The sequence below is a fragment of the Rhodococcus sp. T2V genome (assembly GCF_029269925.1).
In the GTDB taxonomy this organism is placed as follows: Bacteria; Actinomycetota; Actinomycetes; order Mycobacteriales; family Mycobacteriaceae; genus Rhodococcus_F; species Rhodococcus_F koreensis.
In genome coordinates this window covers 1-57671 of sequence record NZ_JARJBD010000049.1, presented here as the reverse complement: position 1 = coordinate 57671, position 57671 = coordinate 1, and the positions used below count along the sequence as shown (strand labels likewise).

The 57671-nt window shown below is 63.9% G+C and carries 51 protein-coding genes and 1 pseudogene (1 of these 52 running past the window's edge); 33 read left to right on the top strand and 19 right to left on the bottom strand.

What is annotated here, in order from left to right:
* On the top strand, window positions 1-167 hold the end of the coding sequence (locus tag P3H15_RS32370; RefSeq protein WP_276140967.1) for an SDR family NAD(P)-dependent oxidoreductase. It extends 715 nt beyond the left edge of the window; only the last 167 of its 882 coding nucleotides appear in the window; its start codon lies off the left edge, out of view; it ends in the stop codon at window positions 165-167.
* Window positions 168-189: 22 nt separating this feature from the next.
* Here P3H15_RS32370 and P3H15_RS32365 read toward each other — a convergent pair whose 3' ends face one another.
* From P3H15_RS32365 to P3H15_RS32350, 4 genes are all read right to left on the bottom strand, one after another.
* A complete protein-coding gene (locus P3H15_RS32365) occupies window positions 190-1212 on the bottom strand; it encodes an aldo/keto reductase (protein WP_276140966.1) in 1023 nt (340 codons plus the stop codon).
* A gap of 662 nt (window positions 1213-1874) precedes the next feature.
* A complete protein-coding gene (locus P3H15_RS32360; protein ID WP_276140965.1) occupies window positions 1875-2663 on the bottom strand; it encodes an SDR family oxidoreductase in 789 nt (262 codons plus the stop codon).
* Between the two features lie 402 nt (window positions 2664-3065).
* Window positions 3066-3728 carry a TetR/AcrR family transcriptional regulator gene (locus P3H15_RS32355; protein ID WP_276140964.1) on the bottom strand — a complete coding sequence of 221 codons (663 nt, stop codon included), beginning with the start codon at window positions 3726-3728 and terminating at the stop codon, window positions 3066-3068.
* 319 nt (window positions 3729-4047) lie between these two features.
* On the bottom strand, window positions 4048-4719 hold the full coding sequence (locus P3H15_RS32350; protein WP_276140977.1) for an FAD-binding protein: 672 nt from the start codon (window positions 4717-4719) through the stop codon (window positions 4048-4050).
* Window positions 4720-6667: 1948 nt separating this feature from the next.
* Here P3H15_RS32350 and P3H15_RS32345 point away from each other — a divergent pair.
* The 5 genes from P3H15_RS32345 to P3H15_RS32325 all read left to right on the top strand — a co-directional run bounded on the left by P3H15_RS32345 (window position 6668) and on the right by P3H15_RS32325 (window position 10451).
* Window positions 6668-7102, top strand: a complete 435-nt coding sequence (locus P3H15_RS32345) for a cyclophilin-like fold protein (RefSeq protein WP_276140963.1) — start codon at window positions 6668-6670, stop codon at window positions 7100-7102.
* Between the two features lie 380 nt (window positions 7103-7482).
* Window positions 7483-8361: an SDR family NAD(P)-dependent oxidoreductase gene (locus tag P3H15_RS32340; protein ID WP_276140961.1), complete on the top strand. Its 879-nt coding sequence runs from the start codon at window positions 7483-7485 to the stop codon at window positions 8359-8361.
* Between the two features lie 216 nt (window positions 8362-8577).
* The gene (locus P3H15_RS32335; protein ID WP_276140960.1) at window positions 8578-8772 is read left to right on the top strand and encodes a hypothetical protein; all 195 of its coding nucleotides are present in this window, start codon (window positions 8578-8580) and stop codon (window positions 8770-8772) included.
* A 356-nt stretch (window positions 8773-9128) separates the two neighbouring features.
* A complete protein-coding gene (locus tag P3H15_RS32330; protein WP_276140959.1) occupies window positions 9129-9575 on the top strand; it encodes a hypothetical protein in 447 nt (148 codons plus the stop codon).
* A gap of 390 nt (window positions 9576-9965) precedes the next feature.
* Window positions 9966-10451 carry an MBL fold metallo-hydrolase gene (locus P3H15_RS32325; RefSeq protein WP_276140958.1) on the top strand — a complete coding sequence of 162 codons (486 nt, stop codon included), beginning with the start codon at window positions 9966-9968 and terminating at the stop codon, window positions 10449-10451.
* Window positions 10452-10807: 356 nt separating this feature from the next.
* On the opposite strand, the gene P3H15_RS32320 is transcribed toward P3H15_RS32325, so the two are convergent.
* From P3H15_RS32320 to P3H15_RS32305, 4 genes and pseudogenes are all read right to left on the bottom strand, one after another.
* Complete coding sequence (locus P3H15_RS32320; RefSeq protein WP_276140957.1) at window positions 10808-10948, bottom strand: hypothetical protein; 141 nt, start codon at window positions 10946-10948, stop codon at window positions 10808-10810.
* A gap of 202 nt (window positions 10949-11150) precedes the next feature.
* A pseudogene (locus P3H15_RS55830) lies at window positions 11151-11264 on the bottom strand (hypothetical protein); the annotation flags it as partial.
* Window positions 11265-11608: 344 nt separating this feature from the next.
* On the bottom strand, window positions 11609-12490 hold the full coding sequence (locus P3H15_RS32310) for an SDR family oxidoreductase (protein ID WP_276140955.1): 882 nt from the start codon (window positions 12488-12490) through the stop codon (window positions 11609-11611).
* Window positions 12487-14124 carry a GMC family oxidoreductase gene (locus P3H15_RS32305; protein WP_276140954.1) on the bottom strand — a complete coding sequence of 546 codons (1638 nt, stop codon included), beginning with the start codon at window positions 14122-14124 and terminating at the stop codon, window positions 12487-12489. Before P3H15_RS32305 ends, P3H15_RS32310 begins: the two co-directional genes overlap by 4 nt.
* A gap of 1008 nt (window positions 14125-15132) precedes the next feature.
* On the opposite strand from P3H15_RS32305, the gene P3H15_RS32300 reads away from it, so the two are divergent.
* From P3H15_RS32300 to P3H15_RS32290, 3 genes are all read left to right on the top strand, one after another.
* Window positions 15133-15939 carry an SDR family NAD(P)-dependent oxidoreductase gene (locus P3H15_RS32300; protein WP_276140953.1) on the top strand — a complete coding sequence of 269 codons (807 nt, stop codon included), beginning with the start codon at window positions 15133-15135 and terminating at the stop codon, window positions 15937-15939.
* A gap of 38 nt (window positions 15940-15977) precedes the next feature.
* Window positions 15978-17240: a CaiB/BaiF CoA-transferase family protein gene (locus P3H15_RS32295; RefSeq protein ID WP_276140952.1), complete on the top strand. Its 1263-nt coding sequence runs from the start codon at window positions 15978-15980 to the stop codon at window positions 17238-17240.
* A gap of 423 nt (window positions 17241-17663) precedes the next feature.
* Window positions 17664-18758, top strand: a complete 1095-nt coding sequence (locus tag P3H15_RS32290; protein WP_276140951.1) for a CaiB/BaiF CoA-transferase family protein — start codon at window positions 17664-17666, stop codon at window positions 18756-18758.
* A 167-nt stretch (window positions 18759-18925) separates the two neighbouring features.
* On the opposite strand, the gene P3H15_RS32285 is transcribed toward P3H15_RS32290, so the two are convergent.
* On the bottom strand, window positions 18926-19198 hold the full coding sequence (locus P3H15_RS32285; protein ID WP_276140950.1) for a hypothetical protein: 273 nt from the start codon (window positions 19196-19198) through the stop codon (window positions 18926-18928).
* Between the two features lie 204 nt (window positions 19199-19402).
* On the opposite strand from P3H15_RS32285, the gene P3H15_RS32280 reads away from it, so the two are divergent.
* From P3H15_RS32280 to P3H15_RS32265, 4 genes are all read left to right on the top strand, one after another.
* Window positions 19403-20278 carry an SDR family NAD(P)-dependent oxidoreductase gene (locus P3H15_RS32280; protein ID WP_276140949.1) on the top strand — a complete coding sequence of 292 codons (876 nt, stop codon included), beginning with the start codon at window positions 19403-19405 and terminating at the stop codon, window positions 20276-20278.
* A 1056-nt stretch (window positions 20279-21334) separates the two neighbouring features.
* A complete protein-coding gene (locus P3H15_RS32275; protein WP_276140948.1) occupies window positions 21335-21724 on the top strand; it encodes a nuclear transport factor 2 family protein in 390 nt (129 codons plus the stop codon).
* A gap of 134 nt (window positions 21725-21858) precedes the next feature.
* A complete protein-coding gene (locus tag P3H15_RS32270) occupies window positions 21859-23076 on the top strand; it encodes a CaiB/BaiF CoA-transferase family protein (RefSeq protein ID WP_276140947.1) in 1218 nt (405 codons plus the stop codon).
* 56 nt (window positions 23077-23132) lie between these two features.
* Window positions 23133-25469, top strand: a complete 2337-nt coding sequence (locus tag P3H15_RS32265) for a CoA transferase (protein ID WP_276140946.1) — start codon at window positions 23133-23135, stop codon at window positions 25467-25469.
* A gap of 139 nt (window positions 25470-25608) precedes the next feature.
* Here P3H15_RS32265 and P3H15_RS32260 read toward each other — a convergent pair whose 3' ends face one another.
* On the bottom strand, window positions 25609-26508 hold the full coding sequence (locus P3H15_RS32260; RefSeq protein ID WP_276140945.1) for a TetR family transcriptional regulator: 900 nt from the start codon (window positions 26506-26508) through the stop codon (window positions 25609-25611).
* Window positions 26509-26605: 97 nt separating this feature from the next.
* On the opposite strand from P3H15_RS32260, the gene P3H15_RS32255 reads away from it, so the two are divergent.
* Both P3H15_RS32255 and P3H15_RS32250 read left to right on the top strand, forming a co-directional pair.
* Window positions 26606-27511, top strand: a complete 906-nt coding sequence (locus P3H15_RS32255; protein WP_276140944.1) for an SDR family oxidoreductase — start codon at window positions 26606-26608, stop codon at window positions 27509-27511.
* 211 nt (window positions 27512-27722) lie between these two features.
* A complete protein-coding gene (locus P3H15_RS32250; protein ID WP_276140943.1) occupies window positions 27723-28487 on the top strand; it encodes an SDR family NAD(P)-dependent oxidoreductase in 765 nt (254 codons plus the stop codon).
* Between the two features lie 340 nt (window positions 28488-28827).
* Here P3H15_RS32250 and P3H15_RS32245 read toward each other — a convergent pair whose 3' ends face one another.
* Window positions 28828-30816 carry an FAD-dependent oxidoreductase gene (locus P3H15_RS32245; protein ID WP_276140942.1) on the bottom strand — a complete coding sequence of 663 codons (1989 nt, stop codon included), beginning with the start codon at window positions 30814-30816 and terminating at the stop codon, window positions 28828-28830.
* 400 nt (window positions 30817-31216) lie between these two features.
* Between P3H15_RS32245 and dctP the strand changes: the two genes are divergently transcribed.
* The 5 genes from dctP (at window position 31217) to P3H15_RS32220 (ending at window position 35943) form a co-directional block, all read left to right on the top strand.
* The gene (dctP, locus tag P3H15_RS32240; RefSeq protein ID WP_276140941.1) at window positions 31217-32392 is read left to right on the top strand and encodes a TRAP transporter substrate-binding protein DctP; all 1176 of its coding nucleotides are present in this window, start codon (window positions 31217-31219) and stop codon (window positions 32390-32392) included.
* Between the two features lie 203 nt (window positions 32393-32595).
* Window positions 32596-33126: a TRAP transporter small permease gene (locus P3H15_RS32235; protein ID WP_276140940.1), complete on the top strand. Its 531-nt coding sequence runs from the start codon at window positions 32596-32598 to the stop codon at window positions 33124-33126.
* Window positions 33127-33143: 17 nt separating this feature from the next.
* Window positions 33144-34631 (top strand): TRAP transporter large permease, encoded by a 1488-nt coding sequence (locus P3H15_RS32230; protein WP_276140939.1) that lies wholly within the window; start codon window positions 33144-33146, stop codon window positions 34629-34631.
* 46 nt (window positions 34632-34677) lie between these two features.
* Window positions 34678-35037 carry a DUF4286 family protein gene (locus tag P3H15_RS32225; RefSeq protein ID WP_276140938.1) on the top strand — a complete coding sequence of 120 codons (360 nt, stop codon included), beginning with the start codon at window positions 34678-34680 and terminating at the stop codon, window positions 35035-35037.
* Between the two features lie 69 nt (window positions 35038-35106).
* Complete coding sequence (locus P3H15_RS32220) at window positions 35107-35943, top strand: mycofactocin-coupled SDR family oxidoreductase (RefSeq protein WP_276140937.1); 837 nt, start codon at window positions 35107-35109, stop codon at window positions 35941-35943.
* Window positions 35944-36935: 992 nt separating this feature from the next.
* On the opposite strand, the gene P3H15_RS32215 is transcribed toward P3H15_RS32220, so the two are convergent.
* The 3 genes from P3H15_RS32215 to P3H15_RS32205 form a co-directional block, all read right to left on the bottom strand.
* A complete protein-coding gene (locus tag P3H15_RS32215; RefSeq protein WP_276140936.1) occupies window positions 36936-38078 on the bottom strand; it encodes an acyl-CoA dehydrogenase family protein in 1143 nt (380 codons plus the stop codon).
* Window positions 38075-39325: an acyl-CoA dehydrogenase family protein gene (locus P3H15_RS32210; protein WP_276140935.1), complete on the bottom strand. Its 1251-nt coding sequence runs from the start codon at window positions 39323-39325 to the stop codon at window positions 38075-38077. The genes P3H15_RS32215 and P3H15_RS32210 overlap by 4 nt, the downstream gene beginning before the upstream one ends.
* 126 nt (window positions 39326-39451) lie before the next feature.
* Window positions 39452-40030 (bottom strand): nitroreductase/quinone reductase family protein, encoded by a 579-nt coding sequence (locus P3H15_RS32205; protein ID WP_276140934.1) that lies wholly within the window; start codon window positions 40028-40030, stop codon window positions 39452-39454.
* Window positions 40031-41141: 1111 nt separating this feature from the next.
* Between P3H15_RS32205 and P3H15_RS32200 the strand changes: the two genes are divergently transcribed.
* Window positions 41142-41942 carry a hypothetical protein gene (locus tag P3H15_RS32200; RefSeq protein ID WP_276140933.1) on the top strand — a complete coding sequence of 267 codons (801 nt, stop codon included), beginning with the start codon at window positions 41142-41144 and terminating at the stop codon, window positions 41940-41942.
* Complete coding sequence (locus tag P3H15_RS32195) at window positions 41939-42610, top strand: epimerase (RefSeq protein ID WP_276140932.1); 672 nt, start codon at window positions 41939-41941, stop codon at window positions 42608-42610. Before P3H15_RS32200 ends, P3H15_RS32195 begins: the two co-directional genes overlap by 4 nt.
* 280 nt (window positions 42611-42890) lie before the next feature.
* On the opposite strand, the gene P3H15_RS32190 is transcribed toward P3H15_RS32195, so the two are convergent.
* The gene (locus P3H15_RS32190) at window positions 42891-43058 is read right to left on the bottom strand and encodes a hypothetical protein (RefSeq protein WP_276140931.1); all 168 of its coding nucleotides are present in this window, start codon (window positions 43056-43058) and stop codon (window positions 42891-42893) included.
* Between the two features lie 129 nt (window positions 43059-43187).
* On the opposite strand from P3H15_RS32190, the gene P3H15_RS32185 reads away from it, so the two are divergent.
* Complete coding sequence (locus P3H15_RS32185; protein ID WP_276140930.1) at window positions 43188-43337, top strand: hypothetical protein; 150 nt, start codon at window positions 43188-43190, stop codon at window positions 43335-43337.
* Between the two features lie 762 nt (window positions 43338-44099).
* Here the strand turns inward: P3H15_RS32185 and P3H15_RS32180 are convergent.
* Window positions 44100-44594 carry a nuclear transport factor 2 family protein gene (locus P3H15_RS32180; protein ID WP_276140929.1) on the bottom strand — a complete coding sequence of 165 codons (495 nt, stop codon included), beginning with the start codon at window positions 44592-44594 and terminating at the stop codon, window positions 44100-44102.
* A 71-nt stretch (window positions 44595-44665) separates the two neighbouring features.
* Complete coding sequence (locus tag P3H15_RS32175) at window positions 44666-45523, bottom strand: alpha/beta fold hydrolase (RefSeq protein WP_276140928.1); 858 nt, start codon at window positions 45521-45523, stop codon at window positions 44666-44668.
* Window positions 45524-45721: 198 nt separating this feature from the next.
* Between P3H15_RS32175 and P3H15_RS32170 the strand changes: the two genes are divergently transcribed.
* The 7 genes from P3H15_RS32170 to P3H15_RS32140 all read left to right on the top strand — a co-directional run bounded on the left by P3H15_RS32170 (window position 45722) and on the right by P3H15_RS32140 (window position 51606).
* Window positions 45722-46831 (top strand): MaoC family dehydratase N-terminal domain-containing protein, encoded by a 1110-nt coding sequence (locus P3H15_RS32170; RefSeq protein WP_276140927.1) that lies wholly within the window; start codon window positions 45722-45724, stop codon window positions 46829-46831.
* Window positions 46832-46876: 45 nt separating this feature from the next.
* A complete protein-coding gene (locus P3H15_RS32165; RefSeq protein WP_276140926.1) occupies window positions 46877-47182 on the top strand; it encodes a hypothetical protein in 306 nt (101 codons plus the stop codon).
* Between the two features lie 99 nt (window positions 47183-47281).
* The gene (locus tag P3H15_RS32160; protein ID WP_276140925.1) at window positions 47282-47728 is read left to right on the top strand and encodes a Zn-ribbon domain-containing OB-fold protein; all 447 of its coding nucleotides are present in this window, start codon (window positions 47282-47284) and stop codon (window positions 47726-47728) included.
* Window positions 47729-47789: 61 nt separating this feature from the next.
* Window positions 47790-48962, top strand: a complete 1173-nt coding sequence (locus P3H15_RS32155) for a thiolase family protein (protein WP_276140924.1) — start codon at window positions 47790-47792, stop codon at window positions 48960-48962.
* Between the two features lie 11 nt (window positions 48963-48973).
* A complete protein-coding gene (locus P3H15_RS32150; protein ID WP_276140923.1) occupies window positions 48974-49447 on the top strand; it encodes a nuclear transport factor 2 family protein in 474 nt (157 codons plus the stop codon).
* Window positions 49448-49501: 54 nt separating this feature from the next.
* Window positions 49502-49864 (top strand): nuclear transport factor 2 family protein, encoded by a 363-nt coding sequence (locus P3H15_RS32145; protein WP_276140922.1) that lies wholly within the window; start codon window positions 49502-49504, stop codon window positions 49862-49864.
* 290 nt (window positions 49865-50154) lie between these two features.
* Window positions 50155-51606 carry an NF041680 family putative transposase gene (locus P3H15_RS32140; protein WP_276140921.1) on the top strand — a complete coding sequence of 484 codons (1452 nt, stop codon included), beginning with the start codon at window positions 50155-50157 and terminating at the stop codon, window positions 51604-51606.
* An 11-nt stretch (window positions 51607-51617) separates the two neighbouring features.
* Here the strand turns inward: P3H15_RS32140 and P3H15_RS32135 are convergent, their stop codons facing one another.
* Window positions 51618-52055, bottom strand: coding sequence for a nuclear transport factor 2 family protein (locus P3H15_RS32135; RefSeq protein ID WP_276140920.1), 438 nt, complete (start codon window positions 52053-52055; stop codon window positions 51618-51620).
* A gap of 478 nt (window positions 52056-52533) precedes the next feature.
* On the opposite strand from P3H15_RS32135, the gene P3H15_RS32130 reads away from it, so the two are divergent.
* From P3H15_RS32130 to P3H15_RS32120, 3 genes are all read left to right on the top strand, one after another.
* Window positions 52534-53616 (top strand): IS110 family transposase, encoded by a 1083-nt coding sequence (locus P3H15_RS32130; RefSeq protein ID WP_276140919.1) that lies wholly within the window; start codon window positions 52534-52536, stop codon window positions 53614-53616.
* A 1038-nt stretch (window positions 53617-54654) separates the two neighbouring features.
* Window positions 54655-55137 (top strand): SRPBCC family protein, encoded by a 483-nt coding sequence (locus tag P3H15_RS32125; protein WP_276140918.1) that lies wholly within the window; start codon window positions 54655-54657, stop codon window positions 55135-55137.
* A 316-nt stretch (window positions 55138-55453) separates the two neighbouring features.
* The gene (locus P3H15_RS32120) at window positions 55454-57067 is read left to right on the top strand and encodes an NAD(P)/FAD-dependent oxidoreductase (RefSeq protein WP_276140916.1); all 1614 of its coding nucleotides are present in this window, start codon (window positions 55454-55456) and stop codon (window positions 57065-57067) included.
* A 111-nt stretch (window positions 57068-57178) separates the two neighbouring features.
* Here the strand turns inward: P3H15_RS32120 and P3H15_RS32115 are convergent, their stop codons facing one another.
* Window positions 57179-57466, bottom strand: a complete 288-nt coding sequence (locus P3H15_RS32115) for a hypothetical protein (protein WP_276140915.1) — start codon at window positions 57464-57466, stop codon at window positions 57179-57181.
* Between the last annotated feature and the right edge of the window lie 205 nt (window positions 57467-57671).

Sequence of the window (57671 nt, the reverse complement as noted above, 5' to 3'; positions counted from 1 at the left end):
GGATCCCGATGCGCCGCGTGACGAGGGCCTTCGTCGGCGCCATAGTCACGCGGCGCATCGCTCCGAGGTACGACCTGCACCACAGTTACGTCCAGGACGCGGTGATCATGAGAATGCTTCCGATCGGTCTGCGTGAACGTATCGTCAGCCGTGTGCTGGCACTGTAGGTCGGGAGCCAGCCGTCAAGAATCAGCGCCGGCGCAATCGAGAGTCGCTGATCGAAGGAGCCGGGATCTCGTAGCGGTCCTGGGGTGCGATATCGCGACCCGGCTGGGTCAGCTCGTCGATGCGGTCGAGAGTAGCGCCATCGAGAACGAGTTCAGCAACTCGCAGGTTCTGCTCAAGGTGTTTCTCGGTGCGAGGGCCGATGAGTACAGTGCTGACGGCGGGGTGAGACTTCACGAAAGCTAGCGCCAATTCCGGGAGCGACATACCAAGGTCCATGGCGAGCGTGTAGAGGCCGTCGAGTACATCGAGTTTCCGCTGCGCCTCAGGCGTCGACATGTCGAACTCGCCGACCGCAAGGTTGGCGCGGTGTGCGGTCACCGGTTCGCCCCGCTTGACTGTCCCAGCGAGCCAGCCGTTGGCCAGAGGGCTCCAGATCAGCACGCCCATGGCAAACTTCTGGGCCGTCGGGAAGACATCGGCCTCGACGGCGCGCTGGAAGATCGAGTACGCCACCTGCTCGGTTGTGAACCGCGAGAAGCTGCGATCCTGGGCGACCCACTGGCTCTCAACGATGGCGTGTGCTGGGAACGTGGAACTTCCAAAATAGCGGATCTTGCCAGCTCTCTGGAGGTCCGTCAGGGCGCTCAGAGTCTCTTCGAGCGGCGTGTCCCAGTCGGGTCGATGGATCTGGTAGAGGTCGATGTAATCCGTACCGAGTCGCCGAAGGCTGTCCTCCACCGCCGTCACGATCCAGCGGCGCGACGCGCCCTGGCGCAATGGGTTGTTGCTCATCGGATTGCGGCCCTTGGTGGCCAGGACGACCTCGTCCCGACGCCCGTCGAGCGCCTTGCCGAGCAACCGTTCGGATTCTCCGAAGCTGTAAACGTCGGCGGTGTCGAAGAGGGTGATGCCACCGTCCAGTGCCTGACTGACCAGGCGGTTAGCGGCCTGCTGGTCGACGCCGCCCCATGCGCCGAGGTTCATGGCGCCGAAGCTGAGGACGCTGACGGGCAGGCCGGTGCCGCCGAGGATGCGCTGTTCCATATTGCTCCTTGCAGAGTGTTGAAGTGAGAGGTGCGCCGCCGGAGATTCGCGAGCAAGGAAATCGCCGGCCGATTAATAAACCGACGGTCTCTAGTCCGCTTCCGACGCTAACAGGCCGATGGTCTTAGATCAAGACGGGTCTGTGGCTATGGATATCAGCACGAATGGATGTGATCTCCGAGCGCGTTGGTCAGCTGGCTGAGCAGTGGCTCGCCTCAGATTGCCATCAACGCGCATCGCACTGTGTCCGTCACGTCCTCGGATCCGAGGGAGGAGCATCATCGCGGTGTCCTCGTCCCTCGGTGGCCGACGCTCAGTGAGCGATGCTCGAACCACTGCTTCCTCCACCGGGCAACACCGAAGGCCGTTGTGGTCAGATCCAAGAAGCACTGCCGCCGTGCGGCACTCGATTCGATCTTCGATGTCGTTCGAAATGGGATCGCCCGCCGACAGTCGCCGGCGGAGTTCCCGCAAGCGACCACGGTGTTCGCGATCCTAACCAGCAGGCGCTACAGGACCGGGCGCGGGTTCACGGCGGGCGGAAACCGCTGCCGTCGGCGGCGAATCACCGACTCCCAGTCGGTGCCCGCGCAAGCCGCCGAGTCGGGCCTGGGCGCGGCGCCCCTCGTGACGTGTGCGGCTCGCGGGTCGTTCCGGGCAGGTCAGGCCTGCTCGCCGACCGACTGCCCGCCATCGATGGTGAGGGTCGCGCCGTTGACGAAGGCGGCCTGGTCGGACAGCAGGAAGGCCACCGGTCCTGCGACGTCCTCGGGACGGCCGATCCGCTTCATCGGGTTCGGCTCGCCGGCCATCGGGATCAGGGACTCCCACGCATCGCCCGCGGCGGCGCGCATCGCACGGACCGCCATCGGGGTGAGGATGCCGCCCGGCGTCACGGCGTTGACACGCACGCCGAACTTGCCGTATTCGAGGGCGGCGCTGCGAGTTAGGCCGACCACGGCGTGTTTCGTCGCCGAGTAGGCTGCCTGTGCGCCGGCGCCGACCACGCCGGTAACCGAGGACATGTTCACGACCGCGCCGGACTCCTGCCGTCGCATGACGCGGAGAACGTGGTGGAGTCCTTGGTAGGAGCCGACGAGGTTGACGCTAATGAGACGGTTCAGCACCTCGACGTCGATTTCGTCCAGCAGGCCTGGTCGAGCCTCGATGCCGGCGTTGTTGAAGAAGCCGTCGATGTGGCCGAACTCCTTCACTGTCGACTCGACGTAGCCGCGGACCTGGGAGTCGTCGGATACATCTGCCACGACGGTGATCGTGCGGGCGCAGGCGACCTCGTCGCGCACCAGACGCTCAGTCTCGGCCACACCACTCGCGTCGATATCGACCAGGGCCAGGTTCGCGCCGGACCCTGCCAGCAGCAGGGCGGTCGCGCGTCCGATACCGGACCCTGCCCCAGTTATGAGGATGGACCGGCCAGTGAAGTCGTTCATGAACACTCCGATATAAAGGGGACTGGAATCCTACGAGACCGTCGGTCTGTTTCATGCTGCAGCCGCGAGGCTTCCTCGCGTTGTCGGTGGTGGTCGGAGTCCTCCTATGCGTCGAAAGGTTATTAGGGCAATGCTTTTGGGAACGACACGACGCATTTCCTTGTGCCCGGACTCGTGATGAGGTCATCGCAAATGGGCATTCGCTCCAGATCACGATGTTTCACACGTTGATCGACTCCCACGGCGACCGCTAGACCTACGGTCTCGGTGGACTGCCCACGTCCGTTGGTCCTCATCGCTCGCTCGGATCCCGGACGTTGAACAGCGCGGATGGGTTGCTCGGCGCCGACCGCAGTGCCACGCCCGGTACCTCAAGGCGCGTCGTGAGGTACCGCAGTCGCGTCAGGCGTCCTGACGCGCGAGCAGGCCGGAGCAGGTGATCTGAACGCTTCGCTCCAGTGCCGCTGCGAAGCTGATGTGGGAGGCTGCGATCGCCGGATCCTCAGCGTAGGCCCTGAGTAACGCCTCCGACGGTCGGCTGAAAGGCCATGCGGCACTGCCGGTCATGATCGTCGCGACGACAACCTCGTAGGCGGAATTGTGTGTCAGCTCGGGCAGGAAACGCAGGATCACGGTGACAATCCGCTCGACGGTCACGGCAGTGGTGCGCTTGTGTCGGAGGGCGACCCCTGCGGAAATATTACGCTCGAGTACCGCCGCCTGGGCGCCGATCAGATCGCACATCACGTCGCGTGATGCCATGGTCGAGCTCAGCAGGACAGCCAGGGCGTCGCCTCGGTCCAGGGCGCTGCCCCTCGGTGCTGGCGAGGGCTCAAGGTCGTCCGCCCACGTGCGCAGCTCGCCATCCAACAACTCGAGGAGAATCGCCTCACGAGACTCGAAATATCGCATGACGTTCGACTTCGCCAGCCCGACCCGGCGACTGAGCTCGTTCAAGCTGATGTCGGTAACCGGCATCTCGGCGAGCATCGATGCCGCGACGGCGAGTATCGACGCACGCCGAATCTCGCGCTGTTCGTCACTGCGCGCACGCTGGAAGTTCATGTGCGAGATTATAATGAACCGGCTGTCTCTTCGGGAAACTCATCAACAGGGCCTCAATAGCCTGAGCCAGCAGAAATGTCACGCCAGCTTTCTTGGCGAGGAGGTCGAGCGCGCGGCCGCGGCAATGATTCTGTCGGCGAACACTTGCACTGTCGCTGGTCAAGCCAACTCGGAGGCCTTGGGCGTCCGATCCTGGTGCTCTGAACACAGTCGCGAGCGCGCTGCCGGCCGGCGAGGGCAACACCGCCTGATTTGCTGCCCCGACGCGAAGGCCTCGACCTGATTGTCCGAGGCACTCTTCGTTGAGGGTTGATCATGATCAGGATTCGTCTCGGGTGGTGCGGCTCGAGCCTGCCGCGTGCTCGCCGGCCAGGTATCCGAACGTGAGCGCAGGGCCGATCGTCGAGCCGCCGCCGGCGTAAGCTCCGCGCATGACGCTCGATGCCGCGTTGCCGGCCGCGTACAGACCGGAAATCGGACGCTGACGTGTGTCGAGTACACGCGCGTTGCTGTCGGTGCGCGGGCCGCCCTTCGTCCCGAGGGATCCGAGGAGGAGCCGCACTGCGTAGTACCTAGGAGACCCGATCGGAGCCAGCGACGCCGTGACCGAGCCGAGCTGTTCCCGGTCGCCTTGGAACTGGTCGTAGAAACTGTCGCCGCGGCCGAACTGACTGTCGTGCCCGTCGCGAGCGTCTTCGTCGAACCGTTTGACGGTCGCCGCGAGCCCGACTGGATCGATGCCGACCTTTGTAGCCAATTCCTCGAGGGAGTCGGCCGACGTGGTCCACCGCTTGTCAGGTGTCAGTGATCCGAACGCCACCGAGCCGTATTTGTGCAACATCTCGTCGCCGAAGATCAGCCAGGCGGGCAGGTTCGGATACGACGCCGTCGTCGGGTCGAACGTCGCCATCGCGCGGCCCACGATGTTGTAACTGCGTCCCTCGTCGACGAACCGTTCTCCGGCGCTGTTGACTACAATCGTGCCGGGCAGGGCGCGGACGCGGTTAGCGCGGATTCTCGCGCAGGAAGTTCGACCCCAGTTCAGGTGAACTCGTAGTGCAGGGATAGTACCCCTAAATGAATGATCTGAGCCACAGTCGAGATCGGTGCGGTTCGGCCCGGATGCTCCATGGCATGCATTGCAAAAGGATGTTGGCAGTTAGAGTGTGACGTGAACGCGGGTTTGGCGGCCTTTCATGGCAAAGGGTCTTTTCGAATCGGTCCACTCAAATTACGTGTGTCGGTGATCTGGTGTGCGCGCTCAATCGGGCTATCCACAGGCGTTACGTCACGAACGGTGAGTGGTACATGAAGATCTTTGGTGAGCGCGCGAGCGCGCGATGGACGGCGACGGGCTCCCTCGCTGCGGTCCTTCCCTGCGGCACTGGCCACATGCAGTGGATCGTTCGGTGAGGTGTTTGGCGACGACTGCACGACGAGTGGCGATGAAAGATCTCAAGCCAGCGGTCGAGGACATCAACGCGGCAGGAGGGCTGCTCGCTGCAAGCTGGTCGTCGATCGGATCGAGACCACAGCGACCGGTCGGCAACCCTCAGGATTGGCCCAGTCGGCGATCGCGTAGGGTAAGTACAGGGCTGCACGGTGTGGGGATTCGGCGGCGGCAGTGCCGCGCCGCTTCTGTCTGCGAAGAAGATTCCATTCCTCGCGACGAGCTGATGAGTCCGACGACGTTCCCCTCCGTCTTCGGTTGCGCGTCATTCCAGCGACGAGCGTCTTCGACGCCGACAAGATCACCGAGTACGTCCAGGCCGAGGGCGGCACGTCCAATGACTGAAACACTAACTCGATGGACGGCGCGACCGGTTCTCGCCACCAGCCACAGCATCGCGTCCTCGGAGAGGAGCGTCGGATGTGGCGACGCCTCACGGATGGACGACAACGGTCAACACAATTCAGTTGTCAGCTTCTGTCGTGGCAGTGATGCGATGCTCGCGTATCGCACCACCGTTCCGTCTGAGTGGACGGGCAGGAAGGGGGGCGAAAGGTGCTGATCTACACCTCTTGCTTGGGACTTGGGACCGGGAGCGTGTACGCACTGATCGCTCTCGGCTTCAACGTCGGGTACCGGGACAGCGTAGCCGCGACGCCATCCGTCTCACTGCGGCGCGGGGCGGACTGACGATCGGTCTGTGCTTCAAGCACACTTCGTCGACCAGGCGATGATGTCTTGACTCATCCCTGCTATCCGCGTCTGAGTTTCTCCGATGTGGCCGAGGCTATCGCTTCGCTCAACGCACGCATCCTCCCGGGGGAGATGCGGCCGGACGCCATCGATGGTCTCGCTCGTAAATGCTTGGTGGTACTCGCTCCGTTGTTCACTGAGTTCGGTGACGACGAGATCATGCTCGAGCGCGGTTGGCAATCAGCAACGTGACAACGCCGATCCGGTAGATCGCGATCTCGCTCAGCTAGAGATCGCGTCGGTGACGATTTCCGCGAATGGAACCCGGGTTCCGGGAGAGATCGGAGGTTTGATGAGGTCATGCCTCACAATGCTCGATCGTGGCGGTCGCAATCGTCTTTTGATTCGGCGCATCAAGCGCATGCGCAATGCTGGTCGCCTCCGCAACATCGTCGCGCAGGTTGCCGATTCAAACGCAGGTTTCGCCGTCGATAGTTACCAACAGGATTGCCGCTGGATTTGTAGTAGCGCAACAAGTTCGATTAGTTACCCTCCGACTTGGCGGCTGGGCTTCGTTGAGCATCACCGATGCGACGGGCCTAGGCGAGAATCGCTGCAGTGTGTCGAGGATGTCACGGCGCCGAGGCATCCTGCTTGTCGCTCGGGGAGTTCGTGGGCCATTTGCAGACCGAAGGTCTCTTGATTGCAGACCGCCGGTGTGTTATGTTCGGTTGGAACAGGTCGACAGTGTCTAATGCGCCTTGGGGGCCGTCCGTTACCAGCGAAGGAGCGAGATATGGCACCTGTAGTCGGTTCCGTCATTCGATTCAGCAATGCGCACACAACTATCGACGTCACGATCGATCAGGACAACCCGGCGGTACGATCCCTGATCGGTCAGCTCCCACTCACAGGCCTGCCCTTCTCCGACAATCAGGGCCTGGAAAAGCTTGCCCGCCTCTCCGAGGAATTGAGCACGACGGGTTCGCCGGCGTCCGGGGTTCGGGCGGGTGACCTGATCTGTTTCTCCCCGTGGAACAGCATCGCGTTCTGGTACGACCCCGATGGCTACCACGTCGAGCCCGAGCTGATCCATCTCGGCCGATACCTAGCGACCGCTTACCAACTCGAGAAGCTCGAAGCAGCCCCGGTCGCCGTACAACTCGTGAATCCGCGACCACCATCCAGGTCACCCGACCGCCATTGGTCGCTGTGCGCATCTCATCGATAGGGGCACACGGCCCCATACCATCTCTAGCCGGCAGCGTCGCCACCATGACGAGTGGCAGCAAAGGCGCCCGGCTGAGCATCGCCAGGGATTAGGCCGCGGAGGGCATCGCAGTCGTTCGTCCCGGCCGAGGTGTCCACACCCTCGCTGTGTGGCGAAGGCCGAGCTGGAGAACTGCCTTCCGGCGCAAAGGTCGCTCGGTCGCCGAACAACACGGACAGCGCATTCCCGCAGAGGTGCCGTGGACACTGTCGAGAAGTTCGGGGGCTGGACACCTCATCAAACAGCGGGGACGCGGCCCCGGGCCGGCGTAACAGTCGGTGAAGCGCCTGCCGGGTGGCGGCGAAGGAAACAGAAACCCATCATGGAAAGACGGACAAGGCATGGAAAAGAAGATCATTCTGATCACCGGTGCGACCAGCGGGCTCGGGCGAGAGGAGGCCAAAGCGTTCCTCCAGCGGGGCCACACGGTCATCATCCACGGTCGAAGCAGAGACAAGACCCTCGCTGTGCAGCGGGAGCTTATCGTCGAGACCGGCAACAGCAACGTCGACATCCTGGTTGCCGACCTGCTCTCGCTCGCGGCTGTGAAGACGATGGTGGAGGAGTTTCAGGCGAAGTACGATCGGCTGGATGTGCTGGTCAACAACGCTGGGAACCAGTTCGGTGGCACCTGGCAGGCTACCAGTGAGGGGCACGAGAAGACGATGACGGTTAACCTGTTCGCCCCGGTTCTTCTCTCCCTCTTGCTGATCGACAGTCTGAAGAGGAGCGAGCACGCGCGTATCGTCACGGTCTCCTCGGCCTCGCACGCGCAGGGCGGGCGGCCGTTCATCGACGATATCGAGCTGCGAGATCACTACTCCTACATCCGTGCGTATGGGTTGTCGAAACTGTATGTGATCTGGGCGATGCGTCGGCTCAGCAAGAACCTCAAGGAGGAAGGCGTCAACACGATTGACGTCAACTGCACCCATCCCGGCACAGCCAAGACCAGCCTGGGTGAGAGCGATCAGCGACCGTTCCTCATGAAGCTGCTGTTTGCGGTCTTCGTACCGTTGTTCGCCACCACCGCAGAGAAGGGTGCGCAATCGACGATCTACGCTGCCACCTCTCCCGAGATCGAAGGCTCCTCGGACCGCTACTACGGGCCGAAGGGTTTGGAAAAGGTCAACGAGCGCTACTACTCCCCAGCCAACGAGGACGCGGTCTGGAAGTACTGCATGAAAGTCCTCGCCCCGTACTTGATCACGGCGTCCTAGAGAAGCAGTTCGGCACCCATCACATCGGACACTTTTGCCTTACCGCCGGACTGCACGATGCCCTGACGGCAGCTGGCGATTCCCAGGTGGTGCTGGTCGCCTCCGGAGCGCACAGAGAAATGGGTGGCAGATTGGACGGACGGTGGCCCTTGTCATGGGTGCTGGGCCAATGAATTGGCGTCGGGTACGCATGATTTTCTGCGACGGAGGGTCTCGGTGGTGATCAACAACGTCGGAGGGTCGCTCGACGATGCGAATGCCGACACGTCGGTCGCAGAACAGCCCCCCGACGAGCTGACCTCGTTGGTGGCGGCTGTAGCAGATCACCGTGCCGTCGCGGATTGGAACGGCGCAGGGCCAGCGGGGGGCCTCGAGGTACTGGACACCGCATCTACTGAGCTGTTCGCGTGATTGAGGCAATGGCGCCAGATACTTGTGATTCCTGAGAAGGTTGACGCACAGACCCGGAGTGCGAGTGAGTTCGATCTCAATAGAGGAGGCGTAGTGAAGGTTGCGGTTTTCGGAGGTAACGGACTGGTCGGGGACCGCATCGTCAAAGAGTGCCTGCAGGCGCCCGACGTGACGGAGGTCCTCGCTGTCACACACGGAATCCTGGACATCGGATACTCGAAGCTGCGCACGGTTGTGAATCACGATTTCGACGACCTGGACCCCATTGTCGACGAGTTGGCCGGAGTGGACGCGTGCTTCTGGGCACTGGGCTTGCGCGATCATCCGGTTGACCCCGTCGCACTTCCTCAAGCGGTGTGGACGCCGCGGAGTACGAACGTATCACCGTCGACTACACGGAGGCCGCTGCCCGGGCCTTGACCGAGGTTAACCCGGAAATGACGTTTGCGTACATCTCTGGCGCAGGCACCGACAGCACCGAGAGCGGTCGATTCCGCTGGGCCCGGGCAAAGGGCCGCGCCGAGAACCTGGTCATTGCCGCCTTCCCCAACGGATATGGCCTGCGTCCCGGTTTCGTCCGTCCCGTTCACGGTAAGAAGCCACGCAACACCGCCTTCCGCGTGTTCACGACCGTTGTCGCCCCGATTTCGCCTGTCCTGCAGCGGCTGCTGCCAGGTCTCGTGATCAGCACTGCCCAGATCGGCCAGGCTGCACTAGGTTTGGCACGGCATGGCTTTCCGCGGCGGGTGTTGGAGAACCGTGACATGCTTGAGATCGCGTCGGCCGCTCGGGAGGAGGACTAACGACGATGAACAGTAGTATCGCTCGAGCCACGGCAACAGTGGTTGCGGTCGCCGCCGGGGGCGCTGGTGTGGGTTGGCAAATAGGTGCTTCCGGCTCTCGGCGCCGCCCGCCCGCGTGCGGGCGGAGAGGGTAACAGGCTCGTCGCAGTATTCGTCATCGGCTGCCCGGCCGCTGGCTTGCAGGCGCGGTCCCGTGACGAGTACCCCGTGGCTGCCGAGTTGCCGCGTGCTGGGCTGCATGTCACCTGGTATGGGCACGCCATCGCGCGTTGGAGATCGAGGGCAGCCGCACCTCTTCGATTCTGCTTGGAGTGAGCGCGTCCCTTCGTCCCTGGTGGGTCCCAGGCGACTACACCTCAACTCGATGGCTGGAGGACCTGCCACCGCTCGATGCCATGGTCGTTTCTCGCGACCACGACGACCACCTCGCCGCTTGCACTTTCCGCGCTTTGCTCCAGCATTCTGCGCCGCTCGTCGTGCCGGTGGGCTTCGGAGCGCATCTCAAGCACTGGGTGCACGAATCGGATAGTCCAGCTCGACTGGCGCGAGAGCCGCACGATCGCAGGCATCCAGCTCACCGAGGCTGCGGTGCGCACTCTCCCGGTCGAGGAATACGCGGAGCAGCACCCTGTGGACTTCCTGGGTCTCACCAGCAAAGAGACACGCGCGCCGTCTATACGGGTGACAGCGGCTACTCCCAACTATGCCACTATCGGTGAGACGTACGGACCCTTCGACGTCACGCTGATGCAGATCGGAGCACACGGATCCAGCTGGGCCGATATCCACAGGACACCGGAAACGGTGGCCGCGCATCGTGAACTCTCCGGCGAGCTAAGAATCCCGTCGCATGGGTCGACCTTCGATCTCGTTTGAGCAACTTGTCAGAACGAGCGGAATGGTGACCGGAAGGATCTGCTGTGCAGCAGGTTCGACTGGCAGTGCCACGGCAGGGCGAACTGTCGATATCGACGACCAGCCCCGCGTCGGTGTGTGGTGGCGACAGTTGACCTGAAACAACCCGCGGGTCATCCAGATCGAGCGTTCCGGCTGACGCCTGATCGAGGAGGGAGGTGTCGCGATCTATGCTCTCGCCCGACGACACACCACGTCCGATGGACGCTATTTCCGTGGTTAGGTAACCGGTTTTGTGCCTACTTCCGGGCCCCGACGGCGGGACTGCACGTCCCGCCGCACGTCCGACGTCCTCGTGTTTCGTCGGGCTCCCGTGATCAGTCGAGATCAGCGAGGTCGAGGACGAACCGATAGCGGACGTCGTTGGCTTTCAGGCGGTCCAGTGCCTCCTTGACAAACGAAGACGGGACCACCTCGACGTCGGGGTTGATCGCGTGCTCGGCGGCGAAGGCGAGCATCTCTGCGGTAGCAGGAAGTCCACCGGTCGCGGAGGACGAGAGGCTCTTCCGGCCGATCGGAAGGAGTAGATTGTTGACCGGGATTTCCCCAGGAGACCCCGAGAAGGCTGAGTTCGCCGTCCATGTCCAGCGCGTTGATGAACGGGTCCAGCGCGTTGATGAACGGGTCCAGGTCGTGAGTGGCAGGGATGATGTCGATGATCAAATCGAAGTTGTCGGTGACGCTCCCCATCTGTTTGTCGTCGGTGGTGAGGACGAAGCCGGTGGCTCCGAGCGATCGAGCGGTCGGTTCTTTGCCCGCGGTGCGGCTCAACACAGTGACCTCGGCGCCGAGCGCAACGGCAAATTTCACCGCCAGGTGTCCCAGTCCACCCAGGCCCGCCACGCCTACTCGGCTCCCCGGTCCCACTCCCGCCTTGCGCAACGGTGACCACACTGCTCGGACGGGCGCTGCTCACCTGACAGGTATCGATTCCTGTTTCACTGCTACAGGTTTGGCAGTATCTCGGATTGGGGCAGTCAGTGTGCGTCGCTGGTATTCGTAGAGGTGCTCTCGAATCCGCCGTCGCCGGCGCCATCGATGACGCCCTGGTGTAATTGATGATCGGGATTTTCGGTTCGCGATCGCGATGGTGTTCCGGGCCTCGTAGTGGGGCAGGGTTAGGCTGCCCAGCCTGCGTCGACCACCAGGGTTTGGCCGGTGATCGTGCGAGCATCGTCAGAGGCGAGAAATGCGATGGCACGGGAGATGTCGTCTACATCCAGACGTCCCTTCTCTCCGGTGAACAGGTTCGCCTCGCTGTGGCGAGCGAATGCTTCGAGAGGGTCCTCCCCAGCTTGCCCAGCCAGGCCCGTGATCATGCCGGTGTAGACCGATCCCGGGGCCACTGCGTTGACGTTGATGTCCCACTCCGCCAGCTCGCGGGCCCAACTGCGCGTCGCGAGGATGACACCGCCTTTGGCTGCGGCGTAGTGCGAGGAGTAGGCCACGGCCTTGATCGCACCGGCGGACGCCGTGTTGACGATGGATCCGGCACGTTGACGTTTCATCACAGGCACGACTGCGCGGGTGACGTTGAAGACGCCCTTCAGGCAAGTGTCGACGACCACGTCTAGTGTGTGGTCGGTCATCTCGTCGATGGCTTCGATGCGAATCGTCCCGGCATTGTTACAAACTATGTCGATTGTTCCGAACCGCTCCACCGACTGATCGACGATCTCGCGCATCCGGTTCGAGTCCCGTACGTCGCCCTGCAACGGCAAGATGTCGCCACCCTCTGCGCGGACTGTCTCGACGGTGGTTTCCATGTCGGCAGCGGTGGCGTTCGGGTAGAACTCCTCGACATCGGCGAGAATGTCGACCGCGACGATGCGTGCACCTTCGCGTGCCAGGTACTTTGCGTGCGATGCGCCTTGTCCTCGCGCCGCTCCGGTGATCAGAGCTACCTTGCCGTCGAGTCTCATCATCGAGTTGTGTCCTTTACTCTCACCGACTGAATCAGGCGTTGCCAAATTTGGGCGACATGAGTGATTGGGTGTCAATTCTGGTGCGATAGAGAGTGATCCCTAGAAGCCTTGATCAGATCGGCGGCGCGCTCGGCGATCATAATTGCGGCAGCGTTGGTGTGTCCGGTGAGTTGTGTCGGCATGACCGACGCATCGATGACGCGCAGTCCCCGGACCCCGTTCACTCGCAGCTCCGGGTCGACGACGGCCTCAGGGTCGGTGCCCATCTTGCACGTGCCGATCGGGTGGAACAGGATGCCGGACCGCGCGCGCAGCCACGTCGCCCACTCCTCGTCGGTCTGTACGTCGCGGCCGGGCAGGACCTCCTCGGTGACGAAGTTGCGGAAAGCCGAAGCCTCGACGATCGAGCGTGCCTCCCGGCCTGCATGAGTCATCACCGCGATGTCGGCATCGGTGAGCAGCTTGTGGGCGATGACCGGGACATCGTCAGGAGAGCTCGAACGCAGCGCGACGGTGCCGCGACTGTGGGGGTGGCATGCCTCGATGCCGATCGATACCGCGGGGTAGGGGAGTGGCTTCGACGCTCCGAGCAGGAGCTCGGGGCCACGCTTGCGCACGCCTGGCTCAATGCCGAACGGGCCGAAGTACAGTTCGTAGTCCGGTTGCGCGTGAGTCTCGTCGACCTTTCCGTAGACGAACGCGTGAGTCGGCGGCGAGGTTGCCGGGCCGCCGCCGCGCATCACGAAGTCGGCGCCGCCGCTGACGACCCCCTGCACGTTGAGCAGCGTGTTGAGCGTCGGTACGTTGACCTTGAACAGCATGCGCGCCGTCGGGTGCTCCTGGAGGTTGCGACCGACGGCCGGGTTGTCGACCACGACGTCGATGCCGAATTCGCGCAGCCGGTCGGCAGGGCCCACACCCGAAAGCTGAAGCAGCTTTGGCGACTCGATCGCGCCCGCCGATACGAGCACCTCGCGGCTCGCGGTTGCCCGGACGATCCGACCGCGGTGTGTCCGGTACTCGACGCCCGTTGCGCGGCCGTTCTCGATAACCACGCGCTGCACGACAGCGCGAGTAGCCACCTTGAGGTTGCGCCGACGACGGGCCCGCGCCAGGTAGGACCGTGCCGTACTGTGCCGCAGGCCGCGGCGCTGCGACACCTGGACATGACTCACGCCGTCTTGCTCGGCGCCGTTGAAGTCGGGGTTGAATCGGTGGCCAACCTGCTGCGCCGCAGTGACGAAAGCGGCGGTGAGCGGGTGCTTCATCGCGGACCACGACACGCGCTGCGGCCCACTGCCACCACGGAACTCGTCCTCGCCACCGTCGAACCGCTCCGACCGCTTGAAGTACGGCAGCACTGACGCGTAGTCCCAGCCGGTGCAGCCGAGTTTGGCCCACTCGTCGAAGTCAGCGGGGGCGCCGCGGGTCCAGACCTGGCCGTTCACCGAGCTCGACCCACCGAGCACCCGGCCCATCTTCCAGACAGCGTCTGGGCCGGTAGTCGAGGCGTCGGCTTCGGCGGGATACTTCCAGGCGTACTTGAGGCTGATTTTTCGGATGCCGACCGGGACGTGGATGTAGGGGCTCAGGTCGCGTCCGCCGGCCTCGAGCAGGAGCACGCTGACGTCGCGGTCCTCCGTCAGGCGGTTGGCGAGCACACAGCCCGCCGAGCCCGCACCGACCACGATGTAGTCGTACGTCCTCATGTCGTGTCTCCTTCTGCTGATGGCCTTGAACGGTGCGCCTCTGAATCACGGACTCGCGTCAACTTCGGCTAGCGGATCGCACAGTTCAGTTCACTCTAATATCGTATTAATCGGTGGTTTGCGGCCTGTTGCACACTCGCATGTGGATGCCCTGCACGCGGGATGTGGCAACCGACTCGCTAATCAGCATACTCTTTATGGCCTGGCGATAGATTGAGTGGCTCTCATCTCGTCTAACTCGTCGGAGTGGGGGTGCGCCAGGCGATGCTTGAACGGTATCTCGGTAACGCCGCACGGTGGCACTGGGCCGGCTGACGCGGTCGATGGATGGCCTCCAGAAGGAACTTCCTCTGCTGTGTTAATGCCATTGTGGTCCGCTGGGTACCGCTTCTTCGAGCAGTCGACAGCGTCCGACTTGGTGGCCCGTCACGAGGACTGGGCACTGTCGGTGAGTCAGTGGCGGTCGGGTCGGCCATCCGGCCTACTCGTTCGACCGCCGGGCGGAAAGGACGTCGTCGACCGTGCGGCATGCGCTCGATAAACCGCTGCGTATTCCCGCACGTACGTGTACAGCGATTCTCGGCCGTGCACTCTGTTCGTTCGTCGGACGTGCCACGGGCTGTGTCCGTTCGCGATGGCGGGGGGCGGGAAACCTGGCGATTCGTGAGGTTGGCAACGGAAAAAGTCGCCTCTTACTTGCGTTTTCGGAAATGACCGATTGGCGCGAGCAGTCGCAAAGGTGGCTCTCGGAGGGAGATCCATGCGGGGTGTTGGAGCTGTGGTCCTCGATCGTGTGGTGTGACGGAACCCGCCATGACCGTTGCGGTGTGACCTAAAAGAGTATACTTTGTGGGAGGTGGCCTCGCGTTCCGACGGTGAACTGAATCCCGCTGAGAACGCCGCCACCGAACGCAGTGCTTCGGCGCAGGCTCGCCCGAGCGGATTATCGACGACACGTAATGCAGTCACAGGAGGAACGAATTGTCTACTTCGTGGAGCACACCACTTGTGCACGACCGCTTGGTGGTCACGGGAGCCGGATCCGGTATCGGGCGAGGGGTCGCGCTGGAGCTGGCCGAGCGGGGGGCGACTGCCTACATCCTCGGCCGACGCAAAGCCGCGCTCGACGAGACCGTTGAGTTGGCGAAGGGCAAGCCGGGCCTTCTGATCCCAATGTCCTGTGACCTCACCGACCGCGAGTCGGTCGACGCCACCTTCGACACGATCGAGGCGGAGGAAGGGAAGCCCATCCAGGCGCTCGCCCACTGCGCCGCGAGCGTTCGATATGAACCCGCTCGTGAGATCACCTTCGAGACGTTTAAGGCCGTGGTCGGCACCACGCTGTTTTCTGCCTTCAACGCCTTGCACCGCTGGGCCCTACCGCTGCTGGATGTCGACCTCGACGGTGTCGCGGTCGCGCTCACCAGCTCGGTGGCTCATCGCGGCACGCCGGGCGTCGCCCACTCCTCTTCGGGCAAGTCCGGAATCGAGGGCTTCGTCCGTAGCGCGGCCCGAGAGTGGGGCAAGTCTGGCGTCCGGATGAACGTGGTCGGCCCCGGCCGCTTTCCGGTTGAGAAGTCTAAGGACATGTGGGAGAAGTTCGATTCCGAAAGCCCTGAGGCACTCGCCCGCACTGCCATCGGCCGATTCGGTGAGATGCACGAGATCGTCGGCCCAATCATGTTCATGCTGAGCGAGGCCGCGGGCTACCTGACCGGCGAGGTCCTGCACGTCGGCGGTGGCGACCGCATCACGCCTGGCGGTGGCCCGCCCGCGCGTTACAACAAGCCCGAGGATCCGGGCACGCGCCCGTAGAGGTGGCTCAGCGCGACAGACGAAGGTGGCCAAGGACTGTGGGTAACTCGTTTCAACAGGTGGAAGATCGCACCATGAACAAGCCGCTGCAAGGCGTCCGAATCCTCGATCTCACACATTGGTGGTCCGGTCCGGAAGCGACGCTCGTGCTCGCTGCGTTGGGTGCCGATGTCATCAAGATCGAGGCCGTCCAACGGCCCGACTCTGCGCGTGCCCTGAGGGCACGAGATATCGATACCGATCCCTACTGGTTTGAGCGTGGATCGGTCTACAACGGTGCGAACGCCGGCAAGCGCGGCATCACCCTTGATCTCTCGCGCCCTGCGGGCAGGGACATCTTCGTGCGACTCCTGCCCGATGCCGACGTGGTGATCAACAATTTCTCGGCCAGGGTGATGTCCAACCTCGGGTTTTCCCACGAGGATCTCGTAGCGCTGAATCCGCGGCTCGTCACGGTTGACATGACGTCATTCGGTCTCACCGGTCCGTGGCGCGATCTGGTCGGATTCGCGTACGTCTTTGAGCAACTCAGTGGTGCCGCTGCGTTGACCGGTTATGAAGACGGCCCGCCGGCCACACTGGGCGGCGCGTCCGATCCCACCGCGGGGTATGTCGGTGCGCTCGCGGTGCTTGCGGGCCTGGAAGCGCGGGACGCGACCGGTCGGGCCCAGCATTTCGACATCTCTCAGACTGAGGCCATGGCGGCGTTCCTGGGTGCCCCCATGATCGAGGCCCAGGTAACCGGACGGGAGCCTGAGCGTCGTGGCAACCGCCACCCGGAATGGGCGCCCCACGGCGTGTACCGGTGCGAGGGCGACGACGAGTGGGTCGCGATCGCCGTCCGGGACGACGCCGAATGGTCTCACCTTGTCGAGGTGCTTGGCCGGCCCGAGTGGGCACTCGACGAGCGGCTGGCGACTCGCGCGGGGCGCAAGGCGCATGAGAACTTGCTCGACGAGCGCATCGACGACTGGTGTGCCAGTCGTGCGAAGGAGTCGGTCGCCGCTGTCCTCTGGGCAGCCGGGGTGCCGTCCGGGGAGTTGGTCGACGCCTTCGAACTGGAGTCCGAGCCGCAACTTGTTGATCGCGGGACATTCCAGTCGATGGCCCGAGAACCGATCGGGGACATCGCTGTACCCGTGGTACCGCTGAGGATGTCTGGCACGGATCTGAGTTTCACCCGCCCGGCTCCGCGCCTGGGCGAACACACGGGCGAGGTGCTCCAGGAACTGCTCGGGCTGACTGACGACGATCTCGCCGACCTTGAGGAGGCTGCGATCATCGGCACGGCGCCAGCCTGACCCCGCGAGCGCCGGCACGCCCACCGGCAATTGGAGGGCCCGGTGACAAGTTGGCCTCCGGGAATGTGGCATTCATGCCCAAGCTTACGGGCCGTAACTGAGGGTGCCGATCTACAGGCGAATCGACGGGCCTGGCTCGCCTGGTACTGGGCTAGGGATCATCAATCGCAATGGAAACGCCTATAGCGCAGGATTTACTAGCGCGTCGAGCGCGATGGGCAGGAATTACCTGGCGTGGTGTCGGTGTATTGAGTACACTCCTTTATGTGGCGTCGGCCACTGTTTTGACGGGATTGCTGTACGCCCGGAGGAGTTCGCGGGTACCCACCCAACATGGCCTAACCGACGAAGGCAGATTCGAATGGCGCATGAATATACGAAGCGGGAGAACAGATGAGACCTGGAGCGCTGCACAGAATGCGAGTGCTGGACCTAGCCTCGGACATCTCCGGCTCGTACGCCGGTCGCCTCCTCGCTGACCTTGGCGCCGATGTCGTCAAGGTCGAGGATATTGCGCGCGGTGGCGACGAGACGCGTGGGCAGGGTGGCTCCGGAGCCGAGGCGACATTCACGTACTTGAACCAGAACAAGCGCAGCATTGGTCTTGACCTGTCGACCCAATCCGGGCGTCAGCTGTGGCGGCGTCTCATCGTCAGAGCGGACGTGATAGTCGACTCCGGTGATCCGGGCGTACTGGAACAGGCGGGGCTGGACTTCGCTGAGGTTGCGGCGGCCAACCTCAATACCATCCTCGTCTCGATCACACCGTTCGGGCCGGACGGCCCCTACCATGGTCGGCCGGCGACCCCGTTGACGATCGCTGCGCTCGGCGGATTCCTGAAGTCCCTTGGAGATCGGGACCGCGAACCATTGTCGGCAGGATTCCCATTGGTCGAGTACCTCTCGGGTGTGGTGGCGTCAATCGGAGTGGTGGCCGCATGGCGTTCGGTCCGCAGCGGTCACGGCGGTCAGCGAGTCGATGTCGCCCAGCAGGAAGTCGCGCTACGGATGCCGTACTACCCGTCCGTCGCCGCCCGTGTGGGCCATCCGACCGAGAGACGGACGCCTTTCCCCATGTATGTGCAGGCCATCAACGGGTACGCCGCTGTCAACGCGCTCTCGGCGACGCACTTCCGCGACGCCTGCCTGTACATGGGGCTCGACGACGTTGCCGACGACCGTCGACTCGCGGCAGACTCGGCGCTGCGAGGTGAGGTGGCTCCGAGGCTGCAGAAGCGGATGGACGAGTGGGCACTAGACAAGACCCGCGAAGAAATCTTCCACGTCGGACAGGCCATGCGAATCCCGACTGGCATCCCGTACACGCTGCGTGAGGTCTCCACTGAGGACGCTTATCGTCAACGTGGCTTCTTCCGGCCCCTGCAGGTTGGACAGCGCATCGTCCAGCAACCGGTGGGTCCGATCAGCGGATCGAGTGCAGCGCGCGATGTGTGGACTGCTGCTCCCGGTCTCGGCGATCACACGGACGACGTCGTTGGCGAGTGGCTCGTGCCGTGATGGCACCATGAGAAACAATGACAGCGTTAATCGCTTCCTGCGGAAGATTTCTGCGCTGATTCTTGGGGTCGCGAGATACCTCCCTCACGCTTAATGAGGAGCCAATTCCTCTGACGAGCTTCCCACCGGCCATGCTCAGTCAGCCCGGCCCGTCGCGGATTGCCTTGTCATTGGCGGTATTGCGGCCGATCCCTGCCGAGGGCCAGACACGCGACGAAGCCAGCCCCAGTACCGGCTGCTGAACGCACCGTGACCGATTCGTCGGTCGACTCGAGCGTCTCGATCAGGTTCCCCTTCGCCTTGACGACGTCGAGGCCGAGCTGGAGGTCCGACATCACCCTCACGACGATCATGCCTGGGCCTGTGGTCGCCAACCTGGGGGCCAACAGTGCCCGGCAATACAGCTCGCCGGGACAGCTATCGCTAACGGCGGCGGCCATGGCCGCCTCATCTCGCCGAACGACGCGGTCCGTGGCGTTGTCGCCGGTCAACGCTGCGTGACAACACACCCGGACCAGTGGCCCGCGGTCGAGAACAATCCCGAACGAGTCGGCGTGGCGTTCCGGGGCTCCTACACCGCGGCCCCGGGACAGCGCCGTACCGCATCGGCGGCAACCTGTTCTCGAAACCTACGAATCGGAGGAATGGTGGAAGAACTACAGGACCGCGTCGCTGTAGTAACAGGAGCGGGCAGCGGGATCGGTCGCTCAATCGCGCTCGCCTTGGCAGGTGAGGGGGTAGACATCGTCGTCGCCGACGTGGACGGCGATGCCGCGATCGCGGTGGCCGACCAGCTGCGAGCTGTGGGTATTCAGTCGATCAGCCTCCAGGTCGACGTGGCGGACCGGACCGCCGTGCTGGAACTGGCTCGTGTCGCCTACGAGCATTTCGGCGACGTCGACATCCTCGTCAACAACGCAGGGGTGAGCCTGCGCCCCTTCCGGGCGCTGTGGGACACCGACTACCACGACATGGTGTGGCTCATGGGCATCAACTTTTGGGGCGTCGTCCACGGCTACGACGCCTTCGTTCCCCGGATGCGGGAATCAGGTGGTCCGAAGCACATCGTCAACACGGCGTCGACCGCAGCCCTGCGGATCACCCCCGGCGCCGGCGCCTACACGGTGTCGAAGTCCGCCGTGTCCGCCTTCTCGATCTGCTCGCGGTCCGAATTCGAACTCGCAGGGGAACCGATCGGCGTGTCGCTGCTCATCCCGGGTCCGGTGCAGACGAACATCGACCAGGGCGAGCGGCACAGGCCGGCATCCGACCGTTCCGAGAACCGAGTTGTGAAGGAGTGGATCAGCTACCTCCAGCACGGTGAGCCAACTGGGGGCGGGCCGCTACCAGGGAACCCGTCCGGGCTGCGAGCCGACCCTGTGGATCCCGATGTTGTAGGCCAGCTCGTCGTCGACGCCATCCGCGAGAATCGGCCGTTCGTTCTCACCCAGCCCGCGCCGGAAATGATCCTGCGGGACCGGCTCGACCAGATCATCACTAGTGGCCGTGACGTGACGTGAAATCTTCGTAAAGGATTGCCAGGCCATGGCTTCTGACGGATGAGTGGGGCCTGCCCCTTCCTTGTGAGGTCGTGATGCCGCCCTCCACATCGAAGGGTGTTCCTGTGACACAAGAGACGTCCTCCGAAGTATTCGTGACTATCGCCAACGCGAACAGGCGCGACCGCTCCCGCCGCCCGGAATGACGGGCGTGGGAGGGACTCTCACTTCGAATCCGACCGCCACGCACTTGAGCCGAGCAGCTCAACGTTGAGCATATGGATCGTGATGTAGCGGTAGCCGATGGAGCGCACGCGTGGGTTCTGGCTTGTTGGTGGGGTGTTGTCGGAGAACCTTGAGTATTGCGTTCCCGAGTCGGAGCTCAGGCATGACAGTGGGAGAGGATGCCACGGTAGAAGCGCAGGGACTCCCTGCGTCGGCGGTGTGAAGGCCGTACTCGATGGCGTAGTCGGCGGCAGTATCGAGTTGGAGCCGCCCAGGCCTGCCTCTCTGTCGGTGAGTGGTGGGACGAGCTCGGCCTCAGGGTGTCGGTCGAGGAGGGTGCGCAGACGAGGTCACAGACGCGAACGAGCACCCGACCTCAGACCAGTGCCGAGGTGAGTACCCGCGACCCACCGCACGTCGGGACATCGGTCGACTACGGCGTCGATTGCTTCCTGGAACGCGCTCGACCGGGACACACGTAGGCCCTCGCCGTCCAACAGCCTGGCGACCCTGAGATGCGTCGACGCACGATCCAACCCACGTTAAGTGTACTTATTAACGATCTCAAAGTTAACGTTGAGTGGCCTGTGACACAAGATTGTGGTCCAATCTGGAACTGGAGATGCACTACGGGAGTGCATGCGCGGGAGAGGGGCAAGCTGAGAAGTAGTCGGAGATCGGCTCACGAGGGCGCAAATGGCGATGAGGAAGCGCATGGCGATCCGTCTCGTACGGCCTTGACAGACTCGCCTAATTAAGGCGTCTAAAAGTCCTGAGGCTCGTCTTCTGGGTGTCGTATGGTGGAGAGCAGGAGGAGCGTTGGTGTACCCCGACCCGTGTAGCGACGACGCAATGCGCGAGATGTGGGATCGGGCGAGTATCCGGAACCTGCTGGCGACCTACTTCATGGCGCTGGATCGCCGCGATCATGCGGCCGTCTTGTCCGTCTTCGCCCACGACGCGAACCTGTCAATGCACGGTGAGCATGTTGCCAGTGGAGTGGAGGAGATTGCCAAGTTCTTCTCCACTGGAGCAGGCACTGGACGGCTCGGCATCGAGCGGAAGTCCATCGTGTCGATGTACCACACGATGGGCACGCACTATGTCGACTGGCGAAACGAGACCGCGTCTGCTGAGACGTACGCCGTGGCCTATGTGTGTCACCGCGCTGAGGGTGGCGAGTTCGTCGCTGTGCGCGGAATCCGGTACCTCGACGAGCTTCGGCGGACGTCGAGCGAATGACTGATCTCGGATCGGATCCACACCTCGGACTGGTCCGCGCAGCTGCCGTTGACTGAGGTTGTGCCGACTGCATCACGGCTGTCCCGCCGGACATCCGAATCTGAGCGGTGAGATTGTCTTGAAAGGACGCACGAGTGGCTGGATTGCTGGATGGCGTGAAGGTCGTCGAGGCGACGGTTTTGCTCGTCGGCGACTACCTGGGCTCGCTCCTGGGCGACGAGGGCGCGACGATTGTCAAGATTGAGCAGCCGGGAGTCGGCGACTACGTCAGGAAGCTTGCTGCGCAGGTCGCACCCGGCTATTCACCCATGCATCTGGCGGTCAACCGGCACAAGCGAAGTCTCACGCTGGATCCGCGGCGGAGCGAGGGAGCTGACGTCTTCGCCCGCGTGGTCAGCGATGCTGACGTGTTCCTCATCAGCCATGTCGGCGACGTGCCCGCCAAGTTGGGTATGGACTACCACACGGTTCGCGCCATCAAGCCGGACATCGTGTACTGCCGCGCGACGGGGTTCGGATCCTACGGTCCGTACGCCGAGGTGCCGACCCACGGAGGCATGATGGAGGCTCTGGGCGCGGCCCCGGACCTCGTGCTAGACGAGAACGGTCGCGCGGCCGAGGTCGAAAAATCACCTCCGGTGACCGGAGTCGTCGTCGGGCCCCTCTACGGCGCTTACGCAGTCGCGGCCGCGCTGGTGCGCCGTGCTCGCACCGGGGAGGGGGCCGAGATCGACCTCAGCGCATCGGACGCCGTCATCGCATCGTCGTGGCCGTGGGCCGTGGCCCGGCTCAACGCGGGTCTGCTGCAGCCGGCTTCGGACGTGGCGCCGCCGGCCCGCGGCGGACGCGCGACCTCCGCGAAGTACGGCTACTACGAGACCGCAGACGGACAGTTCCTCCTCTTCTGCTGCATCGAGAGGAAGTTCTGGGACCGGTTCTGTGCCCTCGTTGACCGACCGGACCTGACCCTTCGCCACTCCCAGACAACGGTCGTCGACTACGGCGAGGACGACTTCGATCTCATGGCCGAGCTCAGAGAGATCATCGGTGGACGCTCACTGCAGGCGTGGATGGCGCTCGCGTGCGACCACGACCTGCCCATCGGCCCGGCGTTGGGCATAGCCGACGCCCAGCACGACCCGCACGTGACGGCGCGCGAGATGGTCATCGACGAGCACCATCCGGTCGTCGGCACCGTGCGTACGGTCGGCAATCCAATAAAGGTCGACGGAGCCGAGTTCTCAATTCACCAGCACGCTGCTGGGGTCGGCGAGCACACCGACGAGATCCTGCGCGAGCTCGGCTACGGCGACGAGGAGATCGCGCGCCTACGTCAGGCACGTGCAATCTAGGGCCCCATCAGGCCACCGGTCGCGGTCGGGAGACCGCGAAGGTCGAAAGGAAATCGATGAGTACCGCCCCACAGCGCCCAGCCGTTGCCGGACCGCCGTTGGCCGGCATCCGCGTGGTCGATCTGAGCCGCGGAATGGCGGGTCCACGAGCGGCAGGCCTGCTTGCTGACTACGGTGCGGACGTCGTGCGGGTCGAACCGCTCGATGGCGCAACCGACGCCGATGGACTTGCTGTTCCGTACTCGGTCTTCAACCGGGGCAAGCGACGCGTCCGATTCGAGCTCGACACAGCCGAGGGCCGTGCCAGACTGCTGGAGCTGCTCACGAACGCCGATGTCGTGGTCCGAACGTCCACATACGATATCGAGGATCCAACGTGCGCACAGCTGCACACGCGCTTGCCGCACCTCGTGGTGTGCTCGATCGAGATGTTCGGGTTCGGGGACGACGAAGCGATGGGATGTCAAGAGTCACTAGTGCACGCCTACGTCGGGACAATGGCCGAACAGCCAGGTCTGCGCGACGGACCGATCTACCAGGGGCTGCCTTTCGCCAGCGCGGGTGCAGCCTACCTGGCAGTCATCGCCACCGTCGCCGCGTTGCACCGCCGACTGCGCGACGGCCTGGGTCGGCAGGTCGAGACTTCCGTGCTCGATGGAGCGCTCGCTAGCCTATCGATGCTGTGGGGCGACGCCGATGTGCCGATGCCTCCCCGAGTGCCGGGCAGCAAGCGCCTCGTCTCTCGCAATTTCGCGTGCTCTGACGGCGCGATCATCGGAGTTCACTCGGGAGCCGTCGGTGGCTTCGCCCGTCTGATGGACCTATTAGGTCTCTCAAACTTCGTCGCGTCAAGCGGGTCGGTCACCGAGATGGGTGTTCCGCTGCAGCCCGAGGAACGACATCTCCTCGACACCCGCCTTCCGGAAATCTTTGCGACCGAGCCATCCGACGTATGGCTCAAGCGCCTAACTGACGCAGACATCTGTGCCGTGCGGGTGAATCGGGACCTCGATGTCTTCGATGACCCCCAGGTGGCTCATCTGGGTTCGGTAGTCACGGTCGACGACCCGGACATCGGCGTGGTGCAACAGGTCGGACCTGGCCTACGTTTCAGTGAGGCCACCATGAACCCCATGGTGGCGGTGGTGGACGTCGCCGTCGACGACATTGATTGGCAACCCCGCCAATCACCGGTTGCCGGCGAGCCCGTCGATACCTCCCAGGAACTGCTCGCCGGGGTACGCGTAGTCGACCTGGGGGCCTTCTACGCGGGTCCGTATGGTTCCCGGCTCCTGCGCGACCTCGGTGCCGACGTCGTCCGTGTCGAGACCTTTGCGGGCGAGCCCAACCGCGGCCAGGAGACCATCTTCCGCTCAAGCCATGCAGGACTGCGGTCCGTCGCAATCGACTTGAAGTCCGCCCGAGGCATGGAGGTGTTGCACCGCCTGGTCGCTCACGCGGATGCGGTCCACCACACCATGCGACCTGCCGCGGCCGCCCGCCTCGGTGTCGACTACGCAAGCCTCTCAGCCGTCAACGATCAGCTCGTGTACAGCTACGGTCCGGGTTGGGGATCGACGGGGCCTCGCGCAGGCCAGCAGAGTTTCGCTCCGCTGGTTACGGGTTTCGTGGGCGGAGCGTTCGAGGTCGCCGGTGCCTATAATCCGCCGGTCTACCCCTCCGGCAACGAGGACCCGGCCAACGGGATGCTGGGGGCACTCGGAGTGGTGCTCGGCCTCTATCACCGAGCAACCAATGGATGTGGACAGTACGTCGAGCATCCGCAGATCCACGCTGCGCTTGGCCTGATGGCGCATATCGCCCGAAGGCCAGATGGTGAGGTTCTCAACGGAGGACGACTGGACGTCCTCCAGATGGGCATTAGCCCTCTCGACCGCCTCTACCAAACGGCCGATGACGAGTGGATCTGTCTCGCCGTGGGATCGCTGGAGGATGCACGCCGGCTTACAGGAGTGTTGAAGATCGACCTTCCGCCCGTGACGACAATGACCGAGCTCATCGGGAACTCTGCTGTCGGCGTGGCGCTCGAGAGCGCCGTGGTAGCGAGCTGCGCAGAGCGCAGGGCATCGGACGTAATCGAGGAGCTCCGGGCAGCCGGCATCCCGGCGGTCATTCCCGTCGCGTCACACAACGCAGCCGCATTCCTCAGCGATCCCATCGAGATTCGTCGGGGGAGGTCTGTCGAGGTCCCGCATCCCACACGAGGTCGTGTCCGATTCGTCGGGGGCTTGGTGCGATGCAGCGATGTCGCGCCGCCTCAGTGGCGTCTGGAGCCTGGGCTCGGCGAGCACACGCACGCCGTACTATCCGAGATCGGATACGACGACGCCGAGATTGAGGAGTTGCGTGGCCTCGAAGCGGTTCGAGGTTGAGTCGGCTCAGGCTCTCGTGAGCGCGATGGTCGTTGCGGCCACAAGCGCGCCCTCTTGTCCGTCCAACCGGGCCTCGCGCCGAGCGGGGCAGGGTGTCCGTGACCCCACGAGGACGATCTTTCGTCACACACCAGTTCGGTCACCGCGTTTCAGAATTGTGCTGAAGCTGATCGGTTAGGGGTGCTGGACCCGGCTCGCAGACCAGCTCTACTCCGCGCTCGACCGATGCGAAGTGTTCTGCCTTCATGGAATCAGGTCTCCCCTTGGGCTTTGGCGCCCCTAGCTGGACGGTGTCCGGTGGATTGTCGCCTCGGTCAGGAGCCTCGCGGGCTGTCTCCGGCTTCGTCGGCGGGCGTAGTCCGGCCGATCGCATCGCATCGTTGTGTGCCAGTAGGCCTCTGGTTGTCAGGGAGAGGGTGCGTTGGACGATGGTGGTGAAGTTGCGATGCATTGCGGCGACGGTGGGATCTTGTTGGTAGGCGGTGGTGAGTGCCTCGCTTGGTTGTGCGTAGGGCCATGCGGCTGCTCCGACCAGCAGCAGGGTCACGATCACTTCTTCGGCGTCGTGGGGTGTGACTTCGGGGAGTGCAGTGGTGATCGTGTCGGCGATCGCGGCGGCGGCGTGTTGGGTGGCGTGTTTGTGGCGGAGGACGATGTCGACGGAGACGTTGTGTTCGAGTACGCCCGACTCGGCGTGCAGGAGGTCGCAGAGCACGGGTCGGGAGGCGAGCGAAGTCGCGATCGCGGTGGTGAGGTGCTCGATACGCTCGGTGAGGGTCTCGGGTGTCGGTTGGGTGGCCTGTCGTTGCAGGTCGGTGACCCATTCGCGCACCTCGGTGTCGAGGACTTCCAGTAGGACCGCTTCGCGCGACTCGAAATAGCGCAGCACGTTCGACTTCGCCAGCCCGACTCGGCGGCTGAGCTCGTTCAGGCTCACTTGGGCGACGGGCATCTCGGTGAGCATCGCCGCGGCCGTGGCGAGGATCGCCTGTCGTCGGTGTTCGCGCTGCTCCTCGCTGCGGGCTCGTTGGAAGTCCATGCCCCCAATGATACAGACCGCTAGTCTTTTGTGTAAAGACCGGTGGTGTGTTAATGTCTCTACCAACGAACAGACCGGCAGTCTTTAAGGAGTTGGGATGAGCTACGAAGTTCCGGACCAGAGCGGCAAGCTCGCGATTGTGACGGGCGCCAACAGTGGCACCGGGAAGGAGGCCGCGCGTAAACTCGCCGGCGCGGGCGCCACGGTGATTCTCGCGGTGCGTACCGTCGCGAAGGGGGAGAAGGCAAAGCGGGACATTCTCGCCCAACACCCGGAGGCGGACGTGCAGGTGCGTCGGATTGACCTGGCCGACCTGGCCAGTGTGAGGGAGTTCGCCGACTCGGTGATCGCCGACGGGCGTGCGGTGGACGTCCTGCTCAACAATGCCGGGGTGATGTTCCCGCCGGTGCGGCACGAGACCGTGGACGGGTTCGAGTTGCAGATGGGAAGCAACTTCTTCGGTCCGTTCGCCCTGACGGTGCGGCTTCTGCCGATGTTGCTGAAAGCTAAGGCGCCGAGAGTTGTCACGATGTCGAGCGGGATGGCTGCGCGCGGGAAGATCGACTTCGAGGACCTGAACTGGACGAGGTCCTACGACCCGACGGGCGCGTACGGGCGTTCCAAGCTCGCGGATCTTCTGTTGAGTCAGCAACTTGCCCGACTGGCGACGAAGAACGGCTGGAATCTGTTGTCGTTGGGCGCGCATCCCGGCAATTCCGCCACTGGTATCGCCGATGCCGGGCCCCGGATGGGTGGGAAGCCGAGTCTGCTGTTCCGTGTCGCGTGGAAGCTCACCCCGCAGCACTCGGCAGAGGCGGGTGCCGACCCGATGCTGTACGCGGCGACCGCGGCGGACGTGAAGCAGGGCGGTTATTACGGGCCCCGTTGGAACCTGGTCGGCAAGCCGGTACCGGCGAAGTTCACACCGAAAGGCCAGGACGAGAAGGTCGCCGAGCGTCTCTGGAACGAAAGCGAACACCTCACAGGTGTCACCGCCGTCTGAGCCGGACCCGGGGCAACGCCCGCAACTGCTATGGCGCCTGATGCGGCCAATTCGCCCCACCGAGCCTGCCCGGCGGCCACACCGAGCCCTAGTCAACCGAGACCCTCACCCTGACATCACGCCATCCTGCTCCGCCACTGGCGGAGACCACACGGCGCATGACGGCAAAAACGATCGCCGACATCCAACCCCTTGAAAGGAACTACGACTCATGGCATCACTCTCTGGCAAGGTCGCCATCATCACAGGCGGTAGCAAGGGCACCGGCCTTGGCATCGCCAAGGCCTACGTCAAGGAAGGCATCGCAGTGGCAATCACCGGCCGCAATTCCGAAGCCCTCGCATCCGCGAAGACCGAGCTGGAGCACCTCGTCCCTGATGCACAGGTGTTAACCCTGGTCGCCGACAACAAGAACCACGACGTCCCGGGCCAGGTCGTCGCGCAGACCGTCGACAAGTTCGGTCGGCTGGACATCCTCATTAACAACGCCCAGGAGTTCCGCACTGGTAAGAGCGTGCAGGACATCACTTGGGACGACATGCAGGCCACCTTCGAGTCTGGATTTTTCGCTACCTGGCGGTTCATGACCGCCGCGTACCCACACCTGACGGACACCGAGGGCACCGTGATCAACATGTCCTCCGGCGCCGGAGTGCAAGCCGTCCCGAACCACGGCGCATATGGCCCGAACAAGGAGGCTATCCGCGGTATCACGCGGATTGCAGCCAAAGAGTGGGGCAAGGACAAGATCACCGTCAACACGATCAACCCGTACGTCGCTTCGGCCGAGTCCGAGCGTTACGAGAGGGAGTTCCCCGAGGTGATCGCAGAGATAATGAAGGGCATCGCGCTGGGCCGTATCGGCGACGCCGAGACTAACGTCGGAAGCCTCTGCGTCTACCTCGCCACCGAGGGTGGAAAGTACATGACCGGAGCATCCTTCGACGTCGACGGCGGCGCGTTCATCCGGCCCTGACCCATGGGGGCCGGGCTCTCGCGCTGCGGTGCCCGGCCGCCAATAGGCTCTTGGAGGACCCCTCCGGAAACGTCGCGGTCTGTAACGTCGATGCCAGGCAGAAAATCGAGCGGACATCACCCCGGAGGAGAATTTGGACTCCGTTGCTCTCGGTAACTCCTGCCTCAGCCCAGCCGGATCGCGCTGGGCTGCACGGGCATCTGCGATTCGGGCTAGGAGACGCTCTTGGCTGTGCGCTCGGCGATGAAGGCGCCCAGCCCGCATTCCGCTGCGCGGTCGTGAACGGCATCACCTCGCTGGGGATTGCTAAAGTCCGCGCCGATTTAACGGTCGAATGTCGTCACAATGCCATTGCCGCGCGTGCTCCCTCGATCGTCGCGTGCATGATTCGGCGTGGCGCGAGTGCGTCGCCGACAAGCTCGAAGGTCATGCCGATGGCTGCCAGCATTCGGGCGAGACTGTCCTCGGCGGCAGCTCCGCACGCGGCGACGATCGAGATGTCGGGCTGCGTCCACCGTTCGTTTGCGAACGTGTCAACCATCGTCGCGCCGTTCTCGTCGACTCGCTCCAGTCGGGTCGTCTGTCGTATAACGACGCGCTTGCGTCGGATTCTCTGGAGCAGGGTGAGTCGCGTCGTATCTTCTACGCCGGGAGCAAAATCGGGGAGTTCGGAGATCAGTGTGACGCGATAGTCGAGATCGACGAGGAACTCGGCAATCGACGGAGCTGCGATGGACTGGTCGGGCCCTCCGACCACGAGAACGTGCTCGCGTGTCGGCCGCACTCCCTCCAGGATGTCGCGCACCGAATGCACACCGAACTCCATCAGTCCTGGGACGTCCGGTACGAGGGGTCGGCTTCCCGTCGCTATGAGCACCGCGTCCGCGCCGAATTGACGGATGTCGTCGACGTCGACTCGGTTGCCGAGTACGAACTCAACTCCCAGATGCGGGAGGACGGACTCGAAGTAGGCCGCCTGGTCGAGCAGATTGCGACGGTTAGGGTCACGCGCCAGCAGCCGAGGCGTCCCGCCGATCCGACGCTGCTCGTCGCTGAGGTAGACGTGATGGCCACGAATGGCGGCGATGCGGGCGGCTTCCATGCCAGCTGGACCTGCCCCCACGACGATGACTGTCTTCGGATGGGCCGCAGGTCGGGTCCTCATCTCGTCCTCTCGCCCGCTCGCAGCGTTTACGGCGCAGGTCAGTGGAACGCGATGTCGCCCAATGTGGTGACACTCGGAGAGTCCGAGGCACATACGCACGTGCGTCGTGGTACCGGCCTGCGCCTTGCGTGGAAGATCTGGATCCGCCACCAGTGCGCGAACCATGCCGATGAGATCGGCGCTGCCTTCGGCGATCAGGGAGTCAGCGAGCGCCGCGTCGGCGATCCGCCCGGTGAGCAGCACGGGGACGTCGACCGCGGCGCGTACGGCCGCGGCGACCTCGGCGTTGTAAGCGGGGGGCCGGTACCACGGGCTTACGTAGGCGCTGGTAAACCCGTCACCGAGTCCCGAGTAGCTGCCGCCGCTGACGCTCAAGTACGCGAGGTCTGGCGCCATCACGCGGGCAAGAGCGACGGCCTCGGTGACGGTGATCCCACGACCGTCGCCGAAGTCGTCGTACCCGAGACGAAGGCCGATCGGGAAATCCGCACCGACATGGTCGCGGGCTGCGGCCATAATCGCCCGGACGAATCGGGTGCGGTTCTCGGTGGTGCCTCCCCATTGGTCCGTTCGTCTGTTGGTATAGGGCGACAAGAACTGCATCACGAGATAGCCGTGTGCTCCGTGGATCTCCGCCGCGTCGATACCTGCTTCCGCGATACGCCGGATTCCATGGGCGAAGCTGAAGACGAGCTCCTCGATCTGCTCCTCGCTGAGCGCATGAGGCGTCTGACCGTCGTAGAGGTCAGGCACCGTCGATGGGCCGAGCGTCGGAGAGATGGTCGACCAGTGCTGCGCCGCGCCGCCGTGGGCGACCTGCGCAAATGATCGTGCTCCGTTTTCGCGTAGCAGGTCGGCGCGCTCCCTGAGACGGGGAATGACCAGATCGTCATAGAACGCGACGCCATTCCGCGACGCGGGTGAGGGGGGTCGCCGGTCCCACTCTCCGACCTGTCCGGGCGTGCCTGGCCCGACGGCGTACTGGATCACTCCCTGCGTGCCGGAGATGCCGATCAGTCCAGCTCCACCTTCCGCGCGGCGGGCAAGATAGGTGAGCTCACGCTCGCGCGGCAGCCCGGTGTTGTGGGTGGGACAGACAATCCGATTCTTGACAGTGAACCCGCCGACACGCAGCGGTTCAAACAGTCGTCGCAGTTCAGACATTACCGCGCCCTCCAGTCGGTACCGCAAGTCGTGCGGCACGCGAGCCATATGGTCCCGATCACATTATAGGGTGCACTTAACCCGAGGCTCGATGGGCGTAGCAAACGGTTCGCGCGATCGATTTTAGCTTTGGAATCGGGCTTGTGTATGACCTAAATCGTTGAGTCGAAGAAGGCTTCCGTATCTCACTGAGGGCCTTGTCACATCTATTGTTGCACTGTAACGTTCCCCACATTAAGTGTACTCAATGTGGGGAACATGTGCCGAGGAATCAACCTGCGCCCCGCGATCTGCAGGTCCGTCGCCCCAGGTGTCCTAAGGAGACCTCGGCCTTGTCCTAATCAGCTTTTCGACAGGGAGAATGAGAATGAGCACAAACTCCACGGCGATGAGGCGCGGAATGGTCGCAGCAGCTGCGGCATCCGTCTTCGTAATGGCAACGGCGTGCGGTGAGGTCGGTGGTGGCAGTGATACAACCACGCTGAAGGTCGCGAACTTCCTCGGGTCCGACTCGAGCGTCGCTGGTGGCTTCGCTGCATGGGAGTCTGCAATCACCGAAGCAACCAACGGTGCAGTCACGTTCAAGAACTTCGACTCGGGCTCACTGCTGGGACCGACCGAACAGCTCCAAGGTGTCAAGAGTGGGGTGGCCGACGTCGGGCTCGTGGTTCCGTCGTACTACCCCCAGGATCTGCCTGTTAACAACTGGATTCAAGGCATGGGCGCCGCAGTCAGCGCCTCCCCCGTTCGCGCCTTGACAGGCGACGCCTTTGCTGCCTATCAGTTCTCGGTCGAGAACGAACAAGTACGCGACGAGTATCTGTCGCAGGGCTTGATACCGCTGGGCACTTTCGCAAGCCCGGCATACCACCCCAATTGCAGCAAGGCAGTCACTGGACCGTCCGAAGCCCAGGGGCTCAAGGCCCGTACCAGCGGGAACTTGTGGTCGGCCCCCGTCGAGGCCATGGGGATGACCACCGTGTCCGTCGCCTACGACGAGCTGTACGAGGCGCTGGAGCGAGGCGTTGTGGACTGCGGTATCAACTCCTTCGCAGGGACCTATGAGCAGGGCTTTGCGGACGTCGCGCCACACCTCGTCCCCATCACGCTTCCGCAAACGCCGAATGCCATGTTCGTCTTCAACAAGGATGCTTGGGACAGGCTCGACCCTGCGGTCCAGCAGGCGATCTCCGATGCTTCGAGCGCGCTGATCCGTGGATCGGCCGAGCGTCAGCTGGAGATCGTACAGGAAGGCGCGAAGACACTGATCGGGAAGAAGCTCACGGTCGACGACCCCGGCACCCTGGGCGACATCGCGGCAGCCGCGGCCAAGAAGTGGTTGGCGAGCATGGCCGACCGGGCACCGGACTCCGTCGACAACCCCGCACAGGTGATCACTCAGTACCAGGCGATGCTGGACCACTGGTCCGGCGTCATGGACGAACTCGGCTATCCCGAGCCGGCCAACGTGGACCAGTTCGTCGACGCGTACGTCACCGCCAAGGACACCGATCTCGGCCCGGTATTCGAGCGGCTCGACGCCGAGGTCCACGCGAACCTGGTCAACCCGCGCTAGTACGTCCGAATGCTGTGGCGCAACATCTTTCAGTTTGCGCAGACGCTTAAACCCCATAGCCCAGCGGCCGGAAGAAGGAACCCGTGTCCGAGTTACCCAGAAAGCACAGTGCGCCGCCCACCGGGGGCGTTCTGGATCTCAACCCGGTCGGATTACCGGACGTAGTGGACGCCCCTCAGGGCGCTTTCGAGGAGGTTGACGGGATGTTGAGTCGAGTCATGCGTGGGTCCGAGCGGGTGGTTCTACTCGGAGCCCAGATCGCGGCTGCGGCGTGTTTGGCCATGGTCGTCAACGTTGCGGCGGACGTCGCAGGACGCAGCTTGTTCAACCATCCTGTCGACGGAACGATTGAGATGGTCGCCTACATCTGGATGCCGACAGTGAGCCTGGCCTTCGGCTACGCGCAGCTGCGCGACGAGCAGATCCGCGTCACCCTGCTGCTCGAGTGGGCGTCGTCCAAGGTGGCGAGGATCCTGACCGTCCTAGCCGAGGCAGTCGCTCTGGCGCTTGCGTTGTGGATCTTCTACATCCTGTTGGGCGAGGCGCAGGACTCATACGCGATCGGTGAGCGCGTCCCGAGCAAGCAGTGGATCCCGATCTGGGGCAGCCACTACGTACTCGTGGCTGCCTACGTACTGATGGCGATCGGAGCCGCGCACCGAATCGTGAGCATCGTGACGAAGGTCGAAGACCCGTTCACACCGGAGATCGAGATTGAGGGACGAACGCTATGAGGACCGATACAGACGTGATGGCCACACCGGTCGCCGACGACAAGTCGCCGCGCCGAAGGAAAAAAATCCCCGACATAGTCTTCATCGGGCTGATCCTCGTCGACATCGCACTGATCTGGGTGATGCTCTTCGGCGGAATCACCAATCAGCAGATCGGCATCCTGACAGTGATTCTGCTGCTCACACTGATGGCAGGCGGTCTCCCGGTCGGCTTGTCGATGATCGCGGCGTCAATCCCGGGCCTGTACAGCATCGGCGGAATCAACGTCGTGGAGTCTTCTGTAGGGACCCTAGCCTTTTCCGGCGTGGCATCGTGGTCCCTCAGCGTGCTTCCGCTGTTCATTCTGATGGGCGCAATTGTCGGGCAGAGCGGTATCGGTGAGCTTGCCTACGGTGCGGCAGCGAAGTCGATAGGACGAGTGCCAGGCGGCCTTGCAGTAGCGACCAATCTCAGCGGCGGAGCCATGGCGGCCACAAGCGGCTCGTCCATGGGCATCACCCTAAGCCTCGGAAAGATCGCCATCCCCCAGATGCTGCGGGATGGCTACGCACCGTCTTTGGCAACGGCTTCAGTTGCGATGGCAGGGTCATTGGGACAAGTCATCCCACCCAGCATCCTGCTCGTCGTCTATGCGGGAGTCGCGCAAGTGCCCGTCGGACCAGCGCTTGTTGCTGGCGTGGTTCCAGGAATTTTGCTCGCTGCTGCATTCAGCCTGGTCATCATCATTCACGCATCGGTGAACCCGTCCATCGCTCCGAGGAGCCCAGAGCGGGTCCCGTTCGCCACCAAATTGCGGGCGCTCCCCGGTGCACTCCCGGCGCTAGCCATCATGATCGTCGTTATCGGCGGCATCCTGCTAGGCATCGTCACATCTACCGAAGCTGCCGCCTTGGGTGTGCTGGCAGCACTCGTCATCAGCGTGGTGGTGAGGAAGTACACATCGGTCGGAGCCGCCGCCCGCGGCGGACAGGGCTTCGGACGATTCCTGTGGTCCTCCGCCACTGATGCGGCAATGACGACGGCAAGCATCTTCCTCATACTCGTCGGCTCGCTGCTGCTGACCAGGACCCTGGCGCTCACCGGTGCCAGCCAGGACCTGACCGAGTGGCTTGTCGGGATGGAACTTGGACGCATCGAGTTACTGCTGCTGCTGATGGTCACCTACTTGATTCTCGGCATGTTCCTGGAATCGCTGCCGATGATCCTGCTCACAGTGCCGCTACTTCTCGACCCACTCGCACAGGTCGGAGTGGATCCCATCTTCTTCGGCGTATTCATCATCATCATGTGTGAGATCGGCATGGTCTTTCCCCCGATCGGCTTCCTGACGTTCGTCGTACACAAGGTCGCGCAGGCGCCCAGTGTCAATCTTGGGCAGCGAGTCAGCCTGGGAGCTGTCTTCCGAGGGGTGATGCCCTTCGTTGCCGCCGCATTCGTTGTCCTGTTCGTACTTTCCTTCTGGCCGGACATCGTGATGTGGTTGCCCAACCTTTCGAGCGAATGAAAACAGCGCACATTTATCGTGCGCGATACTGCTAAGGAGCAATCTCATGCCGAAGGCCGAGCTGATGGTCTTCTCGAGCCCAGTTTCGCCGGAACGCGAAGCGGACTTCAACCAGTGGTACGACGAGGTGCATACGCCAGACGTGCTGGCAGTGCCTGGGGTCATTGCTGCTTCGAGACTCGTTGCTTCCGACGTTCAGCCCACGCCTGAACCGTGCCCAGGGGGACATCGCCACCTTGTCATCTACACAATCGAAGCACCGGACCCGCAAGCCGTTCTCGCCGAGATCCTCCGACGCGGTCGCGGCGGAGAGTGGGACATGGGTGACGCCCTCGACCTCGTTGAGCGTCAACCCATCTCCGTGTTGTACGAGACGAATTCTCGCCGCCAGATCGGTGCTCCATAGCCGCGCCGCAAGTCAGACGATGAACAGGTTGCATCCCTGTGCGCCTGCCGTTTCCAGTGAGGAGAAACAATGCCAGGACGCGTCGAAGGCAAGGTCGCATTCATCACCGGCGTCGCGCGGGGCCAGGGACGCAGTCATGCCGTTCGACTCGCGGAGGAGGGCGCCGACATCATCGGCATCGACGTACTCGACGACATGCCTACGGTGCCATACGGGGGCGGAACCGCAGCCGACCTCGAAGAGACAGCCCGGCTCGTCGAGGCGACCGGGCGACGGTTCATCGCATCGAAGGCAGATGTCCGCGACTACGCGCAGATCAAGGATGCGGTCGATGTCGGTGTCGCGGAACTAGGCCGACTAGACATCGTAGTCGCGAACGCGGGGATTCTTTCGCGCCCAATGATGTTGACCGAGATGGACGAGGAGGAATGGGGAATCACCATCGACGTCAACCTCAGCGGGGTTTACCGCACCTGTCGAGCCGCGATCCCGCACATCGTGGACGGCGAGCGCGGTGGATCGATCGTCATCACGAGCTCAAGCGCCGGCCTCAAGGGTTTCCCTCGGTACGCGCAATACACCGCCGCCAAGCATGGGCTGGTTGGGCTCATGAAAAGCCTCGCCCTCCAGCTGGCGGAGAAGTCGATCCGGGTGAACACGCTCCACCCGCTCAATGTCAGCACACCGATGATCCACAACGACGAGCTGTATCGACACTTCGTCCCGGATGTGCCGAACCCGACGCGTGAGCAGTTCGCCGCCGCCGCCAGCCACATGGCGGCCCTTCCGATCTCCTGGGTGGAGCCGGAGGACGTAAGCAACCTCGTCGTCTTCCTTGCCTCGGAAGAGGGTCGATTCATCACCGGCGTGTCCATGCCGATTGATGGCGGCCAGGTCATCAAGTAGACGAGTCCCACACAAAGTCGCGCCGTCCGAAACAGTGCCGAACGACTTATCGGTGGCATCTAGCGACGGCAAAGCAAATCCGAGCATTATGGGTAGCTGCTCCAGCTCCGCATGTCCGATACCACGGCAGCGTTGCGATCGCGCCAAGGGAGCAGAAGTTGAGATCCTCGCTGCATCGTCAAGCCGAGAAGCGCTGTAGGGATGGAGCATCACACTGCTTCTGAAGTCGTCCTTCGTGACAGCGCGAAGGCTGGAGGTCTTTTCGCCGGTGCCGCGTCAGGCAACGTTTGCCTTGTTGACGATCTCCCGCAGCCGTTCGTCGGCCGCGTGCTTGATCCGCCGGATAATGCTTCGGCGGATCAAGCCTGGCCAGGCTCCAGGTCGAGAACGGCAAGTCGTGCTCAGTTGTGTGAACTTGGCGATCTGATCTCCCGGCGTTCGGGCAGGGTGAACGTCTTTGGCAGCCCGCCTTTGCATTTCGGGTACGGCGAGGCGGAACCGTCCATCTTGAGGTTGCGGACACGTCGCCGACTCGGTCGGCGCTGGCGAACGCGACGTCGGCGAGGCGGCCCGGCCCGAGCAACCGGTAGACGGCGTATCTACACCTTGAGTGGGGGCTGCGATGCTGCCGTTGATCCTCATCCCCGCGGCCTCTCGGCACCACACCTCGACCCGTGACTGCGACACTGTCGCCGCGAGAGCGGGTCGGGTCGATCAGCTACGTTCGACGCCGGGAGCTGCAGGTGTGTGACTGTCGGCGATCGCCTTCCTTTCACATCCGTGTATCTGTGTCCAGGGGAAATCCGCAACGCAAGTCGCCTCCCGCTTCGAGCAGGTGCACCCATACTTGCGGGCCGCACCTGCTCGAGCGAACTGTCCAGTTCTGTGACTCCCGGCGATACCGAGGCGACCCCAGCAGGGGAGTGAGTAGTCGAAATGACACTGTTGGGCCAATGGCTCCGAGCCCGAGCCCGAGCCCGAGTAGCGGGAGCTCAGCTAGCAACTTCAATGTCAAGGGTTCGCTCAAGTCGTGCGAGCAGCACGTCCCTCGCGCCACCGAGGAGCTCAGTTGTCTTGGCTCGTTCGCTCCACAGGTGCAAGTCGGTTTCGACTATGTAACCCATACCGCCCCAGAGGATATGGGAAGTCAGGGTTGTGAACTTATAGGCCTCGTTCGCCTGGAGCTTTGCGATCACGAGTTCACGGTCGCTAATGTCACCGCGGGCAAGCGACCACATCGCCTGCAGCGCCGTCAGTCGTGCGGCATCGATTGCGATCCGCATGTCGGCAACGCGATGCTGAACTGCCTGAAAGCTCGCCAGCGGCCGACCGAATTGGTGTCGGACAGTCGTGTATTCGACGGTTTCTTGAAGCACTTGCTGGGCACCGCCGACCATCTCCATGCACTGAAGACCGACCACGACGTTGCTCAGCCACGCCAGCTGGCCGCCAGCGAGGCCTGTGGACTCGACAACCATGTCCGATGAGTTGATCTCAACATTGTCGAACGCCACGCGGCATTGTATGTCGCCATTGTGGGTCCGATGGCGCTTCATCGACAGGCCGGATCGGCCCGGTTCCACGAGGAAACCGAGCGTAGATTCCCCGTCACCGTTGGATGGCACCCGTGCCGTCACGAGGAGTACGTCAACGACGTCGGCGTTTGGGACAAATTCAACGATGCCGCTCAGATACCAAGAACCCGAGCAATTCTCGGCTTCAACTGTTGGTCGAAGATCGCCGGCATTCGAAGGGTTCCACAGTGCGATCGATGCCGAGACCTCACCTGCAGTCAACCGCTTCAACCAGTGGTCGCGTTGCCGTTCTGTCCCGAGTGCTTGAAGCGCGAGGCCGAATGCCATCGTGCTGTAGATCATGGTAGGGCACAACGTCCGCCCCGCCTCCTGGTAAGCGAGACCCAGGTCGAGCAGATCGAGATCGTACCCGCCGACATTTTCACCGAATGGAAGTCCGAAGAAGCCGAAGTCAGCGAGTGCCGACCACAGCCGTTCCGGCCGTCCGCTGGAACCCTCTCCGCGCAGTTCACGTATCAGGCTTGTTGGGCACTCCTTGGCCAGTAGCTGTCGGAGCGAAAGCTGCAGATCAGTCTGCTCGATGGACAATTCGAGGTTCATGCTGGGGTACCTCCGTCACGTTGGCTATTGCCGGCTCTGGTGACTGTCTGTGGTGCGTGACGACCGTATGAGGGCAACGAGTGCCCACGCTGAGCAATGATGTCCTTCATCACGTCTATGGTTCCGCCGGCGAACCGCAGGAGCGGGGCCGTGCGATAGCGCAACTCAAATTCTCCGTGCATGGGTGCGTCCTCGTCCCACTTGCTCAGCTGTCCGTGCGCGCCGACTACCTGAGTCCCGAAATCGGCCATGCGATGTCCGAGTTCGCTCGCGTACACCTTGTTCTCGCTTACAGTGATTGTCGGTGTCTGCTCGGCCTCGATCTGGGACGCGGCTTCCATCGAGAACAGTCGAGCGACCTCGAGGTCAGCCTCAAACTCGGCGAGTCGCCGTCGCACTTCGGGTCGGTCCATCGGGCGGTGACCGTCAAGGCCTGGTCGGGAGCACCATTGCTTGAGGCTGTCGAGTGATCGGCGAAGCTCCCCCTCGTGCATGATCACACCGCGTTCGAGATCGAGGGCGCCGGTGATGTACGACCAGCCGTTGTTCTCCTCGCCGATGAGGTTTGTGTGAGGAACCCGCACATTGGTGAAGAAGGCTTCGTTGGTACGGCGACGTGCCCACGTAATGAGCGGCTTGATCTCGACGCCGGGGGCGTCGAGAGGAACCATGATGATCGAGATTCCGCGGTGCTTGGGCGCAGCCGGATCGGTGCGAACGAGGAGGAAGTCATGAGTCGCCGCGTGGATGCGGCTGTTCCAGATCTTCTGTCCGTTGATGACCCATTCGTCCCCGTCGCGGACGGCCCGCGTGCGGAGGCTCGCCAGATCGGTGCCTGCATCGGGCTCGGAGTAGCCGAGCCCAGTGACTATCTCGCCGCTCGCCATCCCCGGCAGCCATTCATTCTTGTTCTGCAGGGTCCCGTGACGCATGATGGTCGGGGCCACTGACGTTACCGTGAGGTGCGGTCCAGGTACTCCTGCGTACTCGAACTCCCATGTCAAGACCTGTTGCTCGACCGGGCCCATACTGAGCCCCCCGTACTCCTCAGGCCAGCTCATGCCCCACCACCCCTTCTCCCGGACATGGCTTTCGAACTCGCGGTACCGAGGCCCTGGGCCCCACGGTCCGTCGGGACCGTCGTCAAGCCACAGTTCATGGAGCAGTTCAGGGGTTATATACTCGGCAAGAAATGTGCGCACTTCGTCGCGCCATTCCTTCTGCGCCTCACTGAGCTCGAAGTCCATCTGATCTCCCAACTTCCGGTCATTATCGATGAACGGCAGGTATTCGACCGCAGCTCGTCATCACGACGGGGGCCGAATAATAAGTGCACTGAAAGACGCAACGGGCGAGGCCTTCTTCGCTCACGGTCATCGTGATCGCTGCGGTGTCAGGGCCACCAGTGCAATCTGTCGGCCAATTGCCGCAGCTTGGGTTTCATAGTCGTCGACGTGGGGCCGTCCGGCACGCATCGTCGTTATCATCTGCTCGCGTTCCTCGCGCCCGACGATCCGGGCGGTCGTGGCGTACTGGCGGCGACCCACGGTGATCCACGTCCGCTGCTCGGCGCTGAGGTTGAGGACCCAGTCGGGATGCCGGGCTCCGCCGGCGTTCGAGCCGAAGACGAGAAAGGAATCGCCATGCCTGGTATACGGAAGCACGACGCTGCGGAGCTGACCTGAACCGCGTCCAATGGTGGTCAGCAGGAGGGCGGGGGACCATGGAAGTCGTCGAGCCAGGGATACCTGAATGAGAATCGCTGACACTCCGGTGGTGCGCACGAGCCACTTGTCGAACTCCCGGCCCCACACGCCACGCACAGGACGAAGACGCCAGTACCAGCGATAGTGATGTCTACGAATGGCTGCCATAGCGGTCTGTCCTGGTGTGATCGATAGCGGCGAGAAAAAAGTGGTTTTCTGGTGGGCGTCGAGGCGCGCCGCCGTCACGGGGTGGAACTCGCGGTCGACTACCCTTTCATATCAGTGAGTGCACTCTTTTGTCGATGCCTGCTCCTGGTGACTGGCGTGTGCCCGTCGTGGGCGAAGTACCGCAGTGCGGTAACTGGGCTTCGATGCGATTGAGCCAGGAACTGTTTCGTCGGGGTGTACGCGGTCTCCACATTGTTGGCTTCGGTCCAGTCCTCGACCCGTCTGCACGTGAGGGTGGTCAGGTGGGGTGAGAAGTTGTCGCACACGATCGCCAGCCGGACGGACTTCGGGTAGAGGCGGTACAGGTGCCGGCAGAACTCGAGGAACTTCGTACGGGTCTTGGTGGTCTTCGCTGCCCGTACAGCTTGTCGGTGCCCGGGTCGTAGGCGGCGAACAAGGTGCCGCACCCCGTGCGGGCGGGGTGTAGGTCGCGTGTCGCCGGCGCCGCGGCCCGATCCGGGTCCTTATGCTTGCCGCCGCGCTGCGTCCACTGCCGAACCCGGATGCGGCTGCAGGTTCAGCGGCCCGAACTCGTCGCGGCAGAACACGACCTCAGGCTCACCAGCCTCGGGAACGACGTCCCGTCGGCGATCGCGTATAAGTGTTCGGCCCGCGCCTTCTTCACCGCGTAAGCAAACTTCCGAATGGATGGCGAGGGCGGTCTCGGCGCCTTAAGGAACCGTCGGTGTTTTACTTGCCTGCCTGCAGTCGTTAAAGTACCGCAGGCGGGCGAAGGAACCATCGCTATTCGGGTCGGCGGAATTGCAGGCACTTTGGCCGGGTGTACTTCGCGTCGTTATCGTCTTGTCCGTCGTCATCAACTCGGCGCTGCCCGCTTCCTTGGAACTTCGCGGTACGAAAGTGCTCCGCGCGGCAGCACCGGAGAGAAGGGAAGAGCCATGGCCTGCGGCCCGGACTCCGGGAGGCGCGTGGAATGCACTGCGGCTTTCCCAATGCGCGGTGAACCGACGGGGGCCGATCGGGCGGAGGTGCGGTGATGACTGCCGACGCCACAACGCCGGCGGGTTCGTCATTCCCCTTCGTCCTCGCACCGTCGGCACCGACCCTACGCTCCTGGTGCGCCACGGTCCGGGACGTGCTCCGGAGTGAAGGCAGGAGGCTGGTTCTGGTGACCGGCCTTGTCGTGGCGCTGCCGCTGGCGTTGGTGGAGCTGGCCCGCAGTGCGGGGTACTCCGTGGGCACATTGCTTCCCGATGCCCTAGCGATCGGTGACGCGACCGGCGTGCTGGTAGCGATCGCTGTGAGCGCCGCGGTCCTGGTCGTCGTGTGCACGGTGGCGGCGGTCGGCTGGGCGGGCGGTATCCATCTCCTGACCGGTTCGGATACGGCTGGCAAGCCTGTGGGGGTGAAGGACGCCTTCCGTCACGGTCTGGGCCGCCTGCCCTCGCTGGTCCCGTGGACTCTCGGCGTCGCTGTGTTGCTGGTGGCGGGGCTGGCTGCGTTCGTCGTTCCGGGCCTATACGTGCTGTTCGCGCTGAGTCTGTTCAGCTTTCCTGTGCTTTTCGAGCCCGGTGCCAATCCGTTGCGTCGCTCCTTTGCCCTCACACACACCCGGGGCGCAGGAGTACTCGCGAGGTTCGGTGTCCTCGCAGTTGTCGCGGTGGTCTTCGAGAGTGCCCTGAGTCTGTTCTTCGCCGGCGTCAGCTGGGTCCTGCTCGGGCGTACCGGCCTCGGCGCCAGTGGCCACGGGCTCAGCGACGGTGTCATCGACGCGGTACACACCGTAGTCGGTGCTCCCGTGTGGGCTCTGCTTGTGACGGGCCTGACCGTCACATACGCCGAGCTGCGCGCCCAGGAGTCGGAGAAGGACCCCGAACGAAACGCACCGACGGCTGGGCGCGGCTCGCCCCTGACCGCTGCGACCGGACCTGTACCCGGTCGACCGACCAGAACAGAGGAAAGAACGTGAAGGTAGTCATCTTCGGTGGCAGCGGACTTATCGGCAACGGATTCCTCCAGGAGAGTCTGCTCGCCGGGGACGTGCGGGAGGTCATCGTGGTGGGGCGCAGGCCGCTGGATCTAGCGCATCCGAAACTGCGCCAGGTCGTTCATGATGATTTCCTGGACTTCACCGCTGTCCGGGGCGACCTTGAAGGCGCCGACCTTTGCCTGTGGGGTCTGGGTGTCAGCTCTGCCGGTATGGACCCCGCTGACTACGAGCGCATCACCTACGGGTACACCGAGGCCGCCGTGCAGACACTGCGCGAGATCAGCCCGGACCTTACGTTCGTGTATGTCTCCGGCGGCGGTACGGACTCAAGCGAGCACGGGCGCGTCCGCTGGGCGCGGGTCAAGGGGCGTACCGAGAACACGGTCATCGCGGCCTTCCCGAACGGGTACGCCCTGCGTCCGGGCTTCGTGCTGCCCCGCCATGCCGCACGATCCAAGACGACGGCTTACCGCTGGGCGACGGTGGCCGCCGGTCCGCTGGTTCCGTTGCTGCGCGTGCTGCGTCTGGCCCCGGTGCTGGTGACGGATACCGTCCGGCTGGGGCGGGCTGCGCTGACCCTCGCCCGCGTGGGGTATCGGCGACACGTCCTGACGAACCGGGACATCAACGAGGTGGCAGACCTCTGAGGTGTGCCGCTGTTCCGCACGTCGCGAAGACGGTCGGAGCAAGGGTGTCTTTGGTCAGGCTGCCAGGGTTCGGCAGGTTGGTCGTAGGCGTGCTGCGGGTGACGGCCGATCGTGGTGATGGGCTTGGCGGGCGGTGAAGCCGTGGTCGACGCCGTCGAACCGGATAGGTCATATCGACGCCACGACTCTCCAGGGGTGGCGGAGCAAACACCCGGCCCGAACGAAGAAAGGCCCCCTCGCTCTCACCCGAGCGAGGGGCCCACCGCTGGTCCCCGTGGAGTCAGCAGTTCGTCGAGACCGATCGGCCGGCGAACCGGTCGTCGTAGGCGTCGGCGAGCACCCGTGCACAGATCTCGACCGCAAGCAGCTGACGTGGCGTCAGACCGTCCCCGCTGTCGCCGTCGTTCGGGTTGTCGGGCGGGAGGTCGGCAACAGGCGCATGCCTCACCCTAAGCGGCACGACACAGGTCGACACCACAGCCGCAGCAGCCCTGCGGTCAGGGGTGGCAGCTACATTTCCCGAGATCGACTGCCCGCCATCCGGTCACCGTGGCAGCGAGCGGGCAGGAGCGAGGTAGTGGGCGCGACCAAGCGGATCGTGGCCGGCGGTCGGGCGCGTGCGGCGGCGATCGAGGCGGGCGGCGGGTTCGATCCGGGCGGGTTGGCGCTCCTTGAGCCCGACGAGGCGCGGAAAGTGTATGTCGATGCCCGCGCCTCGTTGCTCTAGGTGTTCGAACGAGGTTCCAACTTGAAATACACAGAGGAACCCTCATCGGCCGCACCGCGATTATGGGCCGGTGTTCGAACGGTCCTGGAGTTGACAGCACGCACAGGAACCTTCCGTGTCACGCGCGTCAAGTTATCGACTACACATGTCCAGTCGATCCTCGGATCGATACTGCCGAAGAGATGCCTTGTCTCGCTCGCCTCAACGGCGACCTTTCGACTCGCGCGCTTCATTGCACATAACGCCGTCAAACATGCACTGAAGCAACGGAGTCTGTCGCCGACCAGAGGAATTTGTATGCGTTGGGCCGAGCGTGCCTCATAAGCGGTCCTGCCGTACCAGCAACATGACAGCATCGACGTGGAACATGCAATCGCATCCTCGCTGGAGAGTGCGCCGAGAACCCCAGTTTCGACATGTCCCGCACAGCGAGTTGCCAAGGCTGGCTGCAAGTGCGCCACAACATGGTGTGTTCGTATACGGGAAGCCATGGTTGAGGAACTGGCCGAGCAGGTTCGCGTTCGATCCGACTATCAACGCGCAGGCGCCGCAACATGTTCGCGAAATCTAGATGTTCGGATGTCACCGTGGTCGAGAACGAGCGGCGGGTCTTCCCAAGGTGCACAATCGCATCTTGACCGGTCGACCGAAGCGCCCCACGGGACGGACGCGGAACCGTTTTGTCGTGGTCAACTGTTCCTGCGAGTAACGGTGAGTGCGAGGTCGTGGAGTGCGGATGCCGAGGGTGCGACGCTCGGATGGTCACGACCACGATCGGCTACGCGGTTGCTCCGCCGCAGCGTCGAGGTCGATCAGACGCGTCGGAAGAACGTGCTCGAGGCGCCGTGAACGAAAGCGCCAGCCATCCGGAGTCCGAGCAAACTCGTCGTGGTAGCGGCCGGAGTCGACGACGAGGTCATCACGGCCAGAGAAGTTGGCCTGGCCGATAAATCCGGAGACGGAATGTGCCGTGTCGGCATCGAGGTATGTGATCAGCGGGTTGGCCGGCAGATGACTGAGCCGATGGCCACGCTGACGACGTGTGGTGTAGTCGCCGAAGAACTCGGCAATCATGTCACGCCCTTCGAGGCGGGGATAACCGTTGTCAGAGCTGTCCCAAACACCGTCATCAGTGAACAGGTCGGCGATATCGCCTTTTCCGCCGTCGACGCGATTGCCGTAGGCGACCACCAGCAAACGAATCTCTTCCATGGCGAGGAGGTGTTCGAGCGTTGTCGGACGAAAAGTAAGTGTCATAGTGGGACTCCTTGGCGGACAACCGGTTACCGGTTCGTCTGGACGATTATCGATGATTCGATCTACGTTATCTACGAGGTCGGTGCTGGGGAAGGCGATGAAGAAAGTCCCGGATGTGATCGGTGAAAGGCGTCGTTCTCATCGCCGGCGACCATGTGGCCAGCGCCGTGGACAGTAGCGATCTCGGCGTGAGGGAGCACGCCGAGCAGGTGCTCGACTCCTCGATCACTGACGATTCGACTTCGTCCTCCCCGCACCAGAAGAACCGGCACGGCGAGTCTGGCAGCGCGATGCTCCAGGTCTTCGGTCTGGCGCATGACATCGGATGAGGTAGAGCCCTCGAGTAGACGTGGATCCCAGTGCCAGCGATACCGCCCGTCGTCGCCCTGGCGCAGGTTTGAGAGAAGACCCTCCCGGCGGGCAGGTCGCCGTCGCGACGACCCGTAGGCGGCGACGGCCTCGGCGGCCTCGTCGATCGATGCGAACCCATCCGGTCGCGCCTGCATGAAATCGCGAATGTGTCGCGCACCGTCGGGCTCGATCGCGATCACCACATCGACCAGGATGAGAGCGCGGCCGCGCGCGGCCGGCTCGGCGAGGTAGTGGAGGGCGGCGAGCCCGCCTTTGGACGCGCCGACGAGGACCGGCTGTTCGTTAAAGGCTGTGACCCAGGCGGCTACATCGGCTGCAACGGTCGCGGTGCGATAGTCCCCGTCGGGGGACCAGTCGCTCTCGCCGTGTCCGCGCAGGTCGACGGTAGCGGCGTGCCATCCGCGCGCTGCCATCGATTCGACTGCGGCGTCCCACGTGTGCCGCGTTTGGCCTCCGCCGTGGAGGAATAGGATCGGCGGCCCTGACGGGTCGCCAACGGAGTGGCCGACGAGACGCAAGCCGCTGTCGGTGGTGATCTGCATCGGGCGCTCGGTCACTTACCGATTGTATCAAACAAAGTGCACTCAATTGGGGAATTTAAGAAAGCGGGTGCGGCTGAGTGGGCAGGCGGTTGTATTAATTGAGTACACTGCATTAGTGTGAGCGGCACCACGCAGTCCTGGGCTGGATGGCGTGACGGACCAGCTGATGCTGTCTGGGACGCGACCACCAGAAGCAGCGCCGAGAGGAACGACATGACGACATCGACCACAACGCCGGACGACATCGACGCCGATTTCACCGAGCGGCTTCAGGCGTTCGTCGTGACACGCCTGGTTGAGTCGCTGGGTGACCGCAACCCGGTCTACTCCGACCCCGAGGCCGCCGCCGCCAGCGTTCACGGACGCGTCGTCGCACCGGTCACCGCCCTGATGAGCTGGACGGTCGCCGCCAAGCCGCGCGGCCGTCACGGTGTCGACTCTGCTGGCCGTCGCGTGTTCCGGCTCGAGGGCGCGGCAGCCGGATCGGCCTCCGGACAAACGGAGGCGGAGGCCGCGGCGGCCAAGAAGGACGAGCCGTGGGGTGCTGCCGTAGATATGCGCGAGTTCTTGAAAGCCGAGGGCTACGTAGCCCCAGCCGTCACCAACGGCTGGTTCGAGTACGTGCGCTACCTCGTGCCGGGTGAGCGATTGTCCGTTGCACCGGTCCGCATCGACAAGATCGCCGGCCCCAAGCGCACGGGCCTCGGTCTCGGCTATTTCATCACCACCAGTCAGCGTGTGCTCGACGTCGACGGTGAAGTCGTCGCGGTGATCCGCCAGACGATGTTGCGCGCCAAGCCGTATCCGAAGGAACCGTCGGCGACTAGCGAGACGAAGAAGCAGCCCGCCGCGACTGAGATCGAAGGCGCGTCAACCGACGACTGGGCCTTCCACGCCGACCCCTGGAACCCGAACCTCACCACGGTCGCCGTCGGCGACAACCTGCCGGAACTGATCGTCGACCTCACACCCAGTCAGGTGATCGCAGGCGCGATCGCCTCACAGGACTGGGCACCGGTCCACCACGACGTCGGATTCGCGACCTCGGTCGGCCACCCCAACGTGTTTCTGAACATCCAGATAAGCACGGGCTTGGTCGGTCGGTTCATCACAGACTGGGCCGGCCCTGACGCGCTGATCGAGACGCTCGACATCCGTCTCGGAGTACCGAGCTATGCGGGCGACCTGATGACGATCACGGGGGAGGTCACATCCGTCGAGTCCCAAGGCGAGCGCGATCGTCTCACTGTGGCGGTGAAGGCAACCAACAGCATCGGCGTGCACATCAGCAGCACGGTCACCGTGACCGTGCCCTCCATCTGAATCGCGTCCGCATCACCCAAACGAATCACGAACAGGAGTAGGTCCATGAAGGTCGGCGAACGGTATTGCGCACCGAACGGCTCGAGCGCACAGATCATCGTCATGCGAGCACCGGCGGGCGACGTCGTGATCGAGATAGCTGGCGAGGCCGTCTCCCCGCTCGCGGCAGCGCCCCCGCAGGCAGCCGGCGGGGCCGCCGGCGGCGAGGACGCCCTGGTCGTCGGTAAAAGGTACGTCGATAAGGAGTCCGGCCTGGAGGTGCTCTGCACCGTCGCCGGAGCGGGCCCGCTGAGCGTCGACGGCCGTCCTATCGGGACGGCGGCCGCGAAGCTGCTCCCGTCGAGCGACTGACCGCTGCAGCACCACCTAGCCCCGCCCGACGGTCAGCACTTCGTGCCTCCCGCGCGGCGAGTGCGCCGCGCGAGACCACCGTCCGATTAAGGAACGCCCATGACTCAGATCAGCAACGAAGAGGTCGCCAAGCGCCTCCCAAACGCCTGGATCGACCAGGATAACGTCGAGTTTTTCCGCGGCCTACTGCAGCGCAAGCTGCTGATCAACCGCTGTGACGACTGCCAGCGCTGGCACCAGCCGCCGTGGCCGAACTGCCCAACCTGCTGGTCCGACGACGTCACCCCGACGGAGGTCAGCGGGCGAGGCACCATCCACTCGGTGTCGATCCTGCGGGCCGGCCCGCCGCTGGACGGTGTCGACTATGCCGCCGGCTACCCGGTCGCGGTCATCGAGCTCGAGGAGCAGGAGGGCCTGCGGGTTACGGCGACTCTCGTCGGCGGTGGCGCCGACGAGCTCGGCATCGGCACGCCAGTCGAACTGGCCTGGATCGAGCGTGACGGTGAGCCACTGCCGGCGTTCGGACTGCGGACCGACGCCGCGTGAGCCCCGCCTACCGGTCGAGGATGCTCGACAACACGATGAACATGCGAGGAGAGGCACAGCGATGAAGGCCAGGTACCCGATCCAGGATCAGGTCGCGATCGTAGGAGTCGGCACCACCGAATACTCGCGTGACAGCGGCAAGAGCGAGCTAGGGCTTGTGGCCGAGGCGAGTCGCGCCGCCATCCGTGACGCCGGCCTGACGGCAAAGGATATCGACGGCATCGCGGGCTCGTGGGTCCGCGCGGAGCTCGTGCAGGGCGCACTCGGCATCCCTGCCGTGAACTACTACCTCAACACGATCCTTCCCCCGTTCCAGGGGCAGGTGATCGCAGGTATGAATGCGGTGTTCGCGGGTCTGTGTGAGACCGTGTTGGTCTACCACTCGGGATACCGTACGGCGGTTGCCTCGAGATCGGCTGCGGCTGATCCGTTCCGCGTGCCGCGGCGGTCCCGACTGCGTCCGCTCAGCCCGATGCCGGACACGATCAACGGTACGGTCTGCTACGCGACCTGGGCTGATCGCTACCTGCACGAATATGGGGCGACCCGCGAGGACCTCGGGCTGATCGCGATCAACAACCGTTCGAACGCGGTGCACAATGACCACGCTGTGCAGCGCGACCCGCTGACCATGGAGGGCTATCTGGCGGGCCGTATGATCCGGGAGCCGCTGAACCTCTTCGACATGGACTACCCGGTCGACGGCTCGGACGCGCTGGTCATCACAACTGCCGAGCGTGCCAGGGACTTGACCGACACTCCCGTGCTGCTGCACGTTGCCGTCGACGGCCAGACCAGCCACGCGGTCGAGGAGGATATGCCAGACCTAACACAGACAGGTCTGAAGGCGGCCGCCGACAACCTGTGGGCACGCACCGATCTCTCGCTCGACGACGTCGACGTGTATATGCCCTATGACGGGTTCTCGATCATCCAGCTCAAGTGGTTCGAGAGCATCGGCTACTGCGGTGTGGGCGAGGCGCCGGCATTCCTCAAGAAGCATTGGAACGCCGACGAGAACCGGATCGAGATCAACGGACGTGTGCTGGTCAACCCGCATGGGGGCAGCTTGTCGGAGGGTGCGTCGCAGGGCGCCGGTCACATCCGTGAGGCCGTCCGTCAGTTGCGGGGCCAGGGCAGCGGCCTGCAGGTGGAGGGCGCGAAGACCGCGCTTGTTACGCCGGGAGGATTCTTCTATAACGCAGGCGCGCTGCTTCTGCGCACTGAGAGCTGAGGAGCACAATCATGAGCACGACCGACGATCTCCAGGATTACCTGGACCGCGCCGCCATCGAGGCTGTGTTGGTGCGCTATGTGAACTCCAACGGCCGCGACGACTTCGATGCGATGGCAGAGTGTTTTACCGTGGACGGCGGCATGGGTGACGGCCCGCCCGCCGGCCGCGATGGCCTACGCGAACGTTTCGCGTCAATCCGCAGCCGCTCTTTGCCGTTGTGGCAGGTCGACGCCATCCACCGGACCCAACACCTGCTGACCAACGTCGAGATTCATCTGCGAGGCGACGAGGCTACGTCGTTCTGTGGTGCGTTCACCACGATCGTCGCGACGCGCGACAATCAGGACATCGTCGTTCAGCGTGGAATCACCTACACCGACGACTTCGTGCGCACGCCCGAGGGTTGGCGCATCAGGAAGCGAATCCACGACCTCAAGTGGGAGACCGAGGGCGACCTCGTCACCCGCCACGTCTACTCCTGATCGGGCTGGCACATGAGTGAGAAAACGACGCCGAGTCGGGAGCACGTCGTCGCGGTGGTCCAGCGGTTCATCGATGGCTTCGGCTCCGGCCGGTGGACGGAGTCCGACGTCGTGCTCGGCGCGGTCGCGGACGACGCCGAGTGGTGGATCGCGGGCCGCGGCTCACGATCTGGCGACGTCACGAAGCAGATCATGGCCGAGCGGTTCCGCGGCACCGCCGAGCGCGCGGCCTCGGGCCTCGTACTAACCCCGCGAGCATGGATCGTCGAGGGTAACCGGGCGGCCGTCGAGCTTGCCGGCAGTATGGAACTCCAGGACGGATCGGTCTACACGAACCAGTACCATTTCGCCTTTACCGTTGAAGGCGACCAGATTGTCGAGATTCGCGAGTACTGGGACACCAGCGCGCTCGACTGAGATGCCGTGATGTCGCTCACCTGGTGCGCAGGGGCGCTGGATCGTCGCCGTGGAGTGTGGCGTGTAAAATCTCCACGGCTTGATCGGGCGTAACTCAGGCTGAACAGCTCAAAGCCAGGACCACGGTGGCGGGGCGACGGCGACCCTTAGCTTGTCGTTTAACCTCGGCCATCGCGTGGGGCAGTTGGTGCTGGTGTTGTTCGGCGTGTCGCCGCGGCATGAGGCGACCACCGCCTGATCATCTTGAGGTTCCTTCCACAGAACTTTCGAGACGAAAACAGGCGGTGGCCGTGAGTATCAGTGTGCCCGATCGGTGGGCGGTCGGGGAAGAATCGGTCCCCGATCCGCGTGTCGACCAGGTGTCGTTCCGCGAAGAGTTCTACCGGTGTCTGCCGGCCCGAGGTGATGCATTGTTCGAGTTGACCGATGCGCTGCTGTGTTCCGGCACCGCGGTTCGCACCCTGGTCGAGTTGTCACTGGCCGCCGAGCATCGGCGCGGCCACGGCGCCTTGTACGACGCAATCAACTGCGGCAGAGTAGATTTCACTCGTCTGCGCCGCGCCCTCGGCGGGCTGACGATCCCGTGTGATCGTGGCGGCCGGATCGTTCTGGCCGTCGATGTCAGTGCCTGGTTGCGCCCGGATGCACCGACGAGTCCGCAGCGCGGGTTCTGCCACGTCTACGGCCACGGGAAGAATCAGGCACAGCTGATCCCGGGGTGGCCGTACTCGTTCGTCGCCGCCCTCGAGACCGGCCGTACCTCGTGGACGACGGTGCTCGACGCGGTCCGCCTGCGCCCCGACGATGACGAAACCGCTGTGACGGCGACCCAGGTGCGTGAAGTGATCACACGGTTGCGCGAGGCCGGGCACCACCGCGACGGCGACCCGGACATTCTGCTGGTGTTCGACGCCGGATACGAGCTGGCCCGGCTGGCGTTCGTGCTCGCCGATCTCCCGGTGCAGGTGTTGGGTCGGATGCGTTCGGACCGGGTGCTGTGCTTCCCGGCGCCGCCACCGGGCCGTACCGGGCGCCCACCCCGGCACGGCCCCGAGTTTCGATTCGCCGACCCGATTACGTGGCCCGCACCCGAGACCACCTCGAGCACCGAGACGGACCGATACGGCACAGCCTCCGCTTCGGCGTGGAATCGGTTGCACCCGCGACTCGTTCATCGTGGCTCGTGGGCTCAGCACCCGGGGCCGCCGCCAATCGTGGAAGGCACGGTGATCCGGTTGACCGTCGACCACCTTCCTGGGGACCGGCATCCCACCCCGGTGTGGCTGTGGTGCTCGGACCCGGGCGTCAGTGCCGACGATCTCGACCGGTTGTGGCAGCTGTTTCTGCGGCGCTTCGATCTCGAGCACACCTTCCGATTCTTCAAGCAAACCTTGGGGTGGACCGCACCTCGGCTCCGCAGTTCCGAGGCGGCCGACCGCTGGACCTGGATCGTGCTGGTGGCCTACGCCCAACTCCGGCTCGCCCGTCCTCTGGCCGAGGACCTACGCCGCCCGTGGGAACGGCCTGTCCCACCAACACGATTGACGCCGGCACGGGTTCGTCGAGGGTTTTCGCGCACCCGTGCGACGATGCCTGTTCCGGCCAGTGCACCGAAACCCAGTCGACCCGGACCCGGACGCCCACCCGGATCGAAAAACACCCACCGCGCACCGCATCACCACGTGGGCAAACGCGCCGAAACCAAAGCGAGAAAACCCGTCGGGGCCGCCTGCCCAGGTTAAAAAAAACAAGCTTAGAGGGGCGCGGCCTCGAACATCCAGTTCAGCTGGTGCTGCCGGTGATCGATCAGCCAGCCCTCGTCGGTGCGGACGAGGTAGTCGCGGTAGGTGATGCCGCGGACCAGCAGCACCTCGCGGTCGCCGCGCGGACCCAATAGGTACGCCGTCGCGAGGCAATAGGACGTGGCAGTGTCGCCGTCAACCGTGATCTCGACATTGGACACGGCGTGCTGGGCTGAGCGAACATCATCGATCGGCATCATCTCCGCCGCCCGCGTACGCATCGTGGAGAAACGCTCAAGCAGGCCTGCTCGTCCCTGTGGTGGCAGGTCACCCCAGCGGGCGCTCTCGGTGAAGCATGCTGTCATGCCCGCCCAGTCGTCGGCGTCGTTGGCGTTGACGTAGCGAATGAGGACGGCTTCGATTGCCGCTCGGTCCGATTCGGTGTTCATGTGTCTCCTACGCGACATATTAAGTGCCCTAAATATAGCCGGAGTCAAAGGATCGGCGGCAAATCGGGAGAATTGAGACCGACCAATTCGCGTTGGGCCTTGATTGTCCGTAGCGATTCGAGGCACCCCGCGACGCCTAGGCTGGTGAACTCGCACGTGGAGGGCACCGACCGCAATCGGCGTTTAACCTGAGCGAGATCGAGCGGTTCGACCCGGACGCCGACTTCACCCAGATCACCCGCGATTCCTCATGGGCTTCGAGACGGCCCGCCAGATCGCCGGCTTTCTCCGAATCCGGCCTCGCCGGCTGTGGCGATGCCCGCATCGTTCACGTCAACGTCGAGTGGACCTAGACCGTATGAAGTGACTACTCGCAGATTGGAGTAGTTGCTGGCAGGGACCTCGCTCACGCAACCTCGTGGGTTACCGAGCGTCGTTTTCCGCGCTCGGCCTTTCCGACATGTGTGAGGAGGCCACGGTGTTTTGTGAACGTACGAGTGTTGGGTTGGATGTGCACGCCCGTTCGGTCGTCGCGGCGGCGATCGATGGGCAGTCGGGTGAGGTGTTCAAGGCGCGGCCCCCGCCCTTGCACACCGAGGTGCTCAAGTGGGTCGGCACACTGCCGGGCCCGTGTGCGGTGGTGTACGAGTCCGGACCGACCGGGTTCGGCTTGGCTCGCGCGCTGACGGCGGCGGGGTGGCGTTGTGAGGTGGCGGCGTCGTCGAAGCTGCACCGCCCGGCCGGCGATCGGATCAAGACCGACGCGCGAGATGCTCTGCACCTGGCTCGGTTGCTGCGGTTGGACGAGGTGGTGTCGGTCCGCGTCCCCACCCAGGCCGAGGAATCCGCCCGCGATCTGGTCCGCGCCCGGGAGGCCGCACGACAGGATCTGATGCGGTCGCGGCATCGGGTGTCGAAGCTGTTGCTGCGGAACGGGATCGTCTATTCCGGCGGCAAGGCGTGGACCGAGTTGCACGATCGGTGGCTGCGCCAGCAGCGGTTCGACCAGGCGCCGACGCAGGCGGCCTTCGACGACGCCTACGAGACGGTGGTACTGGCCACCGCCCGCCGTGCCCGGTTGGACGAGAAGATCCTCGCGCTCGCCGCGGACAGCGAGTTCACCGCGATGACGCGGCGGCTGGGGTGCCTGCGCGGCATCGCGACGTTGACCGGCTTCGCGCTGGCGGTCGAGATCGGCGACTGGGAGCGATTCACCGGTGCCGGCATCGGCGCCTACCTCGGGCTGGTCCCCAGCGAACACTCCTCCGGGCAGAGCCGAGCGCAGGGTGCGATCACCAAGACCGGCAACGCGCACGTGCGGCGGCTGCTGGTCGAGGCGGCCTGGCACCATCGGACCACCTACCACCCCGGAGTGGTGTTGCGGCGTCGCTGGGACCAGGCGCCGGCAGCGGCACGGGCCCGCGGGCACGCCGGCAACCAGCGGCTGCACACCCGGTGGGTCAACATGAACCTCCGCAAGAAGAAGCCGGTGATCGCCAACGTCGCCGTCGCGCGAGAGCTGGCCGGCTGGTGCTGGTCGCTGGCGGTGATGCCCGATTGAACCGGCCACCCCTGAACTGACCGTTGGGGCCTCGGGTCGAGGAACCGCAGCGCGAGGAGCAACGCACCCCGAGGCTATTGAGCAGCCGAAGCGCGCGAAGCGATCTCGGCGACGCTCGTGCCCTAGACCAGTGCACCGCTCCAGCCGAACACATGGTCCTGCGGTAACCAATCCGCGCATATCAGCTTCGACCACGCGTCGTGCAACGACACGCTGACCTCGGCCTCGTCCTAACGGTCACCCCCCTTCCCCCCGAACGCGCCACAGCGTGAGCCCCGTTCCTCGCCGGCTTCAAGGCCCCCCAAGCGCTACGCGTGGGCCTCCGGCCCAGGACCGTGACCCCGGCTGCGGCCGGGCCATCCCAGCGGCGACTATCGGGGGGACGGAATCCCCCTGTCCTGAACTGTGTTCCAGGACAATTTTGGCGTGCCTACTTGACAAATTGCCCAACATATCAGCTCCGACGCGATGACGCCTTGACATGATCCCAGGCGGTGGCGTCGCGGAAGTCGAACTCCGAGGAAGACGTTACCGTCTTCGTGGTCCCGTTCTGCGGTACTGCGGTCGCCATGTGCGGTATGACTTCTTGCCCCTGTCTCTCGAATGATCCGAGGGTGCCGAACCTCGTTAGGGGCACCCCCGAGCTCCTGGGCCAGTGACGCGACCGGCCGTGGCATCGACGTTGGCGATCGCGACGGTCGCGCCCTTGTCGTGGAGTCGGCGGGCGCAGGCCAGGCGGATTCTGCTAGCGGCCCCGACTGGCATGTCCTCTAGTCGAGCCGGACGGGCGAGCACGGCACGGTGGGATGTCACCACGCTGGTCAGTATGGTGAGCCGTCAAGCTCTCCGGCAAAACGTCAATCAGGGCACTGAGAATAAGTCCTAAGTCGCTAGTTCAGGCATGTAACGTGTGATGCTTGCCACTATGCGTCTATTTAGAATACTGTTTATCGAGCGAGCTCTTGTTCGAGAGATCGCCGATGAGGCGGCCAGGTGGTACCGGGGCCGTGAGAGAAGGGGCGGCGTGACGTGGCCACCATGAGGTTCTCCACCACGATCTCGGTCGATGTTGACGCGGCGTGGGCGGTGCTCGACCGCTACACACGAGCCGAGTCGCGACTCTTTCATGAGTCGCGTCCCGTGGGTATGGAGCGCATCGAGAAACCGACCGACGGACGCCAGTCGGGCAACTACCGCGTCGTCACATATGACGGCGTAGATGTCTGGGAGTTGGACGTCTCGACCGAGCCCGATCATCGCCGCCTCGCGTATACGATCCCCGGTTTCGGCGGGGCCGTACACCACCAGGCGGTTCTGGAACTGACGCCAGTCGACGACAAGTCTGTCGTGGTCCCATGGGTCACGGACGTTTACCCGGACTCGTATCTGGACCTGTATCCCCATGACGTGTACCAGGAAAACTTCGACCACCTCGCGGCGTCGCTGGAGCGCGGCGACGCCAACACCGTTGCGCCGGCGACTGTCGGCGGGCAGACGTGGGAGTCCCGTACATCGAGATAACGACTACCAGCCTTGTGTACCTCGCCAGCGGTTCCAGCAGCGTCGTCCGGGGGCCGATCGCGACCAGGTCGTGCCGACGCCCGGTGGCGGCCGCTCGGCGAGTGATCGCGCTGCGACCGAGGGTCAAGTAGGCCGCCGCCAAGCCGGCAACAGCCAGCGATGCGTGCGACGAACACCGCACGCACTGTCATGTTGGCGTACCCGGCTGTTTTGAACCGAATGTGCGATATCACGCGAATGTGATGCGCAACCCGCCATTTGCTGCCGCTACTTACAAGCCTTGTTAAGGGCACTCAATAACACAAGGAAGTGAACCATGACCCAGTTGACTGGTCCCAAGAGTGTCGACGCCATCATCATCGGCGCCGGATTCGCCGGAATGTACGCACTCAAGCGGTTGAGAGACGACCTGGAACTGTCGGTCGTCGCTTTCGAGACAGCTTCCGACGTCGGCGGCACCTGGTACTGGAACCGATACCCGGGCGCCCGCTGCGACGCCGAGAGCATCTTCTACTCGTACTCGTTCGATCCCGAGCTGGACCAGGACTGGACCTGGACCGAGCGCTATGCCGCGCAACCCGACATCCTGGCCTACGCCCAACGCGTCGCCGACCGGCACGACCTGCGTCGGGACATACGGTTCTCGACCACCGTTGTCGCAGCCGCCTGGGACTCGACTAGTCATATCTGGACAGTCGAGCTCGACAGCGGCGAGCACGTGACAGCTCGCTTCCTAATCGGCGCCGCTGGCTGCCTTTCAGCGGTCCAGATTCCAGACATCGATGGCATCGAGGATTTCGCCGGGGAGGTTTACCACACCGGACGCTGGCCTCATGAGGGTGTCGACCTGGCTGGCAAGCACGTCGTGGTGATCGGTACCGGCTCCTCCGGTGTCCAGCTCATCCCCGTGATCGCAGAGGAAGCCGCAAGCGTGACGGTGCTTCAGCGCACCCCGAACTTCACCATCCCGGCGCGCAACCGCGACTACACGGATGAAGAGTTGGAGACGACCAAGCGCACTTATCCGATCCTGCGTGCGGAGAGCCGAGAGACATTCGGCGGCGCCATCCTCGTGCCACCGCCCGGCAAGGCATTCGACCTCACCGAGGATGAGCGCAAGGCATCGCTGGACGCTCGATGGGTCGAGGGCGGCGGTGCCTTCATGTTCGCGTTCGAGGACTCCCTGAGCGACCTTGAGGCCAACGAGGTCGCCGCGGACTACGTGCGCGAGCGCATCCGTGACACCGTCACCGACTCGGCCGCCGCCGAGCAACTGACCTCGATGGAATTTCCACTCGGCACGAAGCGGCTGTGCATCGGCACGGACTATTACGAGGCGTTCAACCGCGACAACGTGCACCTGGTGGGCCTGCGTCAGCATCCGATCCAGAGAGTCGTCCCGAACGGCGTGGAGCTAGACGGCCCCACAGTGGAGGCCGACGTCATCGTGTTCGCCACCGGATACGACGCCATTACCGGCCCGCTGTCGCGGATCGACATTCGGGGCAAGGACGGTGCAACCCTGCGCGACAAGTGGCAGCAGGCGGCCAATGCTTACCTCGGTGTGGCCGTGGCGGGATTCCCGAATCTGTTCATCATCACCGGCCCGGGCAGCCCGTCGGTGCTGACCAACATGATCTCCGCCATCGAGCAACACGTCGACTGGATCGTCGACTACGTCGGTCAGATGTGCTCGAACGGCGTCAGGTCCACTGTCGCCGACGCCACCGCCGAGCAGGAGTGGATGGACCACGTCGCCGAACTTGCTGGCACGACTCTCTTCCCTCACGCGGCCTCGTGGTACACGGGCGCCAACGTGCCGGGCAAGCCCGCAGCTTTCCTGCCATACGTCGCCGGCATCCCGACGTTCCGCGATGTCTGTGACGGTGTCGCGAAGGACGGCTACCGCGGCTTTATCGAACAGCGGTGACGACGCGCGCCGTGCCCGCCCGACCCATTTTCACGCCTGCAAGGCGTCACCGGAAGGGACAGGGGAACTCGTTTGACCACGCGGGGGTTGGTTCGTAATCGCCGGGCGGTATCAGGTGGTCGAAGACGCGTTCGCCGATGATGCTGACGAGGTCGACGACGGTGGTTTCGATGACACCCGCGGGTGAATGAGCTGGTCGCGGGCCGCGTTGAGGGCGATGGTGAAGCTGGCACGGCCGTGAAACCCGCCGCCGCGATGGCGAACTTGCAGGTTCGCCATGGTGTCCGGGCAGCACATCACCGTGCCGTCGATGGCGGTGACCAGTAGCCCCCGCCAGTACACGCCCTTCGTGGTCAGGCCGGCGGCCGGGCCACGGAGCAGGTCGAGCAGGGCACGCAACGGTGCCGGGCCGATCCGGCGTCGGGCCTGGGCCAGCGCTCCGGCGGTCCGGGGTGGCCACCGCGAGCCCGTCGAGTCCGGCGATCATCCGCTGCCACACCTGCCCGAACCCCGCCTCGGCGAACAGCCCGGCGGCCGGCAGCAGGTAGACGGGGATTCCCCCCGAGATGTGGACACCAATTCCTATGCGGCGGTAGCCAGCGTA

Bases quoted from the DNA above. Each gene is read 5' to 3' on its own strand.
- P3H15_RS32120 (WP_276140916.1), top strand. From the start codon at position 55,454: ATGACCCAGTTGACTGGTCCCAAGAGTGTCGACGCCATCATCATCGGC.
- P3H15_RS32160 (WP_276140925.1), top strand. From the start codon at position 47,282: ATGACTCAGATCAGCAACGAAGAGGTCGCCAAGCGCCTCCCAAACGCC.
- P3H15_RS32320 (WP_276140957.1), bottom strand. From the start codon at position 10,948: ATGCTCGCCTTCGCCGCCGAGCACGCGATCAACCCCGACGTCGAGGTG.
- P3H15_RS32135 (WP_276140920.1), bottom strand. From the start codon at position 52,055: ATGAACACCGAATCGGACCGAGCGGCAATCGAAGCCGTCCTCATTCGC.
- P3H15_RS32285 (WP_276140950.1), bottom strand. From the start codon at position 19,198: ATGGCCGCCGCCGTTAGCGATAGCTGTCCCGGCGAGCTGTATTGCCGG.
- P3H15_RS32340 (WP_276140961.1), top strand. From the start codon at position 7,483: ATGGAAAAGAAGATCATTCTGATCACCGGTGCGACCAGCGGGCTCGGG.
- P3H15_RS32155 (WP_276140924.1), top strand. From the start codon at position 47,790: ATGAAGGCCAGGTACCCGATCCAGGATCAGGTCGCGATCGTAGGAGTC.
- P3H15_RS32280 (WP_276140949.1), top strand. From the start codon at position 19,403: ATGGTGGAAGAACTACAGGACCGCGTCGCTGTAGTAACAGGAGCGGGC.
- P3H15_RS32265 (WP_276140946.1), top strand. From the start codon at position 23,133: ATGAGTACCGCCCCACAGCGCCCAGCCGTTGCCGGACCGCCGTTGGCC.
- P3H15_RS32275 (WP_276140948.1), top strand. From the start codon at position 21,335: ATGCGCGAGATGTGGGATCGGGCGAGTATCCGGAACCTGCTGGCGACC.
- P3H15_RS32165 (WP_276140926.1), top strand. From the start codon at position 46,877: ATGAAGGTCGGCGAACGGTATTGCGCACCGAACGGCTCGAGCGCACAG.
- P3H15_RS32220 (WP_276140937.1), top strand. From the start codon at position 35,107: ATGCCAGGACGCGTCGAAGGCAAGGTCGCATTCATCACCGGCGTCGCG.
- P3H15_RS32230 (WP_276140939.1), top strand. From the start codon at position 33,144: ATGGCCACACCGGTCGCCGACGACAAGTCGCCGCGCCGAAGGAAAAAA.
- P3H15_RS32250 (WP_276140943.1), top strand. From the start codon at position 27,723: ATGGCATCACTCTCTGGCAAGGTCGCCATCATCACAGGCGGTAGCAAG.
- P3H15_RS32325 (WP_276140958.1), top strand. From the start codon at position 9,966: ATGCCATGGTCGTTTCTCGCGACCACGACGACCACCTCGCCGCTTGCA.
- P3H15_RS32360 (WP_276140965.1), bottom strand. From the start codon at position 2,663: ATGAACGACTTCACTGGCCGGTCCATCCTCATAACTGGGGCAGGGTCC.
- P3H15_RS32365 (WP_276140966.1), bottom strand. From the start codon at position 1,212: ATGGAACAGCGCATCCTCGGCGGCACCGGCCTGCCCGTCAGCGTCCTC.
- P3H15_RS32125 (WP_276140918.1), top strand. From the start codon at position 54,655: ATGAGGTTCTCCACCACGATCTCGGTCGATGTTGACGCGGCGTGGGCG.
- P3H15_RS32355 (WP_276140964.1), bottom strand. From the start codon at position 3,728: ATGAACTTCCAGCGTGCGCGCAGTGACGAACAGCGCGAGATTCGGCGT.
- P3H15_RS32305 (WP_276140954.1), bottom strand. From the start codon at position 14,124: ATGAGGACGTACGACTACATCGTGGTCGGTGCGGGCTCGGCGGGCTGT.
- P3H15_RS32345 (WP_276140963.1), top strand. From the start codon at position 6,668: ATGGCACCTGTAGTCGGTTCCGTCATTCGATTCAGCAATGCGCACACA.
- P3H15_RS32245 (WP_276140942.1), bottom strand. From the start codon at position 30,816: ATGTCTGAACTGCGACGACTGTTTGAACCGCTGCGTGTCGGCGGGTTC.
- P3H15_RS32210 (WP_276140935.1), bottom strand. From the start codon at position 39,325: ATGGACTTCGAGCTCAGTGAGGCGCAGAAGGAATGGCGCGACGAAGTG.
- P3H15_RS32150 (WP_276140923.1), top strand. From the start codon at position 48,974: ATGAGCACGACCGACGATCTCCAGGATTACCTGGACCGCGCCGCCATC.
- dctP (WP_276140941.1), top strand. From the start codon at position 31,217: ATGGTCGCAGCAGCTGCGGCATCCGTCTTCGTAATGGCAACGGCGTGC.
- P3H15_RS32255 (WP_276140944.1), top strand. From the start codon at position 26,606: ATGAGCTACGAAGTTCCGGACCAGAGCGGCAAGCTCGCGATTGTGACG.
- P3H15_RS32180 (WP_276140929.1), bottom strand. From the start codon at position 44,594: ATGACACTTACTTTTCGTCCGACAACGCTCGAACACCTCCTCGCCATG.
- P3H15_RS32215 (WP_276140936.1), bottom strand. From the start codon at position 38,078: ATGAACCTCGAATTGTCCATCGAGCAGACTGATCTGCAGCTTTCGCTC.
- P3H15_RS32225 (WP_276140938.1), top strand. From the start codon at position 34,678: ATGCCGAAGGCCGAGCTGATGGTCTTCTCGAGCCCAGTTTCGCCGGAA.
- P3H15_RS32235 (WP_276140940.1), top strand. From the start codon at position 32,596: ATGTTGAGTCGAGTCATGCGTGGGTCCGAGCGGGTGGTTCTACTCGGA.
- P3H15_RS32260 (WP_276140945.1), bottom strand. From the start codon at position 26,508: ATGGACTTCCAACGAGCCCGCAGCGAGGAGCAGCGCGAACACCGACGA.
- P3H15_RS32170 (WP_276140927.1), top strand. From the start codon at position 45,722: ATGACGACATCGACCACAACGCCGGACGACATCGACGCCGATTTCACC.